48 protein-coding genes and 3 tRNA genes (1 of these 51 running past the window's edge) are annotated in these 57,671 nt (G+C 42.9%); 23 read left to right on the top strand and 28 right to left on the bottom strand.

Annotated features, from left to right (window positions below; translation table 11 throughout):
• The first annotated feature begins 88 nt into the window (after window positions 1–88).
• Complete coding sequence (locus PNK_RS11275) at window positions 89–355, top strand: hypothetical protein (RefSeq protein ID WP_158021800.1); 267 nt, start codon at window positions 89–91, stop codon at window positions 353–355.
• A gap of 328 nt (window positions 356–683) precedes the next feature.
• Here the strand turns inward: PNK_RS11275 and PNK_RS11270 are convergent, their stop codons facing one another.
• The 9 genes from PNK_RS11270 to PNK_RS11230 form a co-directional block, all read right to left on the bottom strand.
• Window positions 684–1,412 carry a hypothetical protein gene (locus tag PNK_RS11270; RefSeq protein WP_059062102.1) on the bottom strand — a complete coding sequence of 243 codons (729 nt, stop codon included), beginning with the start codon at window positions 1,410–1,412 and terminating at the stop codon, window positions 684–686.
• 290 nt (window positions 1,413–1,702) lie between these two features.
• Complete coding sequence (locus PNK_RS11265) at window positions 1,703–2,083, bottom strand: hypothetical protein (protein ID WP_059062100.1); 381 nt, start codon at window positions 2,081–2,083, stop codon at window positions 1,703–1,705.
• Window positions 2,084–2,604: 521 nt separating this feature from the next.
• Entirely contained in the window at window positions 2,605–4,029 is a 1,425-nt protein-coding gene (locus tag PNK_RS11260; protein WP_059062098.1) for an RtcB family protein, read from the bottom strand.
• Complete coding sequence (locus tag PNK_RS11255; RefSeq protein ID WP_059062096.1) at window positions 4,022–4,825, bottom strand: hypothetical protein; 804 nt, start codon at window positions 4,823–4,825, stop codon at window positions 4,022–4,024. The genes PNK_RS11260 and PNK_RS11255 overlap by 8 nt, the downstream gene beginning before the upstream one ends.
• Before the next feature lie 131 nt (window positions 4,826–4,956).
• Window positions 4,957–6,495 (bottom strand): DHA2 family efflux MFS transporter permease subunit, encoded by a 1,539-nt coding sequence (locus PNK_RS11250; protein WP_059062094.1) that lies wholly within the window; start codon window positions 6,493–6,495, stop codon window positions 4,957–4,959.
• A gap of 5 nt (window positions 6,496–6,500) precedes the next feature.
• The gene (locus PNK_RS11245; protein WP_059062092.1) at window positions 6,501–7,697 is read right to left on the bottom strand and encodes an HlyD/EmrA/EmrK family protein; all 1,197 of its coding nucleotides are present in this window, start codon (window positions 7,695–7,697) and stop codon (window positions 6,501–6,503) included.
• A 59-nt stretch (window positions 7,698–7,756) separates the two neighbouring features.
• The gene (locus PNK_RS11240; RefSeq protein ID WP_059062091.1) at window positions 7,757–8,638 is read right to left on the bottom strand and encodes an aldose epimerase family protein; all 882 of its coding nucleotides are present in this window, start codon (window positions 8,636–8,638) and stop codon (window positions 7,757–7,759) included.
• 69 nt (window positions 8,639–8,707) lie between these two features.
• Window positions 8,708–9,160: a hypothetical protein gene (locus PNK_RS11235; protein ID WP_032124549.1), complete on the bottom strand. Its 453-nt coding sequence runs from the start codon at window positions 9,158–9,160 to the stop codon at window positions 8,708–8,710.
• A gap of 88 nt (window positions 9,161–9,248) precedes the next feature.
• Window positions 9,249–10,094: an RluA family pseudouridine synthase gene (locus PNK_RS11230; RefSeq protein WP_032124548.1), complete on the bottom strand. Its 846-nt coding sequence runs from the start codon at window positions 10,092–10,094 to the stop codon at window positions 9,249–9,251.
• 264 nt (window positions 10,095–10,358) lie between these two features.
• On the opposite strand from PNK_RS11230, the gene rpsT reads away from it, so the two are divergent.
• From rpsT to PNK_RS11210, 4 genes are all read left to right on the top strand, one after another.
• On the top strand, window positions 10,359–10,649 hold the full coding sequence (gene rpsT, locus PNK_RS11225) for a 30S ribosomal protein S20 (RefSeq protein WP_032124547.1): 291 nt from the start codon (window positions 10,359–10,361) through the stop codon (window positions 10,647–10,649).
• Window positions 10,650–10,809: 160 nt separating this feature from the next.
• Window positions 10,810–12,489, top strand: coding sequence for a CocE/NonD family hydrolase (locus tag PNK_RS11220; protein WP_032124546.1), 1,680 nt, complete (start codon window positions 10,810–10,812; stop codon window positions 12,487–12,489).
• On the top strand, window positions 12,447–13,181 hold the full coding sequence (locus PNK_RS11215; RefSeq protein WP_231909252.1) for a phosphocholine cytidylyltransferase family protein: 735 nt from the start codon (window positions 12,447–12,449) through the stop codon (window positions 13,179–13,181). Before PNK_RS11220 ends, PNK_RS11215 begins: the two co-directional genes overlap by 43 nt.
• Window positions 13,182–13,209: 28 nt before the next feature.
• A complete protein-coding gene (locus tag PNK_RS11210) occupies window positions 13,210–16,686 on the top strand; it encodes a penicillin-binding transpeptidase domain-containing protein (protein ID WP_059062089.1) in 3,477 nt (1,158 codons plus the stop codon).
• Window positions 16,687–16,753: 67 nt separating this feature from the next.
• Here the strand turns inward: PNK_RS11210 and PNK_RS11205 are convergent, their stop codons facing one another.
• Window positions 16,754–17,710, bottom strand: a complete 957-nt coding sequence (locus PNK_RS11205) for a glycosyltransferase family 92 protein (protein WP_059062088.1) — start codon at window positions 17,708–17,710, stop codon at window positions 16,754–16,756.
• A 287-nt stretch (window positions 17,711–17,997) separates the two neighbouring features.
• On the opposite strand from PNK_RS11205, the gene PNK_RS11200 reads away from it, so the two are divergent.
• From PNK_RS11200 to tsf, 3 genes are all read left to right on the top strand, one after another.
• A tRNA-Gly gene (locus PNK_RS11200) sits at window positions 17,998–18,068 on the top strand.
• Window positions 18,069–18,177: 109 nt separating this feature from the next.
• On the top strand, window positions 18,178–18,981 hold the full coding sequence (gene rpsB / locus PNK_RS11195; protein WP_035395008.1) for a 30S ribosomal protein S2: 804 nt from the start codon (window positions 18,178–18,180) through the stop codon (window positions 18,979–18,981).
• 1 nt (window position 18,982) lies between these two features.
• Window positions 18,983–19,831 carry a translation elongation factor Ts gene (gene tsf, locus PNK_RS11190; protein ID WP_032124542.1) on the top strand — a complete coding sequence of 283 codons (849 nt, stop codon included), beginning with the start codon at window positions 18,983–18,985 and terminating at the stop codon, window positions 19,829–19,831.
• A 638-nt stretch (window positions 19,832–20,469) separates the two neighbouring features.
• Here the strand turns inward: tsf and PNK_RS11185 are convergent.
• Both PNK_RS11185 and PNK_RS11180 read right to left on the bottom strand, forming a co-directional pair.
• Window positions 20,470–23,271 carry a tetratricopeptide repeat protein gene (locus PNK_RS11185; protein WP_059062087.1) on the bottom strand — a complete coding sequence of 934 codons (2,802 nt, stop codon included), beginning with the start codon at window positions 23,269–23,271 and terminating at the stop codon, window positions 20,470–20,472.
• Between the two features lie 171 nt (window positions 23,272–23,442).
• Entirely contained in the window at window positions 23,443–25,773 is a 2,331-nt protein-coding gene (locus tag PNK_RS11180) for a hypothetical protein (protein ID WP_059062085.1), read from the bottom strand.
• Between the two features lie 351 nt (window positions 25,774–26,124).
• Here PNK_RS11180 and pyrH point away from each other — a divergent pair, with 351 nt between their 5' ends.
• The 9 genes from pyrH (at window position 26,125) to PNK_RS11135 (ending at window position 34,139) form a co-directional block, all read left to right on the top strand.
• Window positions 26,125–26,874 (top strand): UMP kinase, encoded by a 750-nt coding sequence (gene pyrH, locus PNK_RS11175; RefSeq protein ID WP_032124539.1) that lies wholly within the window; start codon window positions 26,125–26,127, stop codon window positions 26,872–26,874.
• 34 nt (window positions 26,875–26,908) lie between these two features.
• Window positions 26,909–27,460 carry a ribosome recycling factor gene (gene frr, locus PNK_RS11170; RefSeq protein WP_059062083.1) on the top strand — a complete coding sequence of 184 codons (552 nt, stop codon included), beginning with the start codon at window positions 26,909–26,911 and terminating at the stop codon, window positions 27,458–27,460.
• A gap of 109 nt (window positions 27,461–27,569) precedes the next feature.
• Window positions 27,570–27,644: transfer RNA gene (locus PNK_RS11165), tRNA-Glu, on the top strand.
• A 3-nt stretch (window positions 27,645–27,647) separates the two neighbouring features.
• Window positions 27,648–27,721, top strand: a tRNA-Lys gene (locus PNK_RS11160).
• Between the two features lie 344 nt (window positions 27,722–28,065).
• Window positions 28,066–28,638 (top strand): UvrB/UvrC motif-containing protein, encoded by a 573-nt coding sequence (locus PNK_RS11155; RefSeq protein WP_059062081.1) that lies wholly within the window; start codon window positions 28,066–28,068, stop codon window positions 28,636–28,638.
• Window positions 28,619–29,698: a protein arginine kinase gene (locus PNK_RS11150; protein ID WP_059062080.1), complete on the top strand. Its 1,080-nt coding sequence runs from the start codon at window positions 28,619–28,621 to the stop codon at window positions 29,696–29,698. The genes PNK_RS11155 and PNK_RS11150 overlap by 20 nt, the downstream gene beginning before the upstream one ends.
• Before the next feature lie 406 nt (window positions 29,699–30,104).
• Window positions 30,105–30,896 carry a hypothetical protein gene (locus tag PNK_RS11145; protein WP_059062078.1) on the top strand — a complete coding sequence of 264 codons (792 nt, stop codon included), beginning with the start codon at window positions 30,105–30,107 and terminating at the stop codon, window positions 30,894–30,896.
• A 106-nt stretch (window positions 30,897–31,002) separates the two neighbouring features.
• A complete protein-coding gene (locus PNK_RS11140; protein WP_059062076.1) occupies window positions 31,003–32,103 on the top strand; it encodes a CDP-glycerol glycerophosphotransferase family protein in 1,101 nt (366 codons plus the stop codon).
• Window positions 32,104–32,114: 11 nt separating this feature from the next.
• Window positions 32,115–34,139 (top strand): hypothetical protein, encoded by a 2,025-nt coding sequence (locus PNK_RS11135; RefSeq protein ID WP_158021799.1) that lies wholly within the window; start codon window positions 32,115–32,117, stop codon window positions 34,137–34,139.
• A gap of 72 nt (window positions 34,140–34,211) precedes the next feature.
• Here PNK_RS11135 and pgeF read toward each other — a convergent pair whose 3' ends face one another.
• The gene (gene pgeF / locus PNK_RS11130; RefSeq protein WP_059062072.1) at window positions 34,212–34,979 is read right to left on the bottom strand and encodes a peptidoglycan editing factor PgeF; all 768 of its coding nucleotides are present in this window, start codon (window positions 34,977–34,979) and stop codon (window positions 34,212–34,214) included.
• A 146-nt stretch (window positions 34,980–35,125) separates the two neighbouring features.
• On the opposite strand from pgeF, the gene PNK_RS11125 reads away from it, so the two are divergent.
• Both PNK_RS11125 and PNK_RS11120 read left to right on the top strand, forming a co-directional pair.
• Entirely contained in the window at window positions 35,126–35,605 is a 480-nt protein-coding gene (locus tag PNK_RS11125) for a rhodanese-like domain-containing protein (protein ID WP_059062070.1), read from the top strand.
• A gap of 116 nt (window positions 35,606–35,721) precedes the next feature.
• On the top strand, window positions 35,722–36,339 hold the full coding sequence (locus tag PNK_RS11120; RefSeq protein ID WP_059062068.1) for a hypothetical protein: 618 nt from the start codon (window positions 35,722–35,724) through the stop codon (window positions 36,337–36,339).
• A gap of 112 nt (window positions 36,340–36,451) precedes the next feature.
• On the opposite strand, the gene PNK_RS11115 is transcribed toward PNK_RS11120, so the two are convergent.
• From PNK_RS11115 to PNK_RS11095, 5 genes are all read right to left on the bottom strand, one after another.
• Window positions 36,452–37,354 (bottom strand): HvfC/BufC N-terminal domain-containing protein, encoded by a 903-nt coding sequence (locus PNK_RS11115; protein ID WP_059062066.1) that lies wholly within the window; start codon window positions 37,352–37,354, stop codon window positions 36,452–36,454.
• Window positions 37,347–38,219, bottom strand: coding sequence for an MNIO family bufferin maturase (bufB, locus tag PNK_RS11110; protein ID WP_059062064.1), 873 nt, complete (start codon window positions 38,217–38,219; stop codon window positions 37,347–37,349). Before bufB ends, PNK_RS11115 begins: the two co-directional genes overlap by 8 nt.
• Window positions 38,220–38,443: 224 nt before the next feature.
• A complete protein-coding gene (locus PNK_RS11105) occupies window positions 38,444–39,082 on the bottom strand; it encodes a hypothetical protein (RefSeq protein ID WP_059062061.1) in 639 nt (212 codons plus the stop codon).
• Window positions 39,083–39,107: 25 nt separating this feature from the next.
• A complete protein-coding gene (locus PNK_RS11100; protein ID WP_158021798.1) occupies window positions 39,108–39,620 on the bottom strand; it encodes a hypothetical protein in 513 nt (170 codons plus the stop codon).
• Between the two features lie 41 nt (window positions 39,621–39,661).
• Window positions 39,662–40,165 carry a hypothetical protein gene (locus PNK_RS11095; protein ID WP_059062057.1) on the bottom strand — a complete coding sequence of 168 codons (504 nt, stop codon included), beginning with the start codon at window positions 40,163–40,165 and terminating at the stop codon, window positions 39,662–39,664.
• 482 nt (window positions 40,166–40,647) lie between these two features.
• On the opposite strand from PNK_RS11095, the gene PNK_RS11090 reads away from it, so the two are divergent.
• Window positions 40,648–41,850 (top strand): MFS transporter, encoded by a 1,203-nt coding sequence (locus tag PNK_RS11090; protein ID WP_059062055.1) that lies wholly within the window; start codon window positions 40,648–40,650, stop codon window positions 41,848–41,850.
• A 120-nt stretch (window positions 41,851–41,970) separates the two neighbouring features.
• Here PNK_RS11090 and PNK_RS11085 read toward each other — a convergent pair whose 3' ends face one another.
• The 5 genes from PNK_RS11085 to PNK_RS11065 form a co-directional block, all read right to left on the bottom strand.
• Window positions 41,971–43,002 (bottom strand): hypothetical protein, encoded by a 1,032-nt coding sequence (locus PNK_RS11085; protein ID WP_158021797.1) that lies wholly within the window; start codon window positions 43,000–43,002, stop codon window positions 41,971–41,973.
• A 321-nt stretch (window positions 43,003–43,323) separates the two neighbouring features.
• Window positions 43,324–43,911, bottom strand: a complete 588-nt coding sequence (gene rsmD, locus PNK_RS11080; protein WP_059062052.1) for a 16S rRNA (guanine(966)-N(2))-methyltransferase RsmD — start codon at window positions 43,909–43,911, stop codon at window positions 43,324–43,326.
• Between the two features lie 109 nt (window positions 43,912–44,020).
• Window positions 44,021–45,235, bottom strand: coding sequence for a DUF4864 domain-containing protein (locus PNK_RS11075; protein ID WP_059062049.1), 1,215 nt, complete (start codon window positions 45,233–45,235; stop codon window positions 44,021–44,023).
• Window positions 45,236–45,345: 110 nt separating this feature from the next.
• On the bottom strand, window positions 45,346–46,392 hold the full coding sequence (locus PNK_RS11070) for a tetratricopeptide repeat protein (RefSeq protein WP_051981768.1): 1,047 nt from the start codon (window positions 46,390–46,392) through the stop codon (window positions 45,346–45,348).
• Between the two features lie 192 nt (window positions 46,393–46,584).
• A complete protein-coding gene (locus PNK_RS11065) occupies window positions 46,585–47,520 on the bottom strand; it encodes a DMT family transporter (RefSeq protein ID WP_032124522.1) in 936 nt (311 codons plus the stop codon).
• Window positions 47,521–47,815: 295 nt separating this feature from the next.
• Between PNK_RS11065 and PNK_RS11060 the strand changes: the two genes are divergently transcribed.
• Window positions 47,816–48,571, top strand: coding sequence for an F-box protein (locus PNK_RS11060; RefSeq protein ID WP_059062048.1), 756 nt, complete (start codon window positions 47,816–47,818; stop codon window positions 48,569–48,571).
• A gap of 234 nt (window positions 48,572–48,805) precedes the next feature.
• A complete protein-coding gene (locus PNK_RS11055; RefSeq protein ID WP_032124520.1) occupies window positions 48,806–49,495 on the top strand; it encodes a response regulator transcription factor in 690 nt (229 codons plus the stop codon).
• Window positions 49,496–49,666: 171 nt separating this feature from the next.
• Here PNK_RS11055 and PNK_RS11050 read toward each other — a convergent pair whose 3' ends face one another.
• The 4 genes from PNK_RS11050 to PNK_RS11035 form a co-directional block, all read right to left on the bottom strand.
• Window positions 49,667–51,070, bottom strand: coding sequence for an NFACT RNA binding domain-containing protein (locus tag PNK_RS11050; protein ID WP_059062046.1), 1,404 nt, complete (start codon window positions 51,068–51,070; stop codon window positions 49,667–49,669).
• Window positions 51,071–51,190: 120 nt separating this feature from the next.
• Window positions 51,191–53,464, bottom strand: coding sequence for an F-box/LRR-repeat protein (locus tag PNK_RS11045; protein WP_059062044.1), 2,274 nt, complete (start codon window positions 53,462–53,464; stop codon window positions 51,191–51,193).
• A 294-nt stretch (window positions 53,465–53,758) separates the two neighbouring features.
• Complete coding sequence (locus PNK_RS11040) at window positions 53,759–54,808, bottom strand: hypothetical protein (RefSeq protein WP_059062042.1); 1,050 nt, start codon at window positions 54,806–54,808, stop codon at window positions 53,759–53,761.
• A 172-nt stretch (window positions 54,809–54,980) separates the two neighbouring features.
• Window positions 54,981–55,715 carry a hypothetical protein gene (locus tag PNK_RS11035; RefSeq protein ID WP_158021796.1) on the bottom strand — a complete coding sequence of 245 codons (735 nt, stop codon included), beginning with the start codon at window positions 55,713–55,715 and terminating at the stop codon, window positions 54,981–54,983.
• Window positions 55,716–56,227: 512 nt separating this feature from the next.
• Between PNK_RS11035 and PNK_RS11030 the strand changes: the two genes are divergently transcribed.
• On the top strand, window positions 56,228–57,016 hold the full coding sequence (locus PNK_RS11030; protein WP_059062038.1) for a hypothetical protein: 789 nt from the start codon (window positions 56,228–56,230) through the stop codon (window positions 57,014–57,016).
• Window positions 57,017–57,074: 58 nt separating this feature from the next.
• Here the strand turns inward: PNK_RS11030 and metK are convergent, their stop codons facing one another.
• Window positions 57,075–57,671, bottom strand: the 3' portion of a protein-coding gene (gene metK / locus PNK_RS11025; RefSeq protein WP_059062036.1) for a methionine adenosyltransferase. The gene runs 588 nt beyond the window's last position; only the last 597 of its 1,185 coding nucleotides appear in the window; its start codon lies off the right edge, out of view — the gene reads right to left on this strand; the stop codon is at window positions 57,075–57,077.

Here is a 57,671-nt window from a genome sequence, read left to right as displayed (position 1 = left end):
AGTGAATTGTTTATTATTTTTTTCATATTGCGTTAAATATTTATTGTGTTAATAATTGTTTAATCGTTGAAAAATAAAGGTTTTTTAAATGAAAAGAATAATGTTATTATTAACTTGTCTTTTAGTATTAGGGTGGACAAATAATGCCTTATGCTCAAGTTTTGACAGTCAAGTAGGCTTATTGAAATATGAAATCAGCAAGTTAGATAAGATTGATAATCAAGAAGAATCAGAATTAAGAAAGAGTATGATTGAGGCAAACATTGAATATGTTTCCGGATCCATTCGATTAAAAATAAAACAATTAGAAGAGAAATTAGAACAAATTAAATTAAAAATTACAAAACTGCAATAGCTATTCGAATGGTAATGCAGAATCATTTAATGCTATAAATGAAAAGCTTTGGAAAAAGTTTGCCTCTACGCAAAAGAAGATTGAATCGCTTAACGACCTTTTATTTGTTATCGAGCAATGTAAATTTAGACTTAAAGAATGATAAAGGCAATGCAATCCCTTGCATATTTTTGACATAGCTCTTCTAAAACTCCTTTGAATCGACTCTTTATTTAGAGATTAGATAAAATTTAGCATTTTCTAGATTGTTTGTTGGGTGTTAAAAAGTGCAAAACATGTCTGAACAGTCAGGCCTATCGCATGTAATGCATGCGATAGGCCTTTTTCATTATGGAATATTGTTTTGCCCGTAGCTAAAGAGCATGGCCCCCTGTAGCTGTTGGACAAAAGTAGGCGTTTCAAAGGAAATCTCTGCCAAATTTGTCGTTGAACCATCTCTTGTAGCGATAACATTTCCGCGCAAAGTGGCTGGTAAAGGAACAAAATTGTTGCCGGCAATTTGAATACCTGTCTGATACTGCCCAAATACTGGGTTATCGATGGAGATTGGAGCAAAAGGCACCTCTAAGTCAGTGATGATAACATTTGTAAGAAGGACAGGCGTCCCTTCCACCGTGCTTCCATCGGGTCCTGTAACGAATGGAGTCAGAATAGCAGAGAAAATATGTTCATCGCCCAATATTTCGACAGACAAATTGAAAGTTAAGGTTTGACCTGGATCGTTAGCAAATCCTGGGCCAACAGGGCCAACAGGGCCAACAGGACCGACAGGACCTGGCTCACCGGAGCTTCCTGAAGGTCCCCGGCTTCCGCTGCTGGGGTGGTGATGATTGGAATTGCCGATTACAGCACCGATGACTCCTCCAGCTATGGCTGCTCCGCCAATGATTAAGGCTCGGTTTTGAAAGTTGCTGTTGTCTTCGCAGCAATCAGCCTCTTCTTCAGGTTGATAACAGCATTGCGCAGGCAATTGAAATGGGGTGCTCAATAAGCTGAGGATGAGCAGTAAGGCAAAAGGATTAAGCTTGCTCAAATGAGTAACAACAAATCGGTACATGTTCACGCTCCTTAGTGGCAATTTATAGGGACAAATTTTTTAAATTATAAAAAAATACTTTAATAAAAATAAACAGTTTTTGCCGTGTAGGCGTGCTTTTTAACGGCTAATTAGAAAGAGAGGCGGAGGTAAAGTCCTTGCTGGACATGATTTGCATGATGCGTTCGATTGTTTTGAAATCGAAGAACAGTGTGGATACTTTCCAGCATTTCGATTGGAGAAGGTTCTTCAGTAGACTTGTCTGAACAATAATGCCTATCGAGTGCGGGCGCTCGATAGGCATTATTGCATTAAGGAATATTTCGTTGATCGTAGCTAAAGAGCAAGACCGTTTGTAACTCTAGGCCGGAAGGAGGAGTGTTAAGGCGCATATCCTGTAGAAATACATGGGAGCCATCTCTTGAAACGTCAACATCTCCTCGCAAGGTTGCATCGAAGGAGTTACTATTATAACCGATTATTTGAACGCCTACCTGATACTGGCCGAAAACTGGATTCTCGATAACGATTGGGGCAAAGAATTCTTCGTGATAGAGCGGAACATCTGTAAGAACTATGGGAGACCCTCCAAACGTGTTTCCATCGGATCCAGTGACGAATGCGAGCAGGGAGCCTGAAAAATGCTGTCCATCGTCTATTATCTGGGGAAGACCGAATATATCGAGGGACAAATTGAAAGTTAAAGATTGGCCGGGATCATTAGTAAAGCCAGGGCCAGGAGGGCCGATTGGTCCAGCTGGACCAGGTTCTCCTGAACTGCCTGAAGGTCCACGACTTCCGCTAGAGTGGTGATGATGATTAGAATTGCTGATTACAGCACCGATGACTCCTCCAACGATGGCGGCTCCGCCAACTATTAAGGCAGGATTTTGGAAGTTGCAACTGTCTTGACAGCAATCGACCTCTTCATAGGATTGATAACAGTGAGATTGTGCCTTTAGTTGAAAGGGTGTAGAGAATAGGCTTAAGACGATTAGAAAGGCTAAAGGTTTGAGTTTTTTTTAGCTGATCAAATAAGACGCGGTACATGACGACTCCTTCTGTATCGATTTTGGATAAATGGCAAAGTGTAAAAATAAGAAACTATAATTGAAATATTTTTTGCTTTGATGTGGAAGAAAGGAATCAGCCATTACCTGGCTTTCATGCGAACACTCGTCTCTTGTGGGTCGGTGAGCCATCGAACAAAAGACTAGCCTTTGATGACGAGATGGGGAGAAAGCTTGGCTACCATGTTGGCAAGTTTAGCTTCCTGCACAGCTGCGACAACAGCATCGACGTCCTTGTAGGCATCAGGCATTTCTTCGGCAATGGTTCGGTGCGAAGAGGCCATGACGCGTATGCCTTGCTGACGCATATGTTCGATGGGATCGCGCCCTTGCCAAGACTTGAGGGATTGAATGCGGCTCCGCGCTCTCCCTGCACCATGGCAAGCACTGCACCAGGTTAGGATGTTGCCTAGACCGACCATGACGTGGCTGGCTCGTCCCATGTCGCCTGGAACCAAAACAGGCTGCCCTGTCTGTCTGAATAAAGGGGAGAGTTCTTTGGCTTCTGGACCAAAGGCTCGTGTAGCTCCTTTACGGTGTACGCAGAGCCTTTTTTTGATACCATTTATTTCATATTCTTCAAATTTGGCGATGTTGTGGCAGACATCGTAAATCAGCCGAATTTCTTCAGGAGCGATATTGCAAATTTGCTTAAAGCTTTGGCGAATCCAGTGTAGAATTTGCTGTCTGTTGTTAAAGGCAAAATTGGCTGCCGCTGCCATGGCTCTAAAATAGCCTTCCCCAGCCTGGCTTTTGATTGGAGCTGCGACGAGTTGCCTGTCTGGCAAGTTTTCGGCATAGCCTTGCTTGATGAACGCATTCAAGGTATCTTGACAGATCTGATGGCCGAACCCTCTCGATCCTGAATGAATGAGGATGTAGGTTTGCCCTTTTGCGATGCCCCAGGCTTCTGCAATTGCAGGCAGATAGATATGGCTGACCTCTCCAATTTCAACGAAGTGATTGCCAGAACCAATGGAGCCGAGCTGCTTTTGCCCTCTTTCTTTGGCATGCGAAGAGACAGCGTCTAAACTTCCACCTTTAATATAGCCGTGACTCTCCATATGATCGATATCCGCTTCAAATCCAAAACCTTGCTCGATAGACCATTGAGCTCCCTTTTCAATCAGACGGCGGTAATCTGTATCGCTGAGTCCGGCTCCCTTGTGCTCATGGCCAACGCCGGAAGGAACGAGTTTGAAAATGGTTTTAATGAGGTCTCTTTTGGTTGTTTCTGAAAGATCTTTGAATAGACCTGGGACCATGGCTAAGCGAATACCGCAATTAATGTCATATCCGACTCCTCCCGGGCTGATCACTCCCGTCTCTTCATCGGTTGCGGCAACACCGCCGATTGGAAAGCCATATCCCCAATGGATGTCGGGCATGGCGATGCTATAGCCAACAATACCTGGTAGGTGTGCGACGTTGCGGACCTGTTCAAGAGGCTTGTCGATGTCCATTTCCTCTAAAAGCTCAGGAGTGGCAACGATGAGGCCTGGAACCTTCATTCCGCCAGTTTGAGGAATTAGGTAGATACCTGGTTGTATGCGCTCTAAATCAGACATCGACGATCATCTCCCATTTTAAATCGCCTTCTTCATCTTGTTGAATTACTCCGTGAAAGCTAATGGCTTTGAAAGGACAGCCAATATCCATATCGACACGGGTTATGACGTGGTTTAATTCAATGACAACGTCATCTAAATTGGAGAGTACGCTTTCAGAATTGAAATAGTCAAGCAAAGGCGGAAATTTGAAAGCCATGGCGAGATAAGCATGCAGATAGAGCTGTTCGAGGTCTTGGCCTAGGATTGTAAAAGCGATGTCGGCAGTATGTTCTTTTTCCTCGAAGGGAGGCTTAAAAGGAAGATGCCAGCATGAGCGATAGCGTGAATGGCCAAGGCTTTCGTAGAGATGAAGGCTACGCGTATAGAGGGGTAGGGGTGAAAACGCCTCTTTCCAGTGGCTGATATGGAACGGTTCCCGGCAAAGAGTGACGTGAGGAAGAAAAGACTCTTTTTCAGAGACCGAAAAGTCATTGTTTTTGAGCCACTCTGCCAATTGTTGCTGATAAAGGGAGAGTGAAGGCCTCTCTTTTAGCCATTGAATGTGCCAGGCAACCACATGCGGGCATCTTTTTGGCAGAAACAAGCACTGATCGAACAAGCCGCCAAAACCAATGCGGCACGGAGGTAAAGGCATGCTTGGGAGAATTTCCATGAGTTTAGAAACGGAGGCATTTCCAAGGAAGGCAAGAGTGAGGTGGCGATCTTCCTCATTCAAAACTCTTCCATGTGGGAGCTGGGCGGGCCAAGGAGCGGATAAATCTAATCCAAAAAAAAGCCTTTTTGTTTCTTGCATAGAGCCTGTCTATCGTTTCTTCCTTTCATATCATTTTGGGAATTAATTTTAACCTTTTGCAAAAGTCTCTAGTGGCTGTCTTCGCAAGGGTGTGTCGTTGAATGCATGCATTGTGAATTTAACGGCACACCCTAATCGATGGCAACCTGAAGTTTTTGCGTCGAACCTTTTTTGCAAAACCAAATGAGGGGAATGCAAACGAGGAATACCCAGCCTGTGAGCCAAAAGACATCATTGACTGCTAGTAAATAGGCTTGACTAGTGAGGAGATCTTCTAAAATTGAAGTGCTCTGCGCTGTGGTTAGATCTAGAGTCTGGTTGAGATGGTCGTAAAATTCTGTTGTAAGAGGATTATAAAGCGTAGGAGATTCTGTCAGACGGCTATGATGAAAGATTTCGCGCCTGTCCCAAAGGGTAACGTATAAAGCTGTCCCGAAACCTCCCCCTGCGACGAGGCGGATGAAGTTGAAAACACCAGATGCGCCTGCTAATTCGTGGTTGGGAATGGGAGAGAGGGCGATCGTGACGAGCGGAATAAAAAAAAAGCTGAGCCCCAATCCCTGAAAAAAGCGTGGAAGCATGAGTTTATAGAGGCTGATAGTGGGAGTTAGCATGCTAAACCAAAAAAAAGTAAGGGCAAAGCAGGCAAAACTAAACGTGGTCATGAGTCTTGGGTCGATGCGAGTCACATTTTTGCCTACAAACGAGGAGAGAAATAAGGGAATGATGCCGACTGGCATGACTGCGACCCCTGCCCAAAAAGCTGTGTAATTCATTTGCGTTTCCAGCCATAGAGGCAAAAGCACGGCGCTTCCAAAAAACATGAGAAAACCGATCGATCCCAACAGAGTCCCTAGTGTGAAATTGCGATGATTGAAGTAGGAGAAATTCATGACAGGATGCTTGGCATATAGGTTCCAAGGAATAAAGAACATAAAAGCAATCGCCGAGGTGATGGCAAGCGTACGAATGGTCAGAGAATTCCACCAGTCCAGTTCTTGTCCTTTATCGAGAAACACTTGCAATGAGCTAATGCCGATTGTCAAGAGGAGTAAACCGATGACGTCGATGGGTTGTCTAGATAGCTCTTCATGTTTGGGATCTTCAATCAATAACCACGTCATCCAGGCAGATAGAAAACCTATGGGGATGTTAATATAAAAAATCCAAGGCCATCCGTAGTTGTCTGTAATATATCCTCCTACAATAGGTCCCAGAATAGGAGCTACAATGACAATCATGGACCAAAATCCAAGTGCTACCCCTTTTTTATCTTCAGGGTAGTTAGTGAGCAAGAGAGCTTGCGATAAAGGAATGAGGGCGCCTGCCGAGGCTCCTTGCAACGTACGGAAGAGGACTAAGATGCTTAGGTTCCAGGCTAAGCCGCAAAGCCATGAAGTAACGGAAAAAAGAATCGTAGACCAAACAAATAATCGAACTCGCCCAATCCGTGCGGCCAACCAACCCGTTAGAGCAAGAACAATACCATTACTGATAGCAAAGGAGGTAATGACCCAGGTGCCTTGATTGGGGCTGACTGCCAAATCCCCTGCAATGTGGGATATGGAAACGTTTGCAATCGAGCTGTCCAAGACTTGAATAAATGTGCCCAAACCCAATGCGATCGTCAAGAAAATTAAGGAAATGGGAGTCATGGGCTTGACTGGCATGGAAATCACTCATTCGCAGATAAATTAGAACGGATAATAGTTTGGATTAACTCTTCTACCGGTTCCATGGGAACTTGATAAACAGGCGTTGTAAATTTCTGTTCTGGAAAGGGGCGAGTGGCTAAACGCTTTCCAGTCTGGTTGGAAGTGTCGACGACGACGTAAGCAGAAAGGCCTAATACGAGGGGATTTTTTTTCACTTCATCGAGATCGAGCGCGATTCTGACAGGCACGCGTTGCACAATTTTGATCCAATTTCCCGTCGCATTCTGTGGAGGGATAAGAGAGAATACGCTCCCAGTCCCAGCTGTAATGCCCAGCACTTTTCCGTGAAATAGTAGTGAAGAGCCATACATGTCGCTTTCAATGGTGGCGGGCTGTCCAATGCGAATATCACTCAATTCGGTTTCTTTAAAGTTGGCATCGACCCAGATTTGTTCCAATGGAATGACGCTCAGAAGGGCTCTCGTAGGGGTAATCCATTCACCGACTTGAATGCGCCTTTGAGCAATATAGCCACTGACTGGGGCTAGAATTTTACATCTTTTTAAGTTCACATAGGCTTCTTTAAGCGCTATTTTGGCATTTTCGATGCGTGGGTGTTCCTCTATCGGCATGACGCCAAGCGCAGCGATGGCTGAATTTAATTCATGCTTCGTTAGATTGAGCGATGCTTGAGCAACGTTTAAATTGGCTTGGGCGTGATTAAGGTCTTCGGTTGAAATGGCTTGAGTATTGCGAAGTGCATTGCGACTATCAAAATCTTGCTGAGCCCGCTTTAAGTCGGCTTCTTTTAAGGTTACGTCGGCTGTTCTTTGTTTGACTGCCTCAAAGAGCTGCTTGACTTGCCTCGTGGCTAAGGCTAGTTCCACTTGCGCTTTATCAAAGATGAGTTGATAAAGTGTTGGGTCAAGTTCCAATAGAAGCTGCCCTTGTTTGACAAAGTCGGTATTGTCGACATAGATGCCAGTGACTGTGCCATTTTGTGGAGACATGAGATTGACAGTATTACCAGCGATGTAGGCATCGTCTGTAGATTCATGCAGGCGGATAAAAAGGTACCAATAGATTGTGGCTGTAAGAGAAGCCAGAAGGATTATTAAAATAATTTTCAGGAGAATTCGGTTGCGCTTCTTCTTGCGCGATAGATCGAGAGAAGAGTGGGATGAGGAAGGGCTTGGCTTTTGATCAGTGTCGCTCATGTTTACCTGGAAGTCTCATGATGTGGAATGTACTCTTTGCCTGCTCATTTAGAAATTCCTTAGGGCGGGTTTAAAATTTCCAAATGAATTTGAAGTTCGCTAATGGATAAGTTTGGGTGGCGGGGATCTTGCGAGCTGATGGGCTCGATGCAAACAAAAGATGCATCTGCTGGATGATAAAGCTGCCAGCAGTTCTCTTCGCATACGCAGGCATAGCGAGTACGTAGAGCATAGCTATCCGTCTCTAGTAAAATATCGCCTTGGAGAGGGTTTGGGTATGGTCTGAAGGTAAAATCTGCTTCTTGGCTTAAGTCGAAAATTAACTTGTGTTGGCTATCTAAGGACCACTCAGGGGGAACCGGCTGCAGCTGGCCCTGAATGCGGACTTGATTCTGCACGTATGTAATCAGACGGCCGCGACTTCCCGGCAGGGCGTAATAGTAATGAATGCCGACTAAGGAATCAGTATCGCTGACGATGGAGAGATTGAGCAACAGGCCGGATGGCTGTAAATCGGCTTTGAATTCCATTTTGAAATTTTGCCCTTCTAAGGTAGATAAAGGGAGATCATTCCAGGTGTCTTTGCCAGTGAGCACCCCTTTTAGCGATGTTGGAGTTGCCTCAACTTTCCAAGGGGCGTAACGTGCAATGCCGTGAGAAAAAGGATCTTGAACTCCTTTAGATCTGACTCTTGCAATGTGAGGGAAAAGGGCTTCGTCTTGGATTTTTGGAATGCTTTCTTGACGCCGTCGATGGAAATGGGGTCCGATTAATGCTCCAAGGCCCGCATAACGCTCGTCAAAAAGATTCCAAGTCGACTGTTCAATGACTTCTGTGGAACCTTTTTTAAAGCTGATCAGATTGAGCCCCTTTTCTGGAGCAAAGGTTGCCTGCAGAGTTTCGCCTTCAGTCGTTTGATTTTCTAATACGATTGTCTTCATGCCATCTCTTGTTGATTGAGCTTTGCAGATCCAACATGAATAAAATGATTCTTTTTTACAAAGAAAAATTTAATTTTTATAGTGCATGACTTGCTGGTTTAACCAGGCTAAATAGAGGAGCAATCCCCATAAAAGGGCGGTGTAAAGGCATATTTTGAGAGGAAAGTTTTTCTCTATTGTCGACATTGCTGGTGAATTCGAATTAAACCAAACAAGAAGGGGCTTGCTCTGCAATCGGTCAATGGCTTCGCGAGCAGCCCAGGCATTGAGATAGTGCTCTTTTAAAAGAGTATGCCCGTTAAAGGCTTTGCCTTGAAAGGTGAATTGATAATGGGCTTGAGGGATAAAGTGGTCTTCATCCATGGCTAAAACCGACCAATCGATCTTTTGCGGTACAGCGGTGTGGCTGAGTCTTTGGTAACTGTAGAGTTGAAAAAATGCATAGCCCGTATAGGCTAAGGCGCAGAGAGTAACTAAGCCGAGAAAAAACATCCAGAGCGGATTTCGGTGTAAAATAAGCATACTCATCTCGTAGCGTTTTTGGCTTGCAGGCCAAATAACTGCCGCTTAAAGGCAGAATTTGGCATGAAGCTGAATTAAAAGGGTTGATTCAAGATTTGGGGACGAGGCGGTAAAATTCTTCTGGGACCGGTGATTCAACCCTGATTTCTTTTCTGCTAATGGGGTGTTTGAAAGAGAGAAGATGGGCGTGGAGGCACAGTCTTTTTAATGGATTGGCGTGCGCTCCATATTTTTTATCCCCAACAACTGGATGGCCAGCCGTTTGGCAATGAACGCGGATTTGATTTTTGCGCCCCGTTTCCAATGTCAGTTCTAATAATGAATAGCGCTTAAGAGTTTGCAGAGTGCGGTAATGGGTGATTGCGAGGCGGCCAAAGGTTTCATCTTGCGTTTCGTGAACAAAATACTGGCTGTCTTCATAGAGATGGCTTTGCCAGGTGCCGGCAGGCGACAGCATTTGCCCTTCGACAAGCGCCGTATAGGAACGTTTAATATCGTGAGCTTCAAATAACTCTTTCAATCCTTCATGGGTTTTTTGGTTAAAAGCAAAAACCATGACGCCAGATGTATCTTGATCGAGACGATGAACGACAAAGACTTTGCGGGGACGATAATGCGCCTTCAAGAGGGCATGAGCCGTTTCTCCTTTTTCAAAGGCCGTAGAAACACTAAGGAGGCCGGAAGGCTTGTTGATTAAAACGAGATCAGAATCTTCGTATAAAATTTCGATACCGTTTCCGACAATTTTTTTTCTTTGGGCGACGCTCACTTCCTGCCCTTCTAACAGTTGAACGTTGGCATTTTTAACTAAGACACCCTCGATCGAAACACGGCCTTCCTTAATCCAAGAACGCAAAGTGTTTTTTGAGCTTTGGGGGGATAGTTGAGCTAAGGCTTCTAAAAGAGGAAGAGGGGCTGGAGTAATATATTTCATAAAATCTTTAGGTTTAAATGTCCGTTTATATGTTTTGACAATTATCTTGCTATTAATGAAAGTTTTTTCCAAGACAATTTATATGCAAGTAATCTTTGACGAATTAAGCTCCATTCCCTATAATTGGGTCCTCCTTATGAAAAGGTAAGGTAGGATGATCATACCAAACGCTTGTTCGCGCGGACGACTAGCACGGTAAATGCGTTCTGTGATGATTTTTCTTTATTTACCGACAAAGTTTATTTTAAACCCCTTAGAGGAAAAATGGCAAAACAAGAAGCTCCTAAGAAAAAAGTGAAGCGTCCAACAGCTCTAAAGCGCGATCTCCAAAACAAAAAAAGACGCCTCAACAATAAAATCTACAAGTCTAAAGTTAGAACAGCCGTTCGTGCGTTCGAGGAATCTTTAGGTAAAGGTGATGCAGCGGCATCTGATGCAAAATTAAACGAAGTGTACAGCATTTTAGATAAGTGCGCGAAGAAAGGCATTTTCAAATTGAATAAAGTGAGCCGTACAAAGTCTCGTTTAGTTGCACGCTCTGTTGCCAAAGCTTAGTATTAGCTAGTATAAAACCACAGACCAAGTGACTATCCTCCATCTTTAGATGGATGTTAGTTTTTTTGCAAGAAATCCCAAATTCTTTTTGGATGAATCCTTTCTTGTTGACTAGGCCTGTGGTTTTTGTGTAAATGAAAGAAATCTACCCTTAAGTTACATGAATAAGATTCGCTTTTATACCTGTTTTTTCTTACTCATCTTCCAAGCTTTGTTGGCCGATGAGTTGAAACCAGATCTAACCGTCATGGTTCCCATGCGCGATGGGGTTGTCCTTCCGACCGACCTGTATTTACCAACTCCTGAATCGCGTGGTTTGCCATGCATCCTGCTGCGCAGCCCTGCCGGTCGCGATGCGGCATGGAAGACTTTTGCTGAGATGGCCAAAGAGGGGTATGTCGTTGCCGTTCAGGATGCGCGCAATGTATTGGACCCGGAAGGGAAAACGTTTCCCTTTTTGAGTGATGGCTGGGGGAAATTGCAGGACGGTTATGATACGGTCGAGTGGCTTGCAAGCAGTCCTTATACGAATGGCAAGATTGGGACGTGGGGCTCTTCAGCCTTAGGCATTACTCAATTATTGATGGCGCCTTCCCGTCCTCCTCATTTAGTTTGCCAATACATCATTGTGGCGGCGGGCAGCCTTTATCATCATGGCATTTTCCCAGGTGGAGTCTTATTAAAGCATCAAGCTGAAAGCTGGCTTGGTTATTATGCCCGCGATACGGGAGTGCTCAATTATGTATGTCAGCGCCCTTTTTACAATGATTTTTGGAAGCAACTCAATTCTTTGGAAGTGGCCGACCGCGTGGCTGTTCCTGCTATGCACGTTGGGGGCTGGTATGACACATTTTTGCAGGGAACTTTAGATGCTTTCATGGCGCGGCAAGAAGAGGGGGGTGAAGGGGCTAGAGGACGTCAAAAACTGGTAGTTGGTCCTTGGACTCACTTTTGGCCGGTTTCTAAACAATTTGGCGACTTTGAAATGCCTGTGGCTGGCGAGAATCCTCCTATCGACATTTCACCAAAGCGTTGGTTCGACTATTTCTTAAAAGGAGAAGGCAATGGAGCTGAGCAGCTTCCTGCCGTTCTTTATTACGTTATGGGACCTTTTGATGGTTCTTCCTCTAGTGGTAATGTGTGGCGCACTGCTGATGTTTGGCCTGTACCTTCTGTTTCGACTCCATTTTATTTGACGCCGCATAAAAGTTTGCAATCAAAAGTTCCTTTTACGGGACTTTTATCCTATCATTATGATCCGCGTACGCCCATTACAACGATGGGTGGCCGCAATCTCTTTTTAGGATCGGGTCCGATGGATCAGCAGAGCATTGAAAAAGGGGAGGATATCCTTGTTTTCACAACAGATCCTTTGCAAGAAGATATCGAAGTAACGGGGCATTTGTCTGCTAAGCTATTTTTTGCTTCAGACCAAAAAGATTCGGATATTGTAGTCCGTTTGTGCGATGTCTATCCTGATGGGCGCAGCATCCTCATTTCTGAGGGCGGCTATCGCTTGGGAGTGATGTGCTATCAAAGCGACGCACAGGCAGAATTTCAGCCCAATGAGCCCATTGAAGTGGATATCAATTTGTGGTCAACGAGCATTGTATTTGCTAAGGGGCATTCTATTCGCGTTTCAGTCAGCAGTTCGAATTATCCGCGCTACGAAAAAAATATGAATGTAGGCTTAAAAGGCGGCCTTTCAGGCAAGTTTAAGGTGGCTAAAAATACCATCTATATGGGAGAGAGATATCCTTCAAAGCTTGTCCTTCCCATTGTTCGAAAGGGACAGGAATGGTTAAGTCTAGAATCTCCTACCGTGGGGAAGTCTTTATGAAGGTCGTCATTTTAGCTGCGGGTATTGGAAGCCGTCTTGACGGCTCTCATGATCATATTCCAAAAGCTTTGACACGCTTGGCCAATCATAAGTCCATTTTGCAGTATCAACTCGATGCCTTAGCCTGCCATCTTTCATTAAATCAGGTCATCGTGGTCGTTGGCTATCACAAAGAACAGATCATGGCGGCCTTTCCCGATCTCATGTATGTATTCAATCCCCTCTATGCACAGGAAAATACGGCTAAAAGTCTTTTGAGAGCGTTTAAAAAAATTGAAGAAGATGTTTTATGGCTTAATGGCGATGTTGTTTTTCACCCCTCGATTTTAAAGCCATTGCTAGATGCTGATCGAACGGCTATGATTGTCAATCGCACGGGTGTTGGCGAAGAAGAGGTAAAGTACCGAACAGATGGTAAAGAAAGGATCTTAGAAGTTTCTAAGCAAGTTAAGCTGGGAGAAGGCGAAGCTTTGGGAATTAATTTTTTCAAAAAAGAAGATTTGTCTTTGTTGAAAGAAAACCTTGAGCGATGCCAGCCCAAAGATTACTTTGAAAAAGGAATCGAGCAAGGCATTCAACAAGGCCAGATCGTCTGGACTTCTCTGATCGATGCAAAAGAATGCGCAGAGATTGATTTTCCAGAAGATTTAGTGCGTGCAAACCAATTGCTTGAACAGTGGCAATTGATTTAACCCAACTTGTTTGAGGATTTAAGAGGAGATGTCACGTTCGCGCCGTAAACGGATCGACTTTCAACACCACGACATCCCGACAAAGGCGAATCGCATTCTTCATTGCATTCTTGTTGCTATGATTCTCATCATCATTCGGGTGTGGAATCTGGCTGTCATTCAGTATGATCAAAAGGTTGAAGAATCTCGCCGCCCGCAGCGCAAAGCTGTCATTGAACCAGCGACCCGTGCAACCATTCGTGATCGTTTTAACCTGCCTCTTGCGATTAATCGCATGCATTATCAGGCTACGATTCTTTATTCCCAGTTGAAAGATATCCCCTCGATTGAATGGAAAAAGAATGCCGACGGGCAGCGCGTTAAAATTTTTAAGCGCAAGACCTATATTCATGATCTATCGCAGCTATTAGCAAAAGAATTGAATTTAGATGCCGAGCGCATAGAAGACCTCATTTATGCCAAGGCCTCCTACTATGCGCAGGTCCCTTTTGTCATCAAGGATGAAATTACCGAGGCTGAATTTTATCGCCTCAAGATGCTAGAGAAAGACTGGCCGGGCATTCATACCCGTATCTTGCCGAAGCGCTACTATCCAAGAGGCAGAACAGCTGCTGACATCATTGGCTATATGGGAGCCATTAATAGGCAAGAATACGAAAAAATTTTGCATGAGATCAAAGCGCTCGAGGTATTTATTCGCGAGCGAGAAGAGGGCATAGACAGCGAATTTCCACCCGGCATGCAAAGTACTGCTCAGGCGCGTAAAAGGCTCAAGGACCTGGAAGAAAAAGCGTATACCATTCATGATTATATCGGTAAAACTGGTGTCGAAGGGGTCTATGAGGAGCAATTACGCGGATTTTACGGCAAGAAAAATTTTTACTCGGATTCAAGAGGGAATTTCCTTTGGGAGTTGCCTGGATCGCGCGCACCACTATCTGGCCACCGCATTCTCCTGACTATTTCAGCCGAATTGCAAGAATATGCTGAACAATTACTCGCTCAAAACGAAGATTTGCGCGTTGTGCGCAAATCGGGACTTGGAGCCGTCAAAAAGACCATTTTGGCTCAGAAGCAGCCTTGGATCAAGGGTGGATCGATCATTGCCATGAATCCCTATTCGGGCGATATTTTAGCCCTGGCTTCGTATCCCCGTTTTGATCCCAATGATTTTATCAGTTCGGGACAGCCAGAAGAACAAAAGCAAAAAAAGGGGCGCATCAACCGATGGTTTGAAAATGAGGTCTATTTGGCAGATGTGTGGAACCAACAGCAGCCTTTAGAAAGAGAGCGCTACGACCACCTGACCCAAAGTTTTTACGATGAGAAGCGCCCCCTGACTTGGCAAGCCTATCTTGACTTTATCCTTCCGAAGGAAAGTGCCCTTCGAATAACGATGGGCCGTATCAATACCTTGGGGCGGATGGTTGCCTTACAGCGCTCTGTTGAAGCTCTTCGCTTGCTCTATCCGGATTGGAATCTCTATCATCTGTTTAATTTTATCTATGCAGGCGAAGAACATGAGCCCTTTAAGCCCATCACAAAGGCAGCAGAAAGGCAAAAAATGCTGGCCGCTTTTCTTGTTCATCAAGATGAAGTAGAAGCCATTAAAGAGGAGATGGATCCTTATTTTGAAACTCTCCCACATAACTACGATAAAGTCCTGCTCGTCGATTTATGCCGCGTTGCAGTCGATGGTGAACGCTTTAATGACGAGTTATTGCAAGAGGTTGCTTCCTATCAGATCGATGATTATCGTGACTTGACTGGTGGCATTGTTAAATTGACTGCGACTGTCAAAGAAATGACGAAAGAGCTTTTTCACGACATTGATTTTAAGCGATGGCGCCAGGAAGAAGAAAAAGCATTCTTAAAGCAGAAGCGTTTGGAGGAAAAAGCGGCGAAGACTTATCCAAAACCCTACTTGGATTATTTCGATCAGCATGAGAGTAAGCTGTTCCAGGCGTTTTGGGAACGGCATCGATGGGACTTTCTGGAGGCTTTTTTAACAGGAAAAGCGGAGAATTTGAATAAAGAAGATGAGCGGCTCGTTCCTTATTTCGAATACTTTAGCCGTTGGCATGAGGAATTGAAAGAAGGAGCTCATCAGGCGTTAGATTGGAGAGCTAATTTCGACGCTTTCCAAAAGACCATTGAACGGCTGCCTTCTCATTTGCTAGTTGACTATTTAAAGACTCTAAGGCCTTATCAAGAGCTTAATCGCCCTCTTTTTGGGCATTACCGCTATTTGAGGAATCATCAGAAAGCTTTGGAAAAAGATTTGGCTGTGGCTTTTTATCCGGCCTACGGATTTGGCTATGCCCGCTCCCACGGCTATCGGCAGGCGACAATTCAAGGTTCTTTATTTAAGCTAGTTACTGCTTACGCAGCCATGATTCAGCGCTTGCAAAAGCTCGATCGGAAAGTGGCCACCTTCAGCGATCTCAATCCGCTGACGATAGTCGACGAGATTTTCCACATCGGGAACACCCGCTATGTCGGCTACACTGAAGATGGCAAGCCTATTCCTCAGCTCTATAAGGGAGGGCGTCTGCCGCGCAGCTTGGCACACCGCAATAGCGGAAAAGTTGATCTAATTCGTGCCTTGGAGGTGTCGAGCAACCCTTACTTTTCATTGCTGGCGGGTGAGCATTTAGGGCATCCAGACGACCTGGCCGATGCTGCACGAATGTTTTCGTTTGGGAATCGGACAGGAATTGACTTGCCGGCTGAAATTGCGGGTAAGGTACCAAGCGATTTGGAGACTAACCGAACAGGGCTTTATGCCATGGCAATCGGACAGCACACGCTTATCGTCACTCCTTTACAAACGGCAGTTATGCTATCGGCGATCGCCAACGGCGGCAAGATTTTGAAGCCCAAGATCGTCAATCTAACAGCTGGCAGGCAGCCATTGCGAGGCGATGATCAAATTCCCTGTCCTCCGATTTTTGCCTATCAAAATAGCTTGTCTTTAGTTGGACTGGATTTTCCTATTTTCACTGCCATTTCCAGCCAAAGCCAGGAAAGCTTAGTCAAGACAATGCCAACAGAAACGAGAAAAGAAATCTACATGCCAGAGATGGTTCGTCAAATGCTATTAAAGGGATTGCGCGCGTCGGCACACAAAACATATCAGGAAAATCTTTCCAGTTTAACCAGACTTTATAAGCAGCACCCGGAAGCCATTCGCCAGTTCACAGAAATGAAGGATCAGTTGTTGGGTAAAACAAGCACATCTGAGTCGGTAGAGAATATAGATTTAGATTTGGATGAGGGGACAAATATCTATACACACGTTTGGTTTGGCAGTATTGCTTGCAATCAGGGAAAAGACGATAAAAATAAAAACGTTTTCATCTTTAAGGACGAATTTGGGCAGCCCGAACTGGTCATTGTCGTTTATTTGCGCTATGGGGGTTATGGAAAGGAGGCCGCTCCCTTGGCTGCCCAGATGATCAAAAAGTGGCGAGAGCTTAAGCAGAAATATCAGAAGAGCTCTTGAGCCTTATTATAACGGCCTCTGCATGCAATGTATGCAGAGGCGTTTCTAAAGTCTTGGCCTGATTAGATTAAGGATCGAGTCCCATTCTCTGTCTTAGATTTGGTACAAAACGTAAAATGGATGGGTCATAGATATTATTGGCTGCTTGGCCCCATAATTCGCATACTTCTTTGGGAGTGCCCCATTGAATGCGTCTTGGAATTTTATGCTGGTAGAGAAAATATTCGTCGCGCGACCAATAATGATTAATGCGGATTTGATCGACATCGATGGAAAGCATTTTTGACGATGCGTTTACATGATGAAAAGGAGAGTGATAGTGCACATAGTGTGGGCTCACACAGTAGGCTACGCGCTCTGGTCTGACAATGCTTTTGACATGTTCTGCAGCGGCGCCAGAAGAAAGGACTAGCGTCTCGATAAGGAGTTTATCATTTGGGATTTTCTTGACCCAGGAGGTTCCAAAAACGACCCAATTCACCTTCACTCCACCTACTTTGTCAAATTCTTCGTAAGCAGACAAGTAATCAATTAGGCTGTCGCCTTGAGTAGGGAATAAGAATTCATCCGAGTCCAAGATGGCCAGCCATTTGACTTTTGATTTAGCTAATTGAATGACATGTGTATAGGCATGGCATTGAATGGCATCCCATTCTTGTAGGGTTTTGGGTGCATAGGGCCAGTCTATCAGCTCAACTATGCCTGCATCAATATAGGGGGTTAATACAGAGAGGTAGTGATCGGTACTCAGATGGTTGAGCAAATAGAAGTGCTGCACTCCCAATAATTTGTGGAATTCAATCCACTCCTTCAAATAGTCAGCCTCATTTTGAAAAATCAAACAAGCTGCCAAGTCCCATTGATAGTGGAAAGGTACCCTTTGCCTTGAGGTGCCAAAGTTTGCGTAGGCGGAAGGAGGAGTTATCTCTTGCTGTTTAGGCTGTGCAAGAGCTTGGACTTCTGTGAAGCTGAAAATGATCAAATAGAGTGCAATAAACCAGCGTGAAGCTTTTTGAATGCTCATAAAAGTGCCTTAAGTGAGAACGATCAGAAAAATGTGATGGTATGTTTCAATTCTTGATGAACTCAAACAATCATCAAAAATGAGTCGTCAATTAATGTATTAAACCTTTCTATTTAAATGATTCGAATTAGTCAATAGGCTTCTTTTGAAAGAAGTACTAATAGAACAACAAGCACTGAAATGGGTTCTATGACCGATTTTATGAGGGGGATGACGTTTTCGAGAAAAAAAAGATCTTTAGCTATTGCATAAAAAATATGGAATATAGATAATATTGCTCATTCCATGCGCCTGTAGTTCAATGGTAGAACAGTAGCCTTCCAAGCTACGAGTGTCAGTTCGATTCTGATCAGGCGCTATAGATATCTTTTTTCATATCTATCTTATATTCACAATAAACATGTTTAACCAAGACCGAAATCTTGCCATTGTGGCAGGATGCCGTCGTCAACATAAAGGGACAAGGCTTGGCGCAGAATAAACCTCTTCCAATTACTATTAAAGATTTGCTAGAAGCCGGTGCACATTTTGGTCACCAAACTAGCCGTTGGAATCCGAAAATGAAGCGTTTCATTTTCGAAGAACGTAATGGTCTTTACATTATTGACCTCGCGAAAACTCTACAACAAATCCGCAATGCTGTGGATGTTGTTAGAGACGTTGTTGCTAAACATAAATCTATTCTCTTCGTCGGAACAAAAAAACAAGCGAAAGCTGTTTTGCGTGAATTAGCCGAGATGTGCGGAGAATTTTATGTATGCGAGCGCTGGTTGGGTGGTATGCTGACTAACTTATCAACGATTCGTCAGTCTATTAAAAAACTAGAACGCATCGAAAAGCGTATTTCGACTGGTGGCGAAGGTCTAACAAAGAAAGAAGTGTCTTTGTTATCTAAAGATCAAATTAAATTAGACAAAAACTTGTCTGGTGTCCGCGGTATGCGTAAGCCTCCTGGATTGGTCATTGTTGTCGATCCAAGCAAAGAGCACTTAGCTGTTGCAGAAGCCAACAAATTGGGCATTCCTGTGATGGGCTTAGTCGATACAAACTGCAATCCAGATCCAATCGAGCACGTTATTGCTTGTAACGACGACGCCTTGAAGAGCATTAAACTTATCCTTGAAACGCTAGCTAAAGCAATCATTGATAAGAAAAATGACATTAAAGTTTATGCAAGCAAGGAAGATCTAGCTGGCGACGAAGAAGAAGAAACATCTTCTAAATATCGTGCAGAAGATTTCCAAGAAGCAAAAAACAGTAAGGGGGAATAATATGGCAGCTATTACTCCTGCAATGATTAAAGAACTACGCGAGCGTACTGGCGTAGGAATGGCAAAATGTAAAGAGGCCTTAGACGAAGCTAATGGCGATATGGAATTGGCCATTGCTAACTTGCGCAAAGCAGGGATGGCGTCTGCTGTGAAGAAAGAAGGTCGTGAAACCAAGGAAGGAATGATTGGATCAGCCGAAAGCGGCAATACAGTCGCCGTTGTCGAAGTTAACGCTGAGACAGACTTCGTTGTGAAGAACGATCGCTTTAAAGAATTTTTAGAGAATATTGCTCAAGAAGTTGCGACAACGAATCCTCCGTCTCTCGATGCTTTCTTGCAGCAAAAATACTCTAAAGAGCCTTCTTTAACTGTTGATCAATACCGTGCGACAGTTGTCCAGGCAATTGGAGAGAACATCCAGATTAAGCGCATTTTGACTCTGCAAAAGACTCCAGAGCGCTCTTTTGGTATCTACTCGCACCTCGGTGGTAAGATTGTAACAGTGGTGGAAATCACAGGCAGCAATCAGGAAGGAGCGTTAGCGAAAGACATCGCGATGCATACAGCTGCTGCAGCGCCTGAGTATTTGTCGCCAGAAAAAGTACCTCAAGAAATTATTGCCAATGAAAGAGACATTGCAAAAGGTCAAATTCAAGGCAAGCCTGCTAATATTGTTGAAAAGATTGTCGAAGGCAAGATTAATGCGTTCTACGATGCAAATTGCTTGGTCTGCCAAAAGTATATCAGAGATGATAGCTTGAGCATTACAGACCTCGTCAATCAGCGCAGCAAGCAAGCTGGTAAAGAATTGACAGTGACTCATTTCATTCGTTGGAATGTTGGCCAATAGTTATTCTTGAAGTCTATCCGTTCAGCACTTGGTTAGAGTTTCTAACCAAGTGCTTTTTTTTTGCTATTCATGCGCTATTCTAGCCACATGCTTTTTATAGTCAGACCAGTAGATGGGCTCTTAGAGATTTTCTTTCAAAGCATAGCGGGCATTTAGTTTTTCAGCTCGTTCTTTGATTTCCGATTCTACGCTGTTTGGGAATCATGTTGAGAATTTCTGCCGCTTCGTTAAGATCACCTTTGTTGCTTCCTGCAAGTGAATACAAGTTTTAGAAAAGAGGTTTACTGATTCGATTGTCATATATGCGAGATAGGCAATCCTGATTGGATCGGGGGCTCGCTGGGTATGTGCAATTAGTGGATTGCTTGTTCTTGTGGAAAAGCGAGGAGGTGATGAATCCTTTGTTCAAAGGTAGTCAAATGCAAGTTGTTTATCTGGTTAAGTAAAGAGAGTGCTTTTATAGACTTAGTTTAAATTTTATTAATAGATGAAACCTACATTGGATTATGGAAAGTAAAGATTGCAGAAATATAGCATATGATGGCCATCCGATTGGATGGCCAGGGGGATTCAGGAAGTCCGTGCTTGTGGGAGAGAATATCCTAGCTGAGATATCTGTGGCTTAGGACTCAATCAAGTCATAGGGTATGAGGATTGATCTGCTGGCTCTTATTTTTTACAAAGTAATCGTCGAACCAGCATTGATACGTATGATCAAAAGCTGTAGGGGCTTTCACTTTTTTGTTATGCTCTTCCATTTTATCTGTTTTGGCCAGCACTCCATAAATGAAAGCAAGCCGTTTGCGATAGAAGGGGTTGTGGCGATTATATTGAACGGCACATCGATAGTCTTGTAGAGCCTCATCGAGATCGAGAGTGAGATCATAAATCATGCCTCTTTCAAAATATAGAGAGGGGTCTTCCGGCGTATATTGAAGAGCTGATGTGTAACTGTTAATAGCATTCTTAATCTCTTCCTGGAACTTGCCCAGGTGCGGCTTTAGAAGACTTTTACGGCTGAGTATTTTTTCTGGTTCATCAAGTGCGAACATTTCCATAAAGGCGTGAGCCATCTGGCGAAAAGCACTGCTCAAAGCTTTGCGGTAGTTGGTTTCAAGAGTTTCGATTTGCGTGAAACCATCGTCAAATTGCTTTTTGAGCATATTTATAGCCGTTCTTAGTAGCTGGATTTTTTCTGCTGAGGTTGGGGAGATAGCAGCTTTTTCTTGTAGCTCTTTGGCTTGTTTATGGATGAGTTGATAGAGATCTCTTTTATAAACGTCCAGAGGTTGTTTTGTATGAGCCTTTTCGAGGCAGACAAGCGCCATCTCATCCTGATTGCTGGCAATAAATTGGTGTGCCAATTGATGCAATTGAACATCGCTCAATTGAAATTCATTTGCCCAAGGCAGTTTTTGGATGTCTGAAAAAAGAACGGCAGCTTGCACGTAGTCGGATCGATGAGAGAGGTAAAGTGCCATCAATTCATTGAGGTAAGGTCCATTCTGCTGAGTGAGGCGGAAGGCCCTAGCATAGTAATTGGCAGCTTTTGCGCGGTCGTAAGAAAGGAAGCTCTTTTCTTGTTCGGCTCTGGCTGCAGCTAAATAGGTTTCGAATAATGTTTGGGTATGGCCAGAGGCGTTAAAAGAGACAGCCGTTTCAAGGCGTGTGATGGCGTTATCGTAGGGCACTTGCGTGAAGAAGCCAGGTATAGTCTCCAATTGAATTCGACCGATTTTAGCTTGTAAACCAGCCAAATAATTTTTACAATTAGCCTCTTCTTGAACATCATTGATGCGTTGAAGCTTACCTTCAAATAAATCAATGGCCTTTTGATAAAAGGAGATGGCTTGATTGCGATTGATTATGGAGTAGACATCGCCAATTCTTTCTTGAATAAAGGGATTGGAATAGTGCGTTTCTTCCCATATCTCTATTAAATCGTTGACAGCCTCAAAATCGTTGTATTTGAGAGTGAGTTCTAAGGTCTGTAGGACAAAAGAGGAGTCTTCTAATAACTCGGATCCTGTCTCTAGATATTCATTAGCGATGTGGTTGTCGTGCCGTGCAAAAGCTTGTTCGCTGCAGGCCAATAGCATGCCGATGATGCTTTCACGCTTTTCATGAATGAGCTCGGGGGAAGATGTCTGTAAAGTTTGAAGCCATTCTTCTCTATAGCGCGCTGTAAAAGTTTCAGGATGGGCTTGCCATTGTTGATGATAGGCATCTAATAAGAAACTTTGAACGCTTGCTTGATCTCTTTTCAGTTGGTTGGCTTGGCTGAGGTGGCTGATTGCTTTAGAAGGGCTGTCATTGTTATTTAATCCTTCGAGTCTTTGCACATAGGCCTTGCCAATTTCTGTGTGTAGATCTGCCTGTAACGAGGAAGCATCCGCCTCCGTCAAAATGGACAGGTCTTGCTGCTCTAATACACGAATGGCAGTTTGATAGGCCACCACCCCTTCTGCGAAGCGCTGATAGTGCCAGTAAGCCTTTCCAATTTTAACTTGGAGGTTGGCATGCTGCGCATATGCTTGTTGAAGAGCCGGTAAGAAGGGTTCGAGCTTGCCAAAGTCACTGACCGATAAAAAGAGCCCTCCGAGTAAATTTTGAATCTCTTCGCTTGGATTGGATTCTAAAACATAGGCTGCATATTCATGGGCTTCGATCTGCCGATTATTGGCATAGGCTACCCTTGCGAATTCAATCCACGCTTGTTGAATTGCGATTCGATAGCCGCTGATTGCATTGTCATTTCGATGCGTTTCGACAAGTTGTTTAAATTGCAAAGCAAGCGTGCGCTGGAATTCGGGATTGAGATTTTTGACCTTCTGTGCTTCTAACAAGTGCTTTAATGCTAGCTGGACATTGGGCTGGGGGAGCAGCAAAGCTTGTTGAGCCAGAACAAGGGAAGTATCTCCAAAATGAATGAGCTGCCTTGTATCTAAATCAGGCTTTTGAAGCAGGCGTTTCCATAGATTAGGTTGTAAATAGTGGGCCTGCTGGGCATGAAAATCGATGAGGATAACCCGGAGCCTTGAGAGGCGGTCTTGATTGTTGCCATGGCGGGTGCGTGCCATCTCTTCGAAGGCCCTTCTGATCGCTGGGGAGGCTGTTTGATCGCCAAAAGAAAAGCGGTTGCGTAAAGAGTCTAGATGAGTCTCAGTTAGAAAACCATGCGCTTCACTATAATAAAGAAACTTTAACCATTCTGCATCGACTCGCTTGCTATGCCCCTTGTCCTCAAAACCGAGTAATCCCTTCACAATCTCAATCACTTTATCGACGAGAGATAAATGGATAAAACCCTCTTTCTCTGAAAAACCAATACATGCCTGTGCGGGGAGCGTAAGAAGCCTTGCAACTTGTTGCTCATACTCATCTTTTTGTAAAGGTCTAAAGAAATCGGGTCGCGATTGAACATAAACAAAAGGTGTCATGATAAGACTCTAATTATAATATTATGGCGCTAATTGTTTAACTAAATTAAACATTTTATTTTAAATTGAATAATAATGCTATGAATTATTTTAGCGCTTTCCCTTTATTTGAGTACAAGCGCTATTTGAAAGTTAAACTTTCACTTAAGAGACCTGCTGAATATCCTATCTCTAAACTTTAGGAAGCGGCTCGAAGAAATTTTCCCATTCTTTAATGGCCTTGTCGATAGGCATCATCAGCATGATGTTATCTAAGAAGTAAAACTCCTGCTTAGGAATAGGAGGAGGAAGGCCATGATGAGAATAGACAAGGTTAAGCCACATCATGGCATTATGGGGAGTCCCCCTCTCTGTTTCACACATAGTAGACACAAGCCAATAACCTCTTGCAATCTTTTCCATTAGAGCTTTTTTACTTGCCGGGTCGCCAGAATCGAGTTTAAAATGGATGATCTCTTGATGAAGCTCTTCCATATGTTCTTCAAGTTTTAAAAGAGATTCTGGAGGGGTATGGAACCAACCGGTAAAAGAAAACACATTCATTTCAGTGGGTAAACCATCGGACGAAGCTTGAATAAGAACACGAGTCGTTAGAACTCGTTCTTGATTGGGTAAAGTGTAATAAAATTGGAAGTGGTGCCCTTTTCCTGTTCGAAATCTTGTCGTAGAAATATTTTCCGATTCCATTAGCTGCCCACTTTCACGCTCTTTCATTAAAAAATAATAAGCTGGCGTATACCTACTCGTAAGGTAAGCAAGCCTTGGATCGGGGGAAGAAAGATGCGTAACGATAGGCGTAATACTCTGGTGTGACCAAATGAGGGGAGGAAAAGCGTTATTTTTTATTATGGAATAACTACCTATATCAATTGGAGGTTGTGAAGCTTTAGCAACTCTTAATTCTGTATAGCCTATTGGCAACTTCGGATTTCTTTCTATGCGGTTTGCCATAATAGCTGCTAGAGTTTGATGCCAAGTTTGTTTGGCAAACTGGGGTAAATAGGTCTGCACGAATGCAGCATTCTCTTTAGCGTAGGCTTCTGTTTGCTTGGTATATGTTTGATGGTCCGTGGAAACAATAGATTTAAAACTTAAGACGGGAAATCGCACGGCATAGGGAAGGTTTGGCATCATGGCGCTTATGTCAGCCTTGAACTCTGGATAAACTTCCATCAATTCATAAACATTTTCTAAAGGAGAATTTAAGCATAGCTGGTATAGCTTTAGTTTTTTTTGTTCTTCTTCTAAAGAGTTTAATTCTTTGACCAGATCTTGAAAAGGAGGTAAAGAGGCATTTGATTGAGCAGACTGCAACGCTTTAATCATCTTTAAATTGCCATAAGCAACGGCTTCTTGCATCAGCTTGCCTTGGTCATTGGAATCTACTTTAAGTCCCTGCTCTAAAGCCCAGCAAATCCAGTCATGGAAGCCTTTTGTAATTCCCATTAATAAACTTTCGCTAGACAATTCTAAAGAAAGCCCCCGTTTCATCAAAAGCCTTGTGGCTTCAATATTTTGATAACTCATTAAAAATTGAATGACCTCTGGGCTTTGAAGAGCAGAATTTTGGGCATATTCTGCAATGAGATCGAGCAATTTGTGATTTCTATACGCAATAGCCCATATAAATGTTTTAGAGGAAATCAACTGAGAAATATCCAAAGAGGAGCTTTGCAAAATGTGTTCGACTAGCAAGTCTAATTCTTGATAGGTTAAATCATTGCATGCACAGAGATAGTCAATGATGCTCATCTTGTCTAAGATAACATAAGCCAACATACTCGCTTGTGCTGGATTATCCAAAGGCAATTGTGAGTTGAAATCGATTCCTTCTGTTCCCGAACATTTATTTAAAAGCATATCAAAAGCAATATTGTCTCCATTCTTAAAGAGCTCAAAAAACCTAAAAATAATCATATAAATGCAAAAATCTTTTTCTGCCATTTTTGTGTAAGGTTCTTTAGATTGTGCGCCAACATAGTTCTGGTTTTTCCAGAATGGCGCATCCAGGATTAATTTTAAGAGCTCTTCTTTTAAATTTTGGGGATTAGATAGATAAGATTGGGCTCCAGCACCTAAAATGTCCTTATAAGAATTCGGGAAAGATAAGGATCTTTCGTTGATATTGTATAGAAAATGTTGAAAAGCTTCTTTCGCCATTTGCTTTTGAGCTTCAATAGCAGCATTGATATTCAAAATTGTATCGTTAATTAGAGCTGTAATTTTTGGATTCTGAATTTCTTTAGCTTTAATTTCCTGGAAATTGCTAATAACGTCTACAATTTGTTTGGCATTGAGTTGATTGTAATTTACTAAATGTTTAAAAAAGTTGCTTATAATAAAAACATTCGCATATTTAAGCTCTTCTGGTCTTGAAACAGAAATAGGGTAAAAACCAGAATTCGCTGTTATTTCTAATGGCTGTAAACCTTTTTCATCTTGTATAACAAGGGTTGTATCATATTTCATCATGAATTGAATAGATGAATTAAAATTAACCATAATTTATGACTCGCTTTATTAGTTGTATTAAATAATTAATTTATGATTTTGTGTATATAGTATAATTAAATCGTTAATTAATATCTATATCATTTTTTTTAAATACTATTCTTGAGGCTTTCTCAGAATTAAGCTAAGACGCTATTTTTCTTAGCATTATTTGGATCAGTGCAAGATAAAGTGGTACAACGTCTCATTTGTTTGCAATAGTGACTCTAGGAATTAAATGAAGGCTTGCAAAGGATTTGATTCATAAGAATTTTTTGGACTATAAGGGTATTCGCAAACCTCGATTGAATCATTTGCATCATTGAGTTTGTCCAATCAATATTTAAGGATAGATAGGATTTTATGGATAAGGGTGTGGCCGTTAAGCGCATATTGTTGAAGTTGTCTGGAGAAACGCTCATGGGGGATCAGGGCTTTGGTATTAATCAGGAGGCGTGCCAGCAAGTTGCGCATTATCTCCATAAGATTCATGGCATGGGCCTACAAGTAGCAGTCGTGATCGGAGGCGGAAATATTTTTCGAGGGATCAATCTTCGCGCGACTGGTTTGCCTCGCACTTCTGCCGATCATATGGGTATGCTAGCAACGCTATTGAATGGCATTGCGCTTCAGCAGGCTTTAATGGCCGCAGGAGCTAAGGCTTGCGTCATGAGTGCCTTGGAGTGTCCAAAAGTTGCTGAGTCGTATAATTGGGGTAAGGCTTTGCAATATTTGGAGGAAGGAACCATTTTAATTTTTGTTGGTGGAACGGGAAATCCCTATTTTACAACAGACACAGCGGCTGCCTTGCGAGCGAGTGAAATTCATGCAGACATACTTTTCAAGGCTACTAAGGTGGATGGTATTTACAGTCGGGATCCTTTGAAGCACTCTGATGCTGTTAAATATGATCGCATTTCCTATTCCCAGGTGCTTGCAGAAAAATTACAAGTCATGGATGCTACTGCCATTGCCTTGTGCAGAAGCAATCAAATTCCAATTTTTGTTTTTAATATGCGTCGTTTATTGGAGAACGATCTCGAGCCTGTTTTAAAAGACTTCAGTCACGGAACGCTGGTGGACGATTACGAGAACAAAATAAGCGGAACTTAAATCAGTTAAATAATTATCCCTTAAAGGAGATCATATGAGTATTCTTGATCAGACGAGAGCAAAAATGCTTGCAGCCATTGAACATTTAAAAAACGATTTGAAGAATATCAGAACAGGGCGTGCCAATCCAGGGATTGTAGAGCATGTGATGGTTGAAGTGTATGGCAGTCCTATGCGATTAAAGGATATCGCTTCTATTTCAGCTCCAGAGGCGCGCCAGCTTTTAATTACCCCATTTGACCCGCAGAATGCGAATACGGTTGGAAAAGCGATCGAAAAAGCTAATTTAGGGCTCATGCCAATCGTCGACGGACATGCAATTCGGATTAAAATTCCACCAATGACCGAAGAAATTCGTAAGAAAATGGCAAAAATCTGCCACGAAGAAAAAGAAAAAACGAAGGTCAGCATTCGCAATATTCGCCGCGATTCTAACGAATTGGCGCGCAAGCAAAAAGCCGATGGAGACATAGCTGAGGACGCGATGAAGAAGCTTGAAAAAAGCATCCAAGAATTGACAGATAAATTTTGTAAAGAAGCAGACGAACTAGCAGAAAAAAAAGAAAAAGAAATTTCCACGATTTAGTTCTTGTGAAAAAATCACGCTTTTTATAAGATTAAGCCTCTTCGATACGAAAGTTGAAAAGAAGCGACTTGAAGCGCGATCCGCAAGGATTGTCATTCAAGTTAGACCTGGCCCCATCGTCTAGTCAGGTCTAGGACACCGGATTTTCATTCCGATAACAGGGGTTCGAATCCCCTTGGGGTCATGCGAGTCTTTAGCTCAGTTGGTTAGAGCACCTCACTTTTAATGAGGGGGTCGATGGTTCGAGTCCATCAAGACTCATATGAGTAAGCCTACTAGAAATAGTAGGCTTTTTTTTTGCCGTTTTTTTTCAAAATCAATCCTGCCTTCCTTTCCAATCATGCTCTTGTGATAAAAGCGATACATCAAAATAGAACCTCACACCGACTTTGTAGTGGCCAGCATCCTGACTTCCCAGCGTTTGTCCTCTTCACCTGATAAAAAGCCTTCTAAGGCCCGCGGTTCTCGGTAAGGCCTCTGTAATTCCGGCTTGCATTCAGAAAAAAAATTTTCTATATTAACTTTTATCTTTAAAGTAGGCAAAAGCCCATCTCACTTAAAGATGAAAAATTGACAAACATAGCCTACCAATGAGGCCCAGCAACATGGTCGAAAAGAAGCCCGATAAGCATTCGCCTGATAGACCCCTCGAATGTGGGGAATGCAAAAAACCCGTCGCCGTTCGCTATACAGAAATTGTTGGGGATAGCATGATTCATACAAGTATGTGTGCCGATTGCCCTGAGTTGCAAAGAAGATTGCACGGTACGGTTCCAAAGGAGCAGATACAAAGTCAGGTTGGAGCGGGGCTGGAGTGTGGCAATTGCGGAACGACATTAGAAGAGGTTAAAAGAGGCCATCGTTTGGGGTGCCCTGAATGTTATAATATATTCGGAGATATATTGTTGATGGAAATTCAGGCTGCCAACAGCCTTGCACCCCGCCTGGTTTCTATCAAAAAATCTTCCCCCATTCATATTGGGCGCGCACCAGGCGAAAGCCTGGCCATCAATCCCTCTTCCCGCTTACTGGCTCTTAATGAAGCGCTAAAAGAGACTCTTAAGCGTGAAGATTACGAACAGGCGGCTTGGCTGAGGGATCAAATTCGTGCTTTAACGGAAAACGATGATCAATTAAAGCCTGAAAATGGGGGAGCGGATGAACAACCCAAATCCTAGCCACTATCCTTTGCTGTGCAATCAGAATCCTTGGAACGGTAATGAGAACAATATTTGGCTTGGTTCTTCGGTCACTTTGCTGCGCAATTTAGAGAAATTCAAATTTCCTGGTAAGTTGGCGACAGATAAGCGCAAGCAGATTATCGCCTTGATCTCTCGCGATCTTTTGGGGAGCGATCAGTTAAAAGGTCCCAAGCTCTTTAAGGGTGAAGAAATGTCGCCAGTCGCCAAAGAATTTCTGGTCGAACACTTCATGACAAGCGAAAGCTTCCATCAGGCGCAAGCAGGGGAGGCATTTGTATTGGATGAAACGGGCGAATTTTTAGCTGTATTGAATCTGCGCGACCATCTCATGCTTCAATCGATTGATATGCGCGAGGAATTGGAGTCGGCTTGGGAGCGCCTTTTTAAGATCGAAACAAGCCTGACTAAATCAGTCAATTTTGCCTTTTCTTCTAAATTCGGTTTCTTGACATCTGATCCAACGCAATGCGGAACGGGATTGATCGTCCACATCTTCCTGCACCTGCCTGGTTTGATTTACACTGATCGCTTAGACGAAATTCTGCAAAAAAATAAAGATGAGGGAATCGAGCAAACAGGCCTGCAAGGTGATCCGAATGAAATTATTGGAGATGTTGTTGCTTTTCATAACAGCTACACGTTGGGTTTGACAGAAGAAAATATTCTTTCTTCTTTGCGTACGTTAGCAACTAAACTGATGATGGAAGAACAAAGCGTCCGCACGCTTCTCAAGCAGGAGCACGACGCAGAAATTTCCGATTTGAAAGATAAGGTCAGCCGGGCTTATGCCATTTTGTTGCATTCCTATCAAATTGAGGCAATTGAGGCTTTACAAGCTCTAAGCCTTGTCAAGCTAGGTCTTGAGCTTGGATGGTTAAGTGGAGTCATGCAGAAGACGCTGAACGAAATGTTTTTCAACGTCCGCCGCGCTCACTTGCTGTGCCGCCAGGATCAAAAAATTGCGCAAGAAGACCTTCCTCATAAACGGGCTGAATTTATTCACCAGACTTTAAAAGGAATCACATTGCTGATCTAAGAAGCTGACTAAAATATCTAAAGCTGCGTTAACAAAACAAGCAATCCGCCTTTCAATCCAACAGGTTAGCGGATTGCTAATAGCTACTTGGCAAAATTCGAAGTGTCTAAAAAAGCTATCTACCTCGTTAAGGCTAATATAAGGCCTTGTTCTTCATCCAGGCCATATACCATTCAATTATGTCCTATATAGGCGTAAATTTAAGAGTTGTGACATGGCCTTGTGCAGGGATGAAACATCATGCAAGCGGTGAGAAGTATTTTTTGAAATTCATGTATCCTCTATTATCTTTAGTGCGAATATTTACTCAGTTTACGAATGGGGGCGTTAGTCTCAAATAGAATTTAAAGCACCAAATCGTATTTTAGATGTCTTCTAAGGATGTGCAAAACTACAGAGATTTACGATGGATATGAAAAAAATGCGCTTTTTCCTGCTCATTTGCATGCAATTATTAGGTCATTTGCTTTTTTCTTCGGAGCTGGATTGTTATTTGTTGCCGTTAGAGCATCCGATTAGCGATAAACTTCAACAGTTATTTAATGATCCCAGCCGCATAGAAAACTTGGACTATTGGTTAGAAAGGGGCTTTATTGTTGAGAACTTTGATGAATCCTGTAGAGAATGGTCTATCCTTGTCTTGTCTCATCCACAGATTCCCGATTATGTCTTTAAAAAAAATTACAACAGCTCTGATCCACAAATTGAATTGCAAAATTATCGAGCAAGAATTGAGGGAGCCTCATTAATAGCTAAGTATATCCGCTTGATGCACTGCAAGCATTTAGCTGTTCCGCAGAAATGGTTATATTGTCTTCCTTCTCTCGAAGGCAGCATTGATCGATCTGTATTAATCTGTGAAAAATTTAATCTTATTCCTGGAGGATATTGGGGAGGCCCCAATAAAGAATTATATGCATCGATGAATCGGGAAGTTATGCAAGAGCTGGTTCGGGCTTTATATGATCTTTGCGGGTGTGACGCCTGGCCTCAAAATTTGCCTTTTATGGAAAATGGCTGTATAGCTTTTATCGATACCGAGCATGTAGGATTGAGTTATGGAGATTTTTTTCGGCTTCTTCCATTCATTAATCCTTTACTCACTGATGAGGCAATGAAAATTTGGGATGACTTGTGCCAAACGCGCACACCTTGGTTCTTATGCCAGCCCTCTAAAGAAGTTGACTTGGAGCGCTAGTTTCAACGCTATTTAGTCTAGTAAGGGGCGGGAGTTTTTGTGGTATATTTTATTTGAATCCATTTATAACAGATTCAAACGATAGCAACAACAAAGGAATCTTCACATGGCACTTAAGGAAAAAGCATGCATTGGCTTGAATCCCAATACCTATAGCCACCTGACGGAGCATTTAGCGCCTATTTGCGTGATCATGGACATGCCTTTGCTTTTAACTGACGAAAAGCACGCAGCCGAAGCACAAAGGCTTTATCCTAATCTTAAGGTCTTGCTTATGGATTGGGAAGATGTGACGCCCCAATTTTTAATCGAGCATTATGATGTGTTCTTTCAGTCCGAGCCTTGGAAGCGGCATGAATTTTATGCCAATTTTCGAGGCCTCGAGAAGGCGTACCTGAAAGAGGTGCGGAATGTCCACTGTCCGCACGGCTTTTCGGATAAAATTTTTTGGCTTGAAAAGTGCGTATGGGAGGATATTGTTTTAATTTACGGCGAGAATATGATCGATCTGTTTAAGGGCTTAGGGATTGCCGAGCATCTCAATGCAGCGCCAAGAGTCGGGAATTATCGCTATCTCTATTACAAGCACTATCAGTCCCATTTCGATCGATTGGCTGAAGAACATGTTTGGAGTCGCTTTAAAAACAGGCAGCCAACCATCCTCTATGCTCCTACCTGCCACGATCAGGACCATACGACTTCTTTTATGCATGCAGAGCAACTATTCGAAAAAGTGCCCTCTAGCTACAACTTATTGGTTAAAATTCATCCGGCTCTTGAAGAAACAGATGGTCCGGCTGTTTATAGAATGATGGGAAAATATGAGAAAAGAGATAATATTGTTTTTATCCAAGATTTTCCCCCAGTCTATCCTCTTTTAGCTAAATCAGATCTCTATATTGGTGATATGTCTTCCATTGGCTACGACTTTTTGAGTTTTAATCGCCCTATGTTTTTTCTAAATCAAACAAAAAAAGATGCCAAGAAGGATCGCAATCTTTTCTTGTATCGTTGCGGATTTGAAATCCTTCCCGAGCAGTATGGTGAGCTTTATCAGATTTTAGAAACACAGCTGCCGTTCGATCAAGAGCGGTACGGCTCGATTCGAAAAGAGATTTATCGCTACACATTTGGGGAAGAGATTCCATTTGAAAAAATTCGGGAGAGTATTATGCAGGCCACTTTTTCACCTAAAAAATTTGATTAAATTTGTTGCTTATGGCAAATAATTTTTCAACTTTACGTTCTAATCTAAGCGAAATGGCGATGGCCTTGCATGGCTATTCTCAAGCGCAGCAGCTGGAATTGTATCCGCTTTCTTCTTCGCAGGTATGCTACGTGGGAACGTGGATGGGGAGGATTGTAAAGTGGCTGCATGAGTTTTGGCGCAAAATCAAGTCTTTTGTTGCTGAGGTTCCGTCTATCTTCCTCAATCAAACAGTGGAGTATATTATCCACAATGTCTTTGAACAGGCCGTCCACCAAGTTTATGAGGCGCGCCAAAAAAGGCTGCTTGGTCAAATTAAATGCATTGAAAAAGCTCAAGAGCTCGTTCCTTCTCAAGAAGAGCGTGAAAGGCAACTAGGCCGCTATTTAGCTCATATCGCTAAAGAATGGAGAGGGATGGGCCCAGAGCTTTTGAATGATGCTACCCGTACCTTCCATCAAGTTTTGCAAGAGCCTCAGATAAATGAGTGTGAACAGGCGACTTGCCGTAAGCTCATCACGCACTTCCATTCGGCTACTCATTTTTTCTGGAAACTATTTGCGAAAGAGCGCTATTCGCATTTACGTACTCCCCTAGAAGAGGCTCTGCAAACCCCTTCTCATTTGCTATGCGATCAGACACTTTACCGATCTTTGCGCAAGGAGCAGCATGCTATTGATTTAGAGGGGATTTTGCAACACCCTATTCCTCATGGAGCTCTTTCTAAGATTCAACGAGCAAATAGCATGACTTTACAGGAGAAGGAGGAGCTTAAGCAGTGGATTCAAAAATTGAACGAGCAGCATGCGGCCGTCTCCATTGGACAATTTGAGAGCGTTTTAAAAGGGATTATAGAGAGCATGCACATTCAGGGGCAGGCAAACTATTCGTTAAGCATGCTGCTGCATGCATTAGATCAATTGGGATGTGCACTTGTTCAGCAAGAAGATCCCAAGCATATGGATTGGAGAGAGGGGCTGCAGCCTGGAATGCAATTGGCTTGCAATGGAAGAGTTTTTGTTTTGGGTGCACAGTTGAGTCCTTTCAAAGCCATTAATGATGAATATAAAATTTTCGCAATCGAAGGGCATCCTAACTGGGTTGTTAAAATCGCTAACAATCGATTGAAGGCCTTGATGGAAGGTGAAAAAATTAAAGATGCATCTGCGCACTGGGGAATCCATCCAGCGAGGATCGTCGAGAATATTGGTAATGATCCTACGCATCCCATACATGGTTTGGATGTAAATGGCCAGTGCCTAATTGTTGAAAGGCTTTGGAACTGCTTGGCAGATCACGAGTGGGGTAGCCATGAGGCAAGGCTTGGGATTGAAGATGAAAAAATTGCTTCTGTGCTTGCCAATCATTTATATTGCCAGCACCAGTGGAAGGCTTCATCACAGAATCTTTCTTGTGCTCATCTCCTGTTCGATTCCGAGGGGGTTTTAAGGTCATCGCGTTTCTTAAAGAAAGGCCCTGATGACTATCATGCATGGGAGCGGCTGTGTTATGAGGCAGCTAAAAATAATGCAGCTGTTTTGGCTTATTTGATGCATGTCTCTAAGCTTAGCGAGCATCCGGTTGCTTACTATTATCGGGAGGCTATTGAACACACTTTACAGACAGGGAATACAAATTTTTTGGGACAGCGCCAGCCAATAGGTTATGAAGATCGGGTCTATTTAGAACGCGCTGAGGCATTGTGCTTGGAAGCGAAAGCCATGCGTGAGGCGTGTGTGAAGCATCTTCAATCTCATTGGAGGCGGCAAGGTTGGTATAATTATCGGCAAGAAGATCAGCTCAGGAATTTAGCATACGGAAGGTTGTTGGCAGCTTATCGCAAGCATCCAACGGCTGGAATCTTGCCGCTTGCCTTGCAAGAGGCCGTCATTGAACAATTAGAGGATGCGCATGCTGCCTTGCAGGCTAATCGCTTTTTACCTCCCGTCTCGCAGGACATTCTTGCGTACTATGAGGAACAATTCCAACAGAATATGCGCAGAAACCGCTTAATAATGAATGAAGGGGAAAATTAAAAAAGGCGCTAATTTGTAGTCAATCGCTGGGAGGTTCTGTAAAACTATCACTGTGGCCTTAACCTCAAGGGGCTAGAGCAGAGTAATGCAAGTGGCATGCCTTCCGGTAATTTTATCCCGCCGATAGGAAAAGTAGTCATTAGCATTGGAGTATGTGCTTAAGCGGGCGATTTCAATGTGATGAGGCAGAATGCCTGCGTTTTGCAGCTGATATTCGCTAATGGACCAGAAATCAAAATAGGTTGGGCGTATTTGAAAGCTCCAAAATTCTTCGGGAAGCTCGTAGCTGTAGTGGATAAATTCTGATTCATCTGGTCCAAGGCTTGGTGAAATGCAAACCAATAAATCTGCTGGGTTGGATCCAAAACGCCTTTGCATTTGGGATATGGTTTCTGCATAAATGTTTTGAACGCTACCGCGCCAGCCCGAGTGGATATTGGCAATGATACGATGGTGGGGATCGTAAAAAAGGCCAATTTGGCAGTCTGCATGGGTCATCATTAAGGTAATGCCGGGTGTGGAAGAGAGTAACCCGTCGCATTGAGGAATTGTGTGCGGGGTATGTCTTTCAACGTAGCTGATATATTTGCCATGACATCCTTGTCCTGTGACCATATGGGACCAGTTAAAGGAGTCTCCTTTGGATTGCTTGGCGATCAAGGCTCGATTGTTTTCAACAGCTGCAGCATTGTCACCGACGCTAAGACTCGTATTCAAGCTATTAAAAGGGGCTTGGCTCAGTCCGCCATGGCGTAAGAAGACGGCATGTTTTAAATGCGGAATGTCTGCCAATAAATCAAATTCTAACCACTCGATGTTGTTTTGTTTAAATCGCTGCATAGGAATTAAATAGGTTGTTAGTTTATGTGCCTTTGTAGCTTACAAAGGGCTTGTTGTCAATCCACTTGTGATGAAGCTCGTCCTTTATTTTAAATAGTTCGCGTACACTGTAAGCGTTTTTTGCGGATTTTAAAACCTGGTTTCACATGAAAAAAGTCCTTATAGGTATGGCTTTATTGATGATGCCTTTAAATGCGAATGAAGGGCAGATAGTTGGGAATCTTGAAAGCTGTGAGAGCGGCTATCGAGCCATTTCTACTTTGGAATTGAATCAACTGATATACACATCGCGCTCGCCTTTCGCCATTATTGATGCACGCCTTGCAGAGGAGGATGATGGCAGACGTATAGCTGATGCGAAGTTTCTTCCTTTAGAAACAGACGCCAAGGTCATAAAGGCGATTATCCCCAATCTAAAGGTGAAAGTGGTTGTTTATAGCATGCATGTAGATTGCCCCAACAGTGCCAAAATGGCCGTTCGACTCGCGAAGATGGGCTATAGCCATGTTTTTCAATATGGAGAGGGGATTGACGGGTGGGAAAAAAGCGGTAATAAGGTCGAGAGAGTGAGAAAAGTGGGTATTAGGCCCCCTCAGATTAAACCCTTGCTAGTAGACACGCCCTAATATCAGCCTGGCTTGAAAAGGTGACTTATTCCTCATCCATAGGCTGATGATGCTTGACTTCTGATCCTTCCTTGCTTATAAGACATATCTTTAAAATTTTACCGGTTGTCAAATTCATGAAATACTCTTTTTTCTTTATTTTCTTATTGCCGTTCAGCTTATTTGCATCCGATTGGACGATGGAAGTACGGGCAGCTTATTTTAGTCCTTCCTCCAAAGAAGTGCGCCATGCCTACTCGAAGGGGTGGGTTGATTTTCAGGTTGAATCTTCACGAAAATTGAGTGACTACGTTGAAGTGTGGGCTGGTGTCAATTGGATGAATAAGCATGGACATGTTGAAGATTACTACGCTGGCTTGAAAGAGAAAACAAAGTTGTCCGTATTGCCCATCAGTGTGGGGCTAAAATTTGTCTATCCCCTCTTGCGTTGCTTAGACGTTTACGTAGGTGTTGGTGGAGCGTATTCTTTTCTGAAACTCAAAAACGATTGCGATTACTCCGGTTATGATTCTTCTCTCGTTTCTTCTCCCTTTAAAAAGCACCTTCGTAAGAGCGGCTGGGGCGGGGTTGCAAAGTTAGGTGTGCGATGGACGCTCGGTCCTACGACCTTTATCGACCTTTTTGCCGATTATTTTGAGCAGCGTTTCCATGTTTCTAGAGACAGCAATATGTTTCACCGTCATATAAATTGCAGCGGATTTAAGCTGGGTGGCGGATTTGGAGTCTATTTCTAGAAGCAAAAGGATACAATCATCCATTACCACAGAGCTTGTAGACGAGCTTTGTGGTTTCCTGAAGAAAGGGGATGATTCGTGCAGTGCAAGATCAAGGTTATCAAATCTTTTGTTAGACTCTTTCTTTTAATGTCAACCAGCCAAGCCTTGTCCAATCTTGAATCCATTTTTGAAGATTGGATGCTACCTGTTCGTAAAGAACCGATTCCTGTTCTTCAATGGCTTCGCAAGCGGCTTCAACGCTCGACCCCTTTTGAAAGAGCTGCAGCAGAAAGTGCTCACCTTTTGTAATTTCTCTCCAGGCCTGGCCATTTTTAAGGGTGCGGTATAAAGCAAAATGAGAGGACTTTCTTTTTGGCAGCGCTGGAAAGCGATGCTCAGTCCAATAATCGACTTCTTGCTGAAGAAAGAGTTCTCGAAAAGCAAGCAAGTCATAGTCCCATTTAAAAAGATGAATATGCGGTTGTAAGTAAAATGGCTTAGTTAGTAAGAGACTGGGATTCTCTTGTGCAAGCTCGTTCAAGTCGAGTGGAGGAGGCTGCGGAGCAATAAAACTAGCAGTAAAGGCCCAATCCAACTTGGCTGCATTGAGAATGAGGGGTTTATCGGGTTTTTTGTAGCTGTTTGCAATCCAGGAGGGGAGGCGCTCACCAAGCAAGGTCAAAGACCAGTGATTGGGCGGGCACTGATGAAGATAAGGCACTCCAATTTTCTCGTTAAAGGCTTGATAACCAAATAGCCTGGTTAAAAGAGGAAAATTGGCGTGCAGGGTATTGAGCAGGCGCCACCAGTATTGCTGATTGTAGATTTGGAGGCGTTGATGCGGAAGCATGGTAGGGCTTGGCACAATATAGCGGGCAGCTTCTTCGGCGATCAGCATGCCGTTTGGCGCCTTTGGATTGATAGCATCATTTTTGGCTAGCGGGTTTGTAATGATGCTTGCAAACCACTCTTGAGTGGATTTAAGAGAACAAGAGGAATCATCTGTCTCTTGATCGAGCGTTTGTTTAGACATAAACACCTTCTTTTGAAATGGATGGCAAGGAATGTTTGCTGTGAATTCCTTGTTGAAATTGTTTAGCCTTTAAGGCTTCTGCCCATGTTTGTTCAAATGATAAGAGGTTGTCATCCCATTCTAAGAGGGTTGAGACGCCTCCTGTTTGAGGATAGATTTCCGCATAGAGCTCCCATACTTCATTGCGAACGGGATGGTCATGAGTGTCTAAGACATAGTCTCCAAAGTCGCTATGACCGGCTAAGTGGATTTGAATGACGCGATCTAATGGAATATTTTGATAGTAAAGCTTGGGATCAAAGCCCTGATTGCGGCTTGAGACATAGATATTGTTGACGTCGAGCATCATGTAAATATCGGCTTTCTCAACGACGGCAGTGTAAAACTCCCATTCCGGCATTTCATCTTGTTTAAATGCCACATATGAAGAAAGATTTTCGAGGGCAAACGGCAGCTCTAGATAGTCTTGTACGATGCGAGCCCGTTCGGATACGTAGTCGATGACTTCCCGGGTATACGGCAAAGGTAGTAGGTCATGGTAGTGGGCGCCTGGCTGATGACCCCAGCAGAGATGATCGGATACCCAAGGTGTTCTGGTTCGCTTCGTCAAGTCTTTCAGCCTTTTTAAATAATCAAAGTCTAAAGGAGCCGGGCTTCCGATTGCCAAAGAAACGCCATGCTGAACAACCGGATAGCGCTCTAAAATCTTATCTAAATATTCAAGCGACTTGCCCCCTTCTACCATAAAATTCTCACTGATGATCTCAAACCAACCAATTTCTGGTTGCAGACGAAAAATGTCTTCATAGTGGGGAGGTCGCAAGCCAATACCAATGCCTAAATTGGGGATGTTCTGAGGAGCCATTTAATTCTTACCTGTTTTAATGTGTCGACTCGATTCGTTAGAATCTACTTTAATCTGTATAATCTATCGTGACAAGCGCTGTCGCTGTTCGATGGGTAAATCATCCTATCGAGGTGTGTGAACACCTGAGAAGGTATGTTTTGGGAAAGATAAGTTGTAAGTTAGCAAAGAAATGTGCGCAGGCCATTGGCTGCGCACATAAACCTAAAGTCAATCGTGTGCGATTAGCGATTCATCGTGCTGCGAGGATCCGAAGCTCTTCTCTGGGCTTGATCGGCAGCCGATCTATCCTGACCCATATCTCCACGGTAGTCGCCAGCCGTATTGTAGTTACGGTAGCCATTTTGATTGGCGCGCGACTGCATGCTGGACTCAGGATACACTTCGATATCATAAGCTGATACGCGATATGTTTCATCATAAGCCGGAGCGGCTTGGCGGCTGCTGTAGTTGGGAGCATTATCATTATAAGGACGAGCTGGACTAGAAGGATTCGTGACTGGCCGGCCTTGAGTGTCGCGATATACGCGGCCTTCATTGCCACTTGGTCTGTCATAGCTCGCATCCGAGCTTACGTTGTAACCGCTAACGCCGGGTCTTGAATAATTACCCGCTTCATTGCTACTCGCTGTTCCGTAAGAACCAACTTGGTAGCTATTATGGCGAGGATTGTAGCTTTCGCTGTCCATTGAGTTGTCTGCAATTTCTCTGCGAGGTGCAGCACCGCAGTGCGCTCCACACTTGGCGACTGCTAAATACGTTTCATGCGTACCAGCAACTGCTGCCTGTCCATCGATTGGTAAGATAGATGAGAAAAGAAGGGCTGCTAAAGCGACTTTCTTTAAATCTTTTTTATTCTTCATATTGATTCCTTAAATAAAATAAATGTTATCTTCTTGGAGTCGTAGAGTTGGTCTGATTTTGCGGCGTCATTGTACCTGGGCGAGTCGTTGCAGTGTTTGGTCTATCTGTATTCATTGTGCCCCAGCTAGACTGGCTGCCATTTGCATTGCGGTTAGTATTATCCGTGTTTGTTGTTCCCCAGCTGCTTGCACGATCATCCGCATCCCAGCTGCTGCCGGCATTGTAGTTGGTGTTGGCATTTGCACCTGTTGTGTAGTTGGTATTCGTATTTGTGCCTGCGCGGTTGTAGCTGTTGCTACTTGTGTCGTAGTTATTGTTAGCGCGATAGTAACCATTTGATGGGTTATTTGCATTGTTTGTATTTGTTCCCGAACTTGAAGGAGAGGCCCCACAACCATGAGCTGCGCAACCAGCCATTGCCAATAATGTCTCTTTTTGACCTGCATTATCGCTTGCATGGCCATCGATTGGCAAGGTTGTAGAGAGTATAAGGGCTGCTAATGCGGCTTTGATAAGTTCTTTTTTGTTCTTTTCCATGATTCCTCCAAAATGTTTAAAAAATTTATAGACTCAATTGATTATCTTCTTGATTGGTAGTAAGCGTCGGGATTCGGTCTTATGTTGCGGTCATAATACCGGCTGTCTGTACTATAAATACCCTTCGGCGTAGCATGGTAACCATTGCTGATGCCAGGTCCTGTACTGGTGCCAGGATAACTGCTGATGCCAGATGTATAATTGCCTGCATTGTAGCTCGTGTTGTAATAACCATTATAACGGTTCATGCCCTCGTATCTGCTGCCTGAACGATCATAGTAATAGGTTCCCGTATCATAAGGGCGCTTTTCATAAAGGTAATGACGATTGTCGTATTCATAAGAATAATCGCCAGGGACCTCATAAGATGATGTATAGGACTGTGGCTGATAGGAATCATAGCCGGATAAATGACCACATGCTGCACTTGCCAAATAGGTCTGATGGGCTTCCATGACCTCAATATCCGCTTGACCATCAACTGGCAAAATCGACGCTAACAAAAAAGCTGCAAGAGCTGCTTTTGCTAGACATTTGCTTTCCATAGAGCCTCCAAAAGGGGAAAGAGGATGTAAGGGAGTGAGTCAACATCTATCAACTGATTTGTTGAATCTTATTCCGACCATAAAAGCATCAATAATTTTTTGTCTATCACAAACAAGAGCCCGCCTCCCCATCTCTTGCTTAAATATCCACTGCTCCTGTTAAAAGCTTCTGTTCTTAAATAAAAGGATTTAAATGGACTAAGTAAGGGGGAAAAACAAAATTTGGTATTTGAGACTTAATTAAAATTTTTATTAGATAATAAATTTTTTATTTAAAAATAATTAAATATTATTTATAATAACTGAAGATTTTCATTATTTTCTTTAATTCAACTTTGTTCTTTTCCGGCTGGAAACATGCATTGCAATGGTTAACAGCTCGAAGTTTTTTCTTTTGACACGCTTCAATTTTTATTTTACTGATAGTTAGAGTCTTTGAGGCGTTGAGGTATGTATGCAGAGTTATTAACCATAAGGCTGATATGTCTACTCCTGTAAAGCAATCCGTTTCTTTATCATTGGCTCCATTGCTTGTTTTGACTTGGCTTTCCCATTTTTTTGTTGATACGATGTTGGGCATTTGGCCTGTCTATAAATCTTTGGCGCAGCTTGATCTTGCTAAGGCAGGGCTTGTGGTTGCAGCGGGGGCCTTGATTGGTGAAGGGTCTCAGCTATTTTTTGGGGCATTTAGCGATCGGGGCTATCGCAAGCATTTTATGATTTTGGGTCTGCTGTTGGCAATTGCGAGCACGTTTTTAGCAAGTTTTGCTAACTATGGAGCCTTATTTTGCCTCTATATGCTGACATGCATAGGATCTGGCAGTTTCCATCCGGCTGCTGGGGGATTGATGAGCAGCTTAGTTCCCTCCAGAAGAGGGCTGTTAATGGCTATTTTTGCCTCTGGCGGGAGCCTGGGCCTGGCGTTCAGTCAATTGATTTTTATGTACACGTATACGAATTTGGATGGCCAGACCTATCTTTTAGCGCTACCAGTTGCCATTGTAGCTCTCATGGTCATTTTGTACCGCTTCCCTTCGACAGCAGCTGCCTCCTCGCACGTTTCACGTGGAATCCTGAAGGATTTTAAGGCTTTTTTCAAATCTTCTCCCTTGCGCATGCTCTACTTTTCTCAGGTGGCCAATCAATCCATCTTATGGGGGACGATTTTTATTTTGCCTGATGCTCTCAGAACGCTTGGCCATGCCGAATGGGTTTGTTTTGGCGGGGGGCACATGTGTTTTATTTTAGGTGGAGCCTTCATGATGGTCCCGGCAGGGTATTTGGCTGATAAGTATTCGCCTCGCCTGATCATTTTGATTGCTGGTATTGTGAGCTGCGCAGCTTTTTATTCCATCTTGTTTTCAGCAGGGATTTCGATGTGGGTTGGATTGACAATTCTTTTTGTGTTGGGCGCTTCGCTGACTTTGGTAAATCCTCTTGGAATTGCTCTAGGGGCCCGCTTTGAGCCCACGCGACCAGGCTCGGTCAATGCTTTTTTGATGGGGCTTGTATGGTGTGTATCGGAGGCCTTGGGACCTGGCGGGGTTGGGGTGATGACTGCCTTTTTTGATGATTATGCCCCTGTAAAGGCATTAGCCGTTTTGGGTCTTTTGTTTCTCATCCAGATTTATGCCACTTATTGTCTTCCCAAAGAGGTGCCAGAGCTGGCGGGTTCTGTGGCCTAAAAATCGCTCTATTTATGGAGTCGATAGGCTCTTTTCGAGATGCCTAGTGTATAAAAAAGCCAGCCCCATTCTCATGCTTGAGAGGGGGCTGGCTTTTTCGATTTATGGAGCGAAGCTCTTTTAGAAAGAGTACGCGAGGGCAGCATTGACTCCAACCGATTGCCATTTAAGCTCATCGTGATGAGAGTGCGATTTCCACCACTTATAGTCGACAGATATTGTGGCGTACCAGCAGTTGGACATGGAAAATGTTGTACCAAAGCTTGTATTGAATCCATAGCACCAATCATCGCGGTGGTAGCCATCTACAAAGTAAACTCCTGTCCATGACTTGCGTTTGCGGTGGCAATTGTTTAAAAAGTGGCATTCGATTTCTGAATAAACGGTCCAGCAAGGATCTAATGCATACGCTATGTCGGTGCCAACATAGAAACCATACCATGTAAAGCGGTAATTGCATGATCTCCTTGAAGTGCTAAGCCCCAGTTCATTAGCGATAACAACATTTTCAGGTCGGCTAGAAGGTTCTGCAAAGGGATTTGATGAGATAGAAGAGCTGAAGGGGCTATAGAAATATGAGCTATCGTAAGAAGAATCGTAGTCGGAAGAGGAGTAAAGCGGTGAAAAGTAAGAAGAAGAAGAGCAATGAGAGGAATCGCGTCCACCTTTGACTTTTAAACGCTGGCGATGGTAGGAAAAGCCTACTAAGGGAACGATATTCAAGCGGTTGCAGCAAAAGGCGAAGGGATAGCCAACGGCAATGTCAAAATCATAGGCTTCGCTGCGCCGTTTGATAGGGTCGCTCGTTATTGCGAAAACATCGCTGCTATCAAAGAGCGAGCTATTCATTTTAAAAGTCTCTCTTGCGCGTCCTTTGAATGATGTGGCATAGTCGGCCGATAAGCGGACGTAGTATTCGGATCCGACCCACTTGGTTTTTGCGTAGGCGGAATACATTTCGATGTCTTTAAAGTGGATATGAGAGTCTACTTCGGCTGAAATATAACTTGATTCTACATCGCTTAGCTTCCAATCCAAGTTATCCCTTCTCCAACCAACTCCTAACTCAAAACTTTGCTCGCACGTTGCAAAGCTTAAGGAAGATAGTGCTGTCAAACAGCTCGCTGTAAAGGCAATAAGAGATTTAAACATGTCTCGGCTCCTTTTCAATATAATGCATCTTTTTTTAAGCCGAGCTTTAAAATAAATCAATATATTTATTCTTTTGTGGTTGAGGATTTTCTGGAAAAGAAGAAACATTTCTAGCCAGGAGCGATTTGTTTCAGATGCGTTCTTATCCTTTTTTGATCTTTCCATGGCTTTGAGTCGCTGTCTTGCCTTGCCTCGTAAGGAACTGTAAGAAGAGGCAAAACATAAAATGAGCTCGGAGAGCGATTGAGTGCAGAAAAAATGAGGATTATTTGAAAGCGCCAGAAATGGCGCTTTTGAGAACCAGGACATTTCGGAAGAAGTCTATTGGCTCACGTTCCATTCGTAGCGTTGCAGGGTCGTATGTCCCATGCGTCTGCTGTCGATCAGCTGCAATTTCCTTAAATCGTTTATTTGAGGTTCAAAGCGGCTCTCTTCTTCTATAAAGAGTACTCCCTTTTCGGCCAGCAAAGTGCTAGCGTCGAGAAAACGGACTATTTTTTCACTATAGAATTGTTTTTCTTCTGGATGGTCTGTCGTCGCGTAAGGAGGATCGGCAAAGATGATGTCATATTGTTTGCGCTGTTTTTCAAGCCAGGGAAGAAGGGTAAGGACTTGGCCGTGAAGAATCTGGCATTGCGTTTGGACATCTAGCTTGGAGGCATTGGTTTGCTGGCAGCGAACGGCTTCTTTGCTTGCATCGATAAAGGTAACAGCCAGAGCGCCGCGACTGAGTGCCTCGAAGCCAATGGCACCAGAGCCTGCGAATAAATCGAGAAAGCGCGCATTTTCGATAAAGCCCTGGCAAATATTAAAGAGGGATTCGCGCAAGCGGCTAGCGGTTGGGCGGGTTTGCATGCCTTTGGGAGTTACTAGGCGTTGGTGGCGATATTGTCCTGCTATGATGTACATGTCGCTGTATGATTTGAGTTAAAGTTTGAGTAATGGAGGCGCCAAAGCTGCGGCTGCCTTGTGAAGCGATAAGGCAGGCGTAGCATCGGCGATTTTTCTAGGTTTAGACTTAATCGATGTCAAAATCAACAATTTTGTTCAAACCAGAGGAGGTCGTGACAACTAGTTTATAATGCCCTTTTGGCCAACCACTTTTGGGTGGGGAAAAAACAGACATTAGCATCGTGTCTCCCTCATCTTCGATGGTTGCCTTGGCTGGAATAGAAGAGCCGCTTTCAATGTGTTGTAGGCTCAAGTAAATGATACTGCCTTTGCTTCCGTTCTTAATTTCCAAATCAACATACAGATCCCTCAGATCGGATGGAAAGATCGTTTGAGGATTTTGAATGATTCCTTCTTCATTGGCCGAAGATCCAAGTTGAATCGAACCAAAGCTCATTGGAGCTACCGTTTCATCTTTTTGGGCCGCTTTTTTTACGGTTGGCTGATTTTTTCCCTGTTCCTGGTCGCCTTCTTCCGATGGTGAAAGAATGCGCAGACTCCAAATCTTCCAGGCATGATCTTCATAAATCAGATAGTATTTGACGTAAGCAGCCAAATGATCGGTCTGGAGGATCACTGAAAGGGTGCCCACTCCATCGCTGATCCGCCGTTTATGAAAAGAGGCAGTTTGATAGTCGCTAAAGATAGGATAGCGCTTGATGAATTCTTCAAAAGCAGCCTCTGAAGTAGCTTCGCGAAATTCTTTAGAAGTGTAATTCTGATAAGCATCGCCCAGTTTTTCGTCTTGGATGGCCTGAAGTTGAGATTGAACGACTCCAATCAGGTCTTGAATGTTCCCTGAGGGTTTTGTTCCTGGAATGCGATCTGGCTTTATCAGGCGAATGCTCAGAATTTTCCACTTATCGTCTTCTTTGATCAATTTATACTCGATGGGCGTATTGATATGGTCTTGAGAGGTTAAATTGCCCTTCAAAGTGCTGATGTTATTGTCGATTGAACGCTGTGTAAAGTGGGCCGATTGATTGTTTAAAAAAACGGGATATGTTTCGATGAATTCACGAAATTGCTCTTGGGAAGTAGCTGCTTGAAAATCTTTCGACGTATAGCCGTAATACGCTTTGGTAACATCGTTTTGCCGGAGAGCTTCGAGCTGATTATCTATCACGTCGACTAGGCGCTCTGTAAATAAAATTCCGGCTGTTACACCAATTAGGAGGGTAACAGCAATGGCGACCAAGATCTTAAACCAAAGTGGCATGGGTTTCTTTCGAATCTGGGGCGTAGGCTCTGTGGGAGCGGTATCTAGCGAATTTGGATTCATCACCTTCCCGCACGATGGGCAGTACTTATGTTGATCATCCGCTTTCGCGCCGCATTGCGGGCAGAACATAACTTCATTTTCCTTTTGTGAATGCTTTTGGCTGAGAACGATTAGTTTTTCGCATGGGTTGCATAGGCACCATAAAAATGGATCAGGCTCTCAGCTTTTTTGTAGTTAGACTTTTTTAACGTTTCATACACGTGCAAGCCCTTGGCATTCAGCCCTTGCTCGAAATACAGCTTGCCTAATTTGAATAAAGTTTCCTTGTCGTCAGGGCACAGCTGAAGAATAATTTCATATTCCCGAATCTCTTCAGTCGGCATTTGCAAGTCATGATAGCTATAAGCCAGCTGGGCATGGACCCAGGGATCGTGGGGTGCATAATCGCTTAAAATCTTGAATTCTTCAATTGCACGCTCAGCGATGCTTCGAAATTTTAGCTGAAAGGTTTCATTGTATTTATTGGCTGGAATCCAGCGCTCATCGTCAAGCCCTTCCACAGTTCTTGGATCGACGTAGAGCCCGGATAACATGACATAAGCATTTGCAAGGCCCGTGTGCGTTTCTAAGTTGGTGGGCTCCAATCGTACCAATTTGATGTGTTCTTCGATGCAGGCTTGAAGAAGAAGCTCTTTCATTAAATGCACATCTTGCCAGTGAAACCAGCAGCTCACCTTCTCAAAGGAAGGGGACAAGAAATCGAGACGGAACGGGGCTGGGTAGATGGTGTATTCATTAGCATGCAGGTCGGCCGCCAACTTGCAGCAGGCATAAGAAATGGTTAGGTGATATTCGGGAGATTCCTCGAGATCTTGTAAGCTCGATTCGCAAGCTTGTAGAAACTCTGTTCTCAATTCCATTAAACGCTCTGTCTTTCTAGTTTGAAAGTACATGCGCATGGTGAAATAGGAGAAAATGGTGACGATAATTAGGGCTAAATGAATAGCCAGCACGAAGGTTTGAGCCAAAAAAGTGAGGTGCACAAAAAAATAGATAAGCTCTGCCAGCAGCAATGTGATAAAGAAGAGGTTGAAAATCGTATAAGACTTTAAAATGCGCTGAAATCGGTTGATGGCTGGATCTATTAATCCTTGCGTGCGATTCTTGTAGAACTCCCTGTCAAATTCGAGCAGAACTTCTTTTTCGGCCGTTGTCATATCCCTCTAGCTATTCCGTGTTTCAAAAAAACTTAGTGCGAAAAAAAGATCCGTAAAAACACAAGTACTGGATTTAAATGATTGCCATATGGCAAAGACTTAAATCCAGGACTTTGAGCAGTCAATACTAACTTTTTCACATAATTTGTGTATAATCAGTTGACAAAATTTAAACAAACATTTTTTGAATAATTAAGCCTCGGTCGGTTTGGGAGCCACCAACAAACTGTCTCGATACGTTTTTTTGAGCTCGTCCTGATCGAAAAGGAGCAATCCTATAAAGACAATGACAAAAGAAACGTAGAATGGCCAAGTCACGACTTCGCCTAGGAAAATCCATCCAAAAAGAGCCGTAAAGAGGGGAGTCGTAAAACCTGCAAAAGAGATAAATGTTGCTGAATACTTTTTGAGAAGAGTTCCGTAGAGATTATAGCAGATGAGATTGGAAATTAAAATTAACAACAGAGTGCATTCTATAAAGATTGGAATGTTTGTAACAGGAATCGGAGACCAGGTCTCAACGGCTAAGGAATGGGCAAGGGCTAAACCGCCGCCAATGAACATGCTCGTTCCATTGGCTGTCATCGGAGCAAGCTTATGCTCGTTGACCAATTGCATCAAAACAATCCAACCATAGACGCTGCAAATGGCTGCCATCATCACGGCTAACTCGGCCCAGGAAAAGAAAAGTAAATGGCCTGTTTGTTCTTCATTGCTTGTTTGACTCAGTAGAATAGGTAAAAATCCTAAAAAGCCTATAAAAAGACCCATCCACTTTTTGCGCGTCAGCTTTTCAGAGAAAAGCATGTAACAAAATAAAGCCGAAAGGAAAGGGGATAAACTATAAATAAAACAGGTTTTGAACGAGGTTAAGTATTGTAAACCCCAAAATTCAAAAACATTTGTCAAATAAATGTTAAAAGCCGCTAATTGAAAAATACGCCACCATGTTTGCTTATCAAACGAAAAACTCACCTTGTTCACGATCTTCTGATATCCTAGTAAGATGCAACCTGCCAACAACATGCGTGTGCCTACTAAGAAGAAGGGTTGAGCATGTTGTAATCCTGTTTTGGCAATCGTAAAGACGCTAGCAAATAAGGCATAAAGAAGAATCACGTAAAACATAAGGCCTTTAGAAAAATAGAAGTTTGAAAAATTTATAATTATTCTACGAATAAACTATAAAAAAATAAAGATAAAAATAGAGTGTTTGAACGGATTTATTAAGAGAGAGATTCAAATACTTACCCCTCGAGCGCTCAAAAAGTACATCTAACCATCCCTCCTCTTATTGATCATAACTCCTTCATCTAAATTGAAAAAAATGAATAATTATTTAAATAAAAATAAATTTCTTAACAAATCTTAACATTTTAGTTTTATAATTTTTTTTAAATTAATTTAAAGGTATTGAAATATTATGAAAGTAATGAGAGATGAGCACTCTTGCACAAGCAAGAGCTGGGGAGTTTTGTCCGAAGGAGAAGAAGAGTATGGGAGAACGTATAAAAAGAAGAAAACTGACCAATCAGATTTTTCGCAGTTTCTACCAAACGAATTGGTATTAGAGATTTTTAATTTTTTGGGATGCGAGCAATCGGCAGCCTCTCTTCTACCAGTTTGCAAACAATTCTATGCTGTGGGGAGCGACTATCCTCCGATTCAGCTCCTTTCGGCTGTTAAACAGATGCGGACAAAAGAATGGTCCGGTTGTCTCCCGCTTTCGGTGAACATGAGGCCGACCGATCGTTTGCAAAAACAATTTGCAACGATGATCGCAAGTTTCGATAAAGGCTATCAAGGGACTCAAAACTTACTCGAACTGACCCCCTGTTTACGCTCTAATTTTTCTTTTACTCACCTCGTCGAGAATAATCGCTATCTGTTCGAATCTCTCGTCAAATCCAATGGCATGATGCTAAAGTATAGGGGGTCCTCCCTTGAGAGAGATCTGCCTATTTTGCAGAGCGGTGTTCAAGCAAATAAATTGGCATTCGAGTTTGTGCCCGATGACTTGAAGCCCAAAATTCAAGAAACAGTTTATCGAGAGATTCATCTCTATCAAGTGGAAGAGTGGCTAACAGAAGGGGCAAGCAGAGAGCCTCCTCAGTGGATGGCACAATATACCGAATCTAAAGATGTCTTCGAAGAGCTCGATCAATGGATCAATGAGTGATTCTTGTTATATTAACTTTTTAATATAACTTAACAATTGCTTAATTAATGTTAAATAAAAATTTAGTTAAATTTAAAATTGTATTGTATAATAAAATACAAGGGAATGCTTTAGTAGAACTAATTTCAGGTTTTAGTTTGACAAAACGATGGGTTACTTATCTGTCAAGCTTGAGTATAACTGGAAATTAAATTATAAGAACCTATCAAAATATTTAAAGTTGATGGAGTTAAGATGCAAAAAACAAAAATATTGCTCATAGAAGACGAAGAAGACATTGCGTCGCTTATTAAGCTGCAAGCGGAACTTGCGGGTTATAAGGTTCACGTTGAAATGGATGGGCTGAATGGCTATTTAGCCGTTGAAAGAGAAAGACCAGATATTATTGTATTGGATATCATGCTGCCTGGCTTGAACGGATTGGACGTGTGTCGCAAGATCAAGAGTAATCCCGATTTTGAAGATATTCCGATTATCATCATATCAGCCAAGAGTGAGGAGTTAGACGTTGTATTGGGACTCGAATTAGGTGCTGATGATTACGTGGCAAAGCCATTTTCTTTGAAAGTGCTTTTTTCTCGAGTTAAAGCGGTTTTGAGACGCGGCAAAGAGGCGGAAAAAGAGGTAAAGGTATTGACCTTTGGCGATTACACGATGGAAGTGGATCGATATCTATTGCGCAAGAAGGACAAGAGTATTGCCTTGACTCTTTCTGAATTTGGCATTTTGCGTCGTTTATTACTGAACCGTGGCAAAGTTCTGACTCGTAATCAACTGCTAGATGATGTTCAAAATGATGAAGCCTTCATTATTGACCGCAACATCGACGTACACATCGCTTCCTTGCGCAAGAAGCTAGGCCCCAATTTCGACGGAATTGAAACCGTTCGGGGTGTTGGCTATCGCTTCAAAGATGAGGACTAGAGGCCGATCAGGCCCGCTTGTTAAATGTTCATGCTGGCATAACCGTCCATTCTCATGGTTTCTATTCGATAGGTATCACCAGAATGGATGGTTATAGCTCATGCGTGAGCCTTCTTTTTTAGTAGTAGCATGTCAGATTCCTTCAGGCCCACTGGGCCTTTTTTAAAACGCTTATCCGAAAGAATCCTTTTTTTCAGCCTGCCTTTGCTTGATGGCTTGAAAGCGTTGGGGATCAAAGCGTATCCAGACTGTCTTGTGCTTGGATATTTGTACTTTTCCTGGTTGATTTTTCCCAAGACGAGAGACGTATTTTCTTTGCGTAATGCAAATGTCCGCTTCTTGTTGTTCTTTGGCTTTACTGAAATAAAGTGCAAGCTGAAGGGCATCGGCTATGGTTTCTGGATCGGGGTCTCGCCCTTTTAAGGTGCGAATGACGATATGGGAGCCGGGAATCCCTTGGGCATGCAGCCACCAGTCAGATCCATTGGCTAGCGTAAAGGTCATGCTGTCGTTGGCTTTGGCATTTTTTCCAACCCACATGAGCAGGCCGGTCGATGATCGGTATTCGTGATAGGGGAGCTGCCTCTTTTCAATTTTCTCCTTAACGGAAAGAATGGGCTTTAACTGAGGCTTAAAGGATTTTAAGGCTTCAATCGTTTCGGCGCTTTCCAATTCTCTTATGCGATCCTCCAGTTCTTTGATTTTTTGATTAATACGCTCGATTTGGGCTGGAAGATGGCTTAAGGCTCCATGCAGCTTTTTGGCCTTTTTAAAGCGGTGGGCTAATTCCTCTTGAGGAGTCAGGGTACCACTCAATTGTAGCGTGCGTGGGTTGTTTTGTAGCCAGTCCCATACGTTAATTTCGCGCATTCCCTTTTTAAGGGAGGAAAATTGGGATTTAAGCAGCTCTCCCTCATGCTTCACCTGTTCCCACTGAGAGCATTCAGCGAGCTCTTTTTCCAATTCTTTCAGCTTCTTTTGCATGCGTTTCCATTCTCTTTGGAAAAGAGCCTGTATCTCTTTTTTCTCTTTTTGGAGAATCCATTCCCCCTCTAGCTGGTCGTAGATTTTTTCAACTTCTTTTGAGCTTGTAAAAGCAGAAGAATTGGAGAGCGAAGAGGGATTTTTTGAAGGCGGTTGATAATGGGAATGGGGAAGGGGGAATAAGGAAAAAAGAATCTGTCCAGTGCGATCGGTAATATAGTAATTGGGATGCCTCGTGAAGAATTCGCAAATGAGTGAAAACATGTGGTGCGGGCTTTGGAAATGCATTTTCAAGATGCGGTCAGCATTGATTTGCTCAATGGCAAGCAAAGTAGCTCCCTTGAGAATGGAGTGGAGAGGATGAGAGGATGAGGATGAATGGAAAGTTCGATTTTCGGTAAGGTGGCAGCGCGGAATTGGCCCTTCCATGCACAAAAAGAGGGCTTCTTTCTTTCCATTTTTCTCAAAGAAGAGCACAAAGCGGCGCGGATCGGCTCCATTGCAGGAAAGATAGGTTGATCCCTTGAGGTGCTTCTCAAATTCCGGCAGAAGGGTTTTTAATTGGGCTGCACTAAAATTTTTTGTATTCATAATGACTCAATGCTTTTAACTATCGTTCATTCACTATCCGCTAGAAAGCCATTTTTTGCATCAACCTCATCTACTCTCTTCTGCTGCGATTGCAAGAGTCTCTTGTGCTTAGGTACATTCCTACTTGCGAGCTGCCTTTGTCCAAGTACTGAACAGAGTGGGCGAGCTTGGCAAAGAGGGATTGGATGTTTTTGTGGAAAGCTGCCTCGTGTAGATGATGGTTAATTGAGAAAGTGTTTTAAGTTTTTGGATGTATTTTTTTCTCATATGCTCATGATCGATTTCCAAGACTTGGAGATTCGGGCTGTTGAGAACGAGGTCTTTGAGCAGGTCGATTTTTCCGGTGACTTGCTTGAGATCGATTGACTGCAGTTGATGCGCATTCTTTGTAAAAAGGGGAATAAGTGACTCATCCATTAAGTCGCTGAAAGGGAATCCCAAATGGGTTATGTTGATGCAGCGCTTGTTGAATAGATTGATTGTATTGAAAGAGCATTCCGAAAGGCTCGTTTTGAAATGGCTAAGAGTCAAGTGAGCAAGCCTTTGACAGTTTGATAAGGCAGCCAAAGAGTCATCGCTGAATTGCCAAGAAGGAGAGGGCGATTTCAAGTTGAGCGTTTCAAGCTTTTGGCAACCTGTGCTTAAGGCCTGAATGCCTGCATCATTGAGCATTGAAGAGTGTTTTGCGGGTGAGGCCTGTTCGATCTCCAAGAGAACGAGTTCTGGGCAATGGGTAGCCAACGTTTCGAGCAACTGATTGGTGTACTGCCCGCAATTGAATAGCCTCAAGTGCTTGAGTTTAGGTTGGGTTGTTTTCAAAGCGTCCACAAGATGGTGTTCTTCGATCTGGCAGAGATTCAAGCCGAGCGTTTCTAAATGCTTAAACGTGCCTGGCTGCCATGTAAATGGGCTTTTAGATTGCCTACTCGGTTCGAATTGAAAGGTCTTTAATGAGGGAAGTTTTGCAACGGCAGAGAAGAACGAGGGTGTGCTAGGGTTGCTGCGATACAGTTCAAGATGTTCAATTGTTGGTCTATGGCTCAAAAATTTCTCAATTGTCAGAGAGTCCAAATAGGTGCAATCGCTCAGTTTAACACGGCGCAAATTCAGGCAGGCTTGAGCGATGGCGATGAACGCCACTTTTGAGTCATCTATTGAGTAATTAGCAGGTGACAAGGCAATTTCCAAGGACTCTAAATTGGGAAAGCTTCCAACGATGGCTTCAAACAGGCCCACATCGCAGAGACCGCAATAGGCAAAGGTCAATTCCTTGATGGCTTCACTCTTCTTTTTTGTACCCTCCGCTGTGTAGGCTTCTAGAAGCAGGAGGGGAAACTGCGAGACGTGAGGGAATCCGGTCAGCTTCACGACTTCTAAGTGTTGCGATTCGCTGATAAAAGTAGAAAAGCCGCAGTCGGTAAGGGCCCCTTCTCCGGAAGTATCCCAACACTCGAAAGAGCGCAAACGGTGTTTGCAGATAGAAAAAGCGATTAAAGCGTGATCGGTCAATGGGCAATCGATGATTTTAAGGTGTTCGAGTTGGGGTGCATACAGGGCAACGACCGTGAGGTAATCATCGAAATGCGAAGAGGCCAGGTGATGGAATTCGAGTGTTTTTAAAAGAGGGCATTTTTGCAAGAGATGGGCGAGCCCTCGCACTGTAAAGCCTCCTCCTTGCAAAGCGAGAGTCTCGAGGTTTTCTCCATGGCTTGCAAGGAAAAGAAGTTCTTGATCGCTTAGACTCGTTTGCCTTGGCAGCAGATGAGAGGGATTAAACTGTGCAGAGTCCATGATTTTTAAGCTCAGCGGAGCGTGCTTAATCTCATCAAAGGCTTGTGGATTCTTTTCAAAAAATAGCTTCAGAAAACGATCACTTGCTGCAATCTCATAGAAAGAGCGGCAAGTGAGGCTAAGATGACCAATGTCTTGCCAACTTGTACAGGCGTAGCCAAAAATAAGCGTCCAGATATCATCGGGAAGCAGGCATACGTTATTCTGTAATGGACAAGCGACACTACTAGCGTTGCTCGTCTTTTCATTCAAATCCTTTAAGCGAGTGAGGGGAAAAGAGAGATAGGAAGAGATCTCTAATTGTTCTTTTTGAATGACGTGATACGCGAATAAGGACTTCATGGCTTTAAATAAGCTTGCCTGTTCCTTGGATAATTGATGTCCTGTTTTGACGACTCTTAAATTATTCCCCTCTCCAGAGAAAGCGCTCATAAACTGTTTTTCCTCATTGGGAAAATAAGGGGCATAATGAAAGACTTGCCGGATAAAACGAGCCAAAAAGTCAATGTACTTAACGCGAGACTCGGTCTGTATGGGTGGAAACGTGAGTGGAACGGGAATGTGATTTGCTTCATGATAAGCCGCTAAAGAATGGGCATTCATTTGAGGGATCCTATTGATAATTAGATGTTTTTTAAGATTTTATTAATTGCAGTTAATAAAATCAAATTCAATCTTTTTAACAAAATTTTAATTAAATGCCTTTATTTTGAAGTTTGTAGAAAACTTTTGGAAAGATGGACTCTTTCTCCTCTCTGATTTGAAAGCTCATTGCAGGGGATTTTAGATGGATGGATCCAGACACGTGTTCTGATTTAGAAGAAAGGGGCCTTGGAAGTTGACTATTTGATTCAAAAGGGATGGGCTGTTGAAAGTCTTTGCTCTGAACAAATATCCCTAGTCTTTAAAAATCAGAGCTGCGCATTTTTCATTTTCCGGCATGTGATCGAGTAAATCAAATACTCCTACTTCTAAAATATGTAAGCTACCTGCAAATACGAAGATTTTACTGTGGGGATGCTCTATTAAAGCACGTTTGATAGATCGAATTAAAAAGTTATTGCGCTCGTGAAGAATTTCCATGAATTGATGAAAGAGTTCAAAGGCCTCATCGTGGCTTTTTTGCATTTTTTCTTGATTGGTTGAAATGCCGCGTTCAAAACTCTGTTTTTCTTCTGTAATGATCTCAAGTTTTTTAGTATTTATTCCCTGCACTAGTTTTAGCGATTCTATTACTAAATTTGAACTTTCTTCCCAACCAGTCATGTGAATATTTTTTGAGATATTTCCATAAATACCATAATTGGTATTAGGATCTGGCATAAACTGCTGTCCATACTCTAATCCCTCTAGCAAGAAAACATCTCCATCTTTTCCAAGTTGATTGATAATCGCCACCTCTAAGTCGTGGTGCTTCGGAGTTTTATGTTGCTCTCCCATGAGAATAATTCTGGCATCTTCTACGCAGGTTGTATTTTTATAGTTAATGACAGCATAGTCCAATAACTGCTCGGTATTTAACTCGATATCAGTGAAATCGAGCCTAGTTTGGTCGTAGATTGGATGGCCATCTTTATCATTGCGAACGGTTATTGGCAATTCCGATAACCCTACTATCTGAAATTCGCTACTCAAATCCAAAGAGGACTGCTTGGGTTCTTCATTATGAATAACCTGCTCGACAGGTTCATGATGAATTTGAGGAATAGGTTGGGGATTGTTTTGCACTACAGGCGTTGGTATTCGGTTATGGATTTCATCATGTGCGACAATGTTGATGTTTTTCGGAACAAACAAGCGATAAACAAAAGCGGTGAGCGCTATAGCAGCAAAAATAGCGGTTGCAATAGCCGCTATTGTTTTTTGGCGGGATGTTAGTGAGGGTAAAAGACGCTCTGCAAAGGGAATTGATGATTGAAAAGCCGAATGAATGGTTGCAATAGTCATTGAATTGTTCCTTTTGTGAAGGCCCAATTTACCAATCAGTATGTTTAAAATGAAATAAAATATTAATTGTTATTTTTTGATTGATTTGGAAAATAATGAGTTTGGTATTTTTAAATGTCGCAGAGAAATAACAAGTTAACTTGCGACGGATTGATGATTGAATAAACATTCTTTATTCTTTAAAAAGCAGAGCTGCACATTTTTCATTTTCAAGCATATGATCCAGTAAATTGAATGTTCCTACTTCTAAAATATGCAATCTACCTGTAAATACAAAGATTTTACTGTGGGGATGTTCTATTGAAGCACGTTTAATAGAGCGGATTAAAAAGTTATTGCGCTCGTGAAGAATTTCCATGAATTGATGAAAGAGTTCAAAGGCCTCATCGTGGCTTTTTTGCATTTTTTCTTGATTGGGTGAAATGCCGCGTTCAAAACTCTGTTTTTCTTCTGTAATGATCTCAAGTTTTTTAGTATTTATTCCCTTCACTAGTTTTAGCGATTCTATTCCTAAACTTAAGTTTTCTTCCCAGCCGCGCATGTGAATTTTTTTTGAGATGTTTCCATAAATACCATAATTGGTGTTTGGATCTGGAATAAATTCTTCATATTCCGTACCTTCTAATAAAAAAACATCTCTATCTTTCCCAAATTGATTGATAATAGCCACCTCTAAGTCTCTATGTTTTGGAGTTTTATGTTGCTCTCCCATGAGAATAATTCTGGCATCTTCTACGCAGGTTGTATTTTTATAGTTAATGACAGCATAGTCCAATAACTGCTCGGTATTTAACTCGATATCAGTGAAATCGAGCCTAGTTTGGTCGTAGATTGGATGGCCATCTTTATCATTGCGAATGGTCATTGGCAATCCCGATAATCCCATTACCTGAAATTCGCTACTCATATCCAAAGAGGGCAACGGCTTTAATTCTTCATTATGAATAACCTGCTCACTAGACACAGGATGAGTCTGTGAAGGTTGAGGGTTGTAAGGCGTCGGTATTCGGCTATGGATTTCATCTTGTGTGGCAATGTTGATATTTTTCGGAACAAACAGGCGATAAACAAAAGTGGTGAGTGCAATAGCGGCAAAAATAGCTGCTGCAATAGCCGCTATTGTTTTTTAGCGGGATGTTAGTGAGGGTAAAAGACGCTCTGCAAAGGGAATTGATGATTGAAAAGCCGAATGAATGGTTGCAATAATCATTGAATTGTTCCTTTTGTGAAGGCCTAATTTATCATACTGGGTATTTTAATGTAGAATAAAAAATAATTTTAAACTTGATCGAATTGCAAAATTTTTTTATAAGATATGCAGTCAAAAATGAAAGTAAAATCTTTACTTTCAAAGATTCTTTCAGTTCATATGATAAATTGTTTTTACATTAAAACTTATACAATTTTAGGAGAACTATTATGCAGCTCGTACCAGTTCCAGCAGATCCGCAACAACTCGTACCAGTTCCAGCAGATCCGCAACAGCAAATGGATCAGTTGGCCAATCAAAACCGTCAGCTTGCAGTACATGTTGGTACATTAACTGAAATAGCCATTAGAGGAATCCACGCTATACAAGGATTACAGCGTGACAACCTAGCATTGCAAGGCCGTGTTGGTGAGCTGCATGGCCGTGTTGGTGAACTCGAACGTGAAAAGGAGACATTGGAACAAAGAGTCGCAGGAACAGAAAATCACAATCAACAATTAAGCCAAAATCTGGTGAACGTGCAGACTGAAAATGCACAATTGGCTCAGCGTGTAAGAAATATAGAACTCGAAGAGGATGCGAAAAAAGTCGACCAACTTAGAGATACATACATCAATGGTGGTTTAAATCGTCTTGGGGGAAGTATACTGACATCAGTACTTGTATCTCCTATTTTTTGGGGATCGACACTAGAAACCGCAATTACCTTAGGTTTATCAGCAGTAAACCCCTCTATACTTCCTTGGCTTGCTTTTGGGACGGTTGGAACTGGAACGTTTATGCATACATGTTTCAGAGGTTCACAGAAAAGAGATCTAGAATATTATGAAAGTGAATGCTTGGACCGCAATCCTAATGCAACCAAAAGAGAAGTGTTTGAATATGGTGTAAGGAAAGTTCAGGAAGCAGAAGAAGCTGAAGAGCTTAGAAGACAGGAAGAGGAGAGACAGATTGGTTGGGAATGTCCGAATGCATGCTCGCCTGATCTCGACTACTAAAAAACGATTGGAGGAGGCGTAGGCCTCCTCTCCATTGTTTGCTGAAAAAGGCGCACTTTTAGGTATGCATGAGGAAAGACTCTTGCTTGATGGCATTGAGCAGGGCCGGAATGCGGTCTGTTTTTTCCCATTTAAAATTGGGTTCTTCCCTTCCAAAATGTCCTTCATAAGCCGTTTGACGGTAGATGGGACGCTTGAGGTCGAGCATTTGAATGATTCCCTTGGGACTCAAATTGAAAACAAGAGGAATGATGCGGCTGAGCAGCTCTTCGCTGATGGTACCGGTTCCGAATGTATCCACCTTGATGGAGATGGGACGAGGCATTCCGATTGCGTATGACAGCTGCACTTCACAGCGCTTGGCTAATTTGGCTGCCACAATGTTTTTGGCGATGTAGCGGGCGGCATAGCAGGCCGAGCGATCGACTTTAGAAGGGTCCTTTCCGGAGAAGGCACCTCCTCCATGTCTTCCCATTCCTCCATATGTATCCACAATGATTTTTCGTCCAGTCAATCCGCAGTCACCTGCCGGGCCACCAATGACGAAGCGCCCTGTTGGATTGATGTAAAAGAGGGTGTTTTCATCGATGAGCTCGGCTGGAATGACGTGCAGGATCAGTTCTTTCATCTCTTTGACGAGCGCTGCCTGATCGAT

The organism is Candidatus Protochlamydia naegleriophila, assembly GCF_001499655.1.
Classification (GTDB): Bacteria; Chlamydiota; Chlamydiia; order Chlamydiales; family Parachlamydiaceae; genus Protochlamydia; species Protochlamydia naegleriophila.
The sequence above is the reverse complement of the archived record's forward strand: the minus strand, read 5'-3'. Positions and strand labels throughout refer to the sequence as shown.

What these genes read in the sequence shown, in the direction of transcription:
- PNK_RS11275 (WP_158021800.1), top strand. Translation starts at nt 89, where the DNA reads ATGAAAAGAATAATGTTATTATTAACTTGTCTTTTAGTATTAGGGTGG.
- PNK_RS11270 (WP_059062102.1), bottom strand. Translation starts at nt 1,412, where the DNA reads ATGTACCGATTTGTTGTTACTCATTTGAGCAAGCTTAATCCTTTTGCC.
- PNK_RS11260 (WP_059062098.1), bottom strand. Translation starts at nt 4,029, where the DNA reads ATGTCTGATTTAGAGCGCATACAACCAGGTATCTACCTAATTCCTCAA.
- PNK_RS11255 (WP_059062096.1), bottom strand. Translation starts at nt 4,825, where the DNA reads ATGCAAGAAACAAAAAGGCTTTTTTTTGGATTAGATTTATCCGCTCCT.
- PNK_RS11250 (WP_059062094.1), bottom strand. Translation starts at nt 6,495, where the DNA reads ATGCCAGTCAAGCCCATGACTCCCATTTCCTTAATTTTCTTGACGATC.
- PNK_RS11245 (WP_059062092.1), bottom strand. Translation starts at nt 7,697, where the DNA reads ATGAGCGACACTGATCAAAAGCCAAGCCCTTCCTCATCCCACTCTTCT.
- PNK_RS11240 (WP_059062091.1), bottom strand. Translation starts at nt 8,638, where the DNA reads ATGAAGACAATCGTATTAGAAAATCAAACGACTGAAGGCGAAACTCTG.
- PNK_RS11235 (WP_032124549.1), bottom strand. Translation starts at nt 9,160, where the DNA reads ATGCTTATTTTACACCGAAATCCGCTCTGGATGTTTTTTCTCGGCTTA.
- PNK_RS11230 (WP_032124548.1), bottom strand. Translation starts at nt 10,094, where the DNA reads ATGAAATATATTACTCCAGCCCCTCTTCCTCTTTTAGAAGCCTTAGCT.
- rpsT (WP_032124547.1), top strand. Translation starts at nt 10,359, where the DNA reads ATGGCAAAACAAGAAGCTCCTAAGAAAAAAGTGAAGCGTCCAACAGCT.
- PNK_RS11220 (WP_032124546.1), top strand. Translation starts at nt 10,810, where the DNA reads ATGAATAAGATTCGCTTTTATACCTGTTTTTTCTTACTCATCTTCCAA.
- PNK_RS11215 (WP_231909252.1), top strand. Translation starts at nt 12,447, where the DNA reads ATGGTTAAGTCTAGAATCTCCTACCGTGGGGAAGTCTTTATGAAGGTC.
- PNK_RS11210 (WP_059062089.1), top strand. Translation starts at nt 13,210, where the DNA reads ATGTCACGTTCGCGCCGTAAACGGATCGACTTTCAACACCACGACATC.
- PNK_RS11205 (WP_059062088.1), bottom strand. Translation starts at nt 17,710, where the DNA reads ATGAGCATTCAAAAAGCTTCACGCTGGTTTATTGCACTCTATTTGATC.
- tsf (WP_032124542.1), top strand. Translation starts at nt 18,983, where the DNA reads ATGGCAGCTATTACTCCTGCAATGATTAAAGAACTACGCGAGCGTACT.
- PNK_RS11185 (WP_059062087.1), bottom strand. Translation starts at nt 23,271, where the DNA reads ATGACACCTTTTGTTTATGTTCAATCGCGACCCGATTTCTTTAGACCT.
- PNK_RS11180 (WP_059062085.1), bottom strand. Translation starts at nt 25,773, where the DNA reads ATGGTTAATTTTAATTCATCTATTCAATTCATGATGAAATATGATACA.
- pyrH (WP_032124539.1), top strand. Translation starts at nt 26,125, where the DNA reads ATGGATAAGGGTGTGGCCGTTAAGCGCATATTGTTGAAGTTGTCTGGA.
- frr (WP_059062083.1), top strand. Translation starts at nt 26,909, where the DNA reads ATGAGTATTCTTGATCAGACGAGAGCAAAAATGCTTGCAGCCATTGAA.
- PNK_RS11155 (WP_059062081.1), top strand. Translation starts at nt 28,066, where the DNA reads ATGGTCGAAAAGAAGCCCGATAAGCATTCGCCTGATAGACCCCTCGAA.
- PNK_RS11150 (WP_059062080.1), top strand. Translation starts at nt 28,619, where the DNA reads ATGAACAACCCAAATCCTAGCCACTATCCTTTGCTGTGCAATCAGAAT.
- PNK_RS11145 (WP_059062078.1), top strand. Translation starts at nt 30,105, where the DNA reads ATGGATATGAAAAAAATGCGCTTTTTCCTGCTCATTTGCATGCAATTA.
- PNK_RS11140 (WP_059062076.1), top strand. Translation starts at nt 31,003, where the DNA reads ATGGCACTTAAGGAAAAAGCATGCATTGGCTTGAATCCCAATACCTAT.
- PNK_RS11135 (WP_158021799.1), top strand. Translation starts at nt 32,115, where the DNA reads ATGGCAAATAATTTTTCAACTTTACGTTCTAATCTAAGCGAAATGGCG.
- pgeF (WP_059062072.1), bottom strand. Translation starts at nt 34,979, where the DNA reads ATGCAGCGATTTAAACAAAACAACATCGAGTGGTTAGAATTTGATTTA.
- PNK_RS11125 (WP_059062070.1), top strand. Translation starts at nt 35,126, where the DNA reads ATGAAAAAAGTCCTTATAGGTATGGCTTTATTGATGATGCCTTTAAAT.
- PNK_RS11120 (WP_059062068.1), top strand. Translation starts at nt 35,722, where the DNA reads ATGAAATACTCTTTTTTCTTTATTTTCTTATTGCCGTTCAGCTTATTT.
- PNK_RS11115 (WP_059062066.1), bottom strand. Translation starts at nt 37,354, where the DNA reads ATGTCTAAACAAACGCTCGATCAAGAGACAGATGATTCCTCTTGTTCT.
- bufB (WP_059062064.1), bottom strand. Translation starts at nt 38,219, where the DNA reads ATGGCTCCTCAGAACATCCCCAATTTAGGCATTGGTATTGGCTTGCGA.
- PNK_RS11105 (WP_059062061.1), bottom strand. Translation starts at nt 39,082, where the DNA reads ATGAAGAATAAAAAAGATTTAAAGAAAGTCGCTTTAGCAGCCCTTCTT.
- PNK_RS11100 (WP_158021798.1), bottom strand. Translation starts at nt 39,620, where the DNA reads ATGGAAAAGAACAAAAAAGAACTTATCAAAGCCGCATTAGCAGCCCTT.
- PNK_RS11095 (WP_059062057.1), bottom strand. Translation starts at nt 40,165, where the DNA reads ATGGAAAGCAAATGTCTAGCAAAAGCAGCTCTTGCAGCTTTTTTGTTA.
- PNK_RS11090 (WP_059062055.1), top strand. Translation starts at nt 40,648, where the DNA reads ATGTCTACTCCTGTAAAGCAATCCGTTTCTTTATCATTGGCTCCATTG.
- PNK_RS11085 (WP_158021797.1), bottom strand. Translation starts at nt 43,002, where the DNA reads ATGTTTAAATCTCTTATTGCCTTTACAGCGAGCTGTTTGACAGCACTA.
- rsmD (WP_059062052.1), bottom strand. Translation starts at nt 43,911, where the DNA reads ATGTACATCATAGCAGGACAATATCGCCACCAACGCCTAGTAACTCCC.
- PNK_RS11075 (WP_059062049.1), bottom strand. Translation starts at nt 45,235, where the DNA reads ATGAATCCAAATTCGCTAGATACCGCTCCCACAGAGCCTACGCCCCAG.
- PNK_RS11070 (WP_051981768.1), bottom strand. Translation starts at nt 46,392, where the DNA reads ATGACAACGGCCGAAAAAGAAGTTCTGCTCGAATTTGACAGGGAGTTC.
- PNK_RS11065 (WP_032124522.1), bottom strand. Translation starts at nt 47,520, where the DNA reads ATGTTTTACGTGATTCTTCTTTATGCCTTATTTGCTAGCGTCTTTACG.
- PNK_RS11060 (WP_059062048.1), top strand. Translation starts at nt 47,816, where the DNA reads ATGAAAGTAATGAGAGATGAGCACTCTTGCACAAGCAAGAGCTGGGGA.
- PNK_RS11055 (WP_032124520.1), top strand. Translation starts at nt 48,806, where the DNA reads ATGCAAAAAACAAAAATATTGCTCATAGAAGACGAAGAAGACATTGCG.
- PNK_RS11050 (WP_059062046.1), bottom strand. Translation starts at nt 51,070, where the DNA reads ATGAATACAAAAAATTTTAGTGCAGCCCAATTAAAAACCCTTCTGCCG.
- PNK_RS11045 (WP_059062044.1), bottom strand. Translation starts at nt 53,464, where the DNA reads ATGAATGCCCATTCTTTAGCGGCTTATCATGAAGCAAATCACATTCCC.
- PNK_RS11040 (WP_059062042.1), bottom strand. Translation starts at nt 54,808, where the DNA reads ATGACTATTGCAACCATTCATTCGGCTTTTCAATCATCAATTCCCTTT.
- PNK_RS11035 (WP_158021796.1), bottom strand. Translation starts at nt 55,715, where the DNA reads ATGAGTAGCGAATTTCAGGTAATGGGATTATCGGGATTGCCAATGACC.
- PNK_RS11030 (WP_059062038.1), top strand. Translation starts at nt 56,228, where the DNA reads ATGCAGCTCGTACCAGTTCCAGCAGATCCGCAACAACTCGTACCAGTT.